Below are 57,671 nucleotides of genomic sequence, written 5' to 3'. Positions count from 1 at the left end.
CAGACAGAATTTTGTCGATGATACCTTAACGGAATTAAATGCCGGTGGATCGGATATTCAACGGGCAAACGGAACAGCCAACCAATGGGCATTGATTTCTTATTTCGGCCGATTGAACTATGATTACCAAGGAAAATACCTCTTAGAAGCCAATATGCGTTACGATGGTAGTTCCAAGTTTTACGGTAAAAACCGTTGGGCAGCATTCCCTTCTTTCTCAGCCGGCTGGCGTGTATCTGAGGAATCGTTTGTCAAGGAATTTGCTTCGGGTTGGCTGGATAATTTGAAGATCCGTGGATCCTGGGGCCAACTTGGAAATCAGAATACCGGTAACTATCCGTATCAACCCGTATTGGGACTTACCGGAAATTACTCTTTTGACAATAGTACGCTAAATTCCGGTGTTGCTCAACAGGGATTAAACAACCCGATTATCAAATGGGAAACAACAACGATGACCGATGTGGGGTTGGACTTAAGTCTGTTTAAAAATTTAGATATCACCTTTGACTGGTACAAAAAGAGAACGACTGATATCCTTAGGCAGTCACAGATTACTGCAATCGTTGGTTTAGGAGCACCTTACGTCAATGATGGAATTGTCGAGAATAAAGGTCTTGAATTGGGAATTACTTATCGTAATCAGATTACTACGGGAGCATTGGAAGGGTTACGCTATCAGCTAGGTGCAAACCTCGATCGTTTCAAAAACAAGCTGGTGAAATTTGGCGAACCGGAAATCGGGGGCTATACAATCAAGAAAAACGGCTACGCGATGGACAGTTTTTATACCTACGAAGTCATGGGTATATTCCAATCGGAACAAGAAGTCGCTAGTTCGCCTAAGCAGTTTAATGACAATACATTGCCAGGAGATCTCAAGTACCGGGATGTCAATGGGGATGGAAAAATAGATGCGAACGACAGAACAATTATTACGGGTGTAGATCCAAAGTTGAACTATAGTTTTAATCTAAGTGCAAGTTTTAAGGGCTTTGACTTTTCGGCCCTATTACAAGGGGTATATGGTGTCAAATCTTATGTTTCGGGCTGGGGTGTAACTCCTTTTGTACAGGGTAGCCCACCGACAAAAGATTGGTTAGACCGTTGGACACCTGAAAATCCTTCGACTACGATGCCCCGTATTTATTGGGGTTGGAGCGCTCCGGAGAAATTCAGTCGAGCTTCCAGCTATTTTATACAGGATGCTTCCTACTTCAGGTTGAAAAACCTTGTATTAGGATACACTTTACCTGATGGGCTATTGAAAAAATATAAAATTGACCGCCTACGGGTTTATTTTTCGGGTGATAACCTTGTGACTGCAACCAAATTTAAGGGCCTGGATCCTGAGCGCTATGGAAATGGTGACCTCGTGCAATATCCGCAAAACAAGATTTATTCATTTGGTGTACAAGTTAATTTTTAAGTGCTATGAAAAAGAAATTTATAACAGCGTTGCTATTATCCGGACTATTTTTGGGTTCCTGTAACAGTGCCTTGGACCTCAATCCTTTGGATCAGATTGCTTCGGACAACTATTTTAGCAAAAAATCGGATTTTGATAATGCCTTGGCCGGTGTTTACGCTTCGTTGCAGAGTGAGACGTTCTCTTATGGGATGCCTTTTCGGGACTGTCTGACCGACAATGGCTATAATCAGTTCAATTCAGGTAGCGTCAACGAAATCGTTGGCGGCAATTTAAATCCAACAACAGGTGGCTACGAAACCGGTATCTATAATGATGCATACGTAGCGATAGGCAGAGCAAATCGTTTGATCGAGAAATTACAAAGCTATGCAGGGGCAGACATAAACGATGCAGAGAAAAAGAAAATGGAAGCTGAAGCCCGCTTTATCCGTGCTTTCGTTTATTTCCAATTGTACAGTATCTATGGTGAGGTGCCGCTTGTGCTGACTCCCCTCAATCTGGAGAATCAGCGTCAGCCAAAGGAAAGTGCAGAGAATATACTAAAACAGATTCGAGCTGATCTGGATTTTGGGATCGCCAACTTAGCGCCTAAACCTTATTTCAATAATGGGGGGCATGCGGCCGCCAGTTCAGCAAAAGCCTTGAAAGCACGGGTTTTATTGTTTGCGGCTTATGGTGACAAAGGAGTGCCCGATTTAGCAATTTTGAAAGAGGTAAAAGACTTATGTACCGATATCATGAAAGAGTATACCCTGAGTACGGCTTTTGAAAATGTCTTTCGCGATGCGACACAAAAGAATAATACCGAGATTATCTTTTCGGTCAATTTTCTGGCACCGAATAATACTACCCCTTGGGACATGTACCTAGGCGATTGGATTGCTGCTTCGCCTTTACAAAACCTGGTGGATACCTATGAATGCAAAGATGGTTTGCCTTTTGGTGAATCACCGTTGACCGACCGAACCAACCCGTTCAAAGATAGGGATCCGCGCCTGAGCAAAACAATTTTTGTGGACCATCCTGATTTTGGCGGCGGTAAGATCCATACACCGTCCAATCCGCGGCCTACAGGTTATGGGGTGTTGAAATTTTTGGATCCGGCCAACCTACCTTTTGGTTTTTCAACATTGAGCCAACAGGATGCGGTTATACTGCGGTTTGGCGAGGTGTTATTGATGTATGCCGAAGCACAAAATGAAATAGCCGGGCCAGATCAATCGGTTTATGATGCCATGAATACTTTGCGGAGTCGGGTTCAGATGCCTGGGTTCCCTGCCGGTTATACCAAGGAAAAAATGCGCGACCGTATCCGCCACGAAAGAAGAGTCGAACTTGCTTTTGAAGGACTACGGCATTACGACCTGATTCGTTGGCATATTGCGGGTGAAGTACTCAATGCTGTCAAAGACAGTAAAGTGCCCTATCATTTCGAAGATAAATTCTATCGCTGGCCATTACCACAAACAGAAATTGAGAAAAGCGCAGGGATACTGATTCAGAATCCAAACTATAAATAACAAGACTTTTTGCCTTCTTCTGATCGGCAATTTCCTAAACCAATCACAGCAGCGCGCACGAAATCTTTTCGATGCGCGCTATTTTTGGCGGTGATAACGATTACTGTAAAGGGATCAACACATTCTGTTCCAAGCGTACAGGGACATGCTTCACCGAGGTAAAACCGTCTTCCTTAGAAACGATGTTGGAAAGATCGAGTCCTCTTTTGGAGAACGTACTGATCAAAGCTGTTCTAAAGGTAGCTTTTGATGATCCCCAGCCTTGTCCTAAGATGGTGTCATTGTTAAGCTGTATGAGTTCATCCGTTGAATAATAACTGAATTTTTCCAGTAAGTGTTGGTAAAGATTTGTTGTAGTAGCCATACAATTTAAAAATTTAAAGGATTAAACCATAAACTGTATCCAGATCTTTGTGGGAAAATAATCGTTCTGCAACGTTTATTTTGGTCGAAACCCGTATTAATTTACCACCGCGGTGCCTGCACTCGGTTGGTATTGCATCATGCAATTCTGAATACTCTATAAATATAGTAGAGTATTTTTTATTATAAAAAATATTTTTGTTTTTAAGGGTAAATGAGCGTTAAAATCAGTACAAGGGAGGTCAAAGTGGGGGCAGGTTGTTGTTTTTGATTTGGTTATGAAGCGGATAGCTGGACGGTCAATTTATCATGCTACTGTAATCTCATTTAAAATACTTTAATAAATAAAGATAAGACGATACTTTTGCGCCATGAATAGAATTGCGGAAATTAATGAATACATTGCTGCCGAACGCGAGGTATTATTGCAACACCCTTTGTATCGTAAGATCAAAACGATCAAGAATCTACGTTCTTTTACAGAAGGGCATGTTTACGCTGTATGGGATTTTATGTCTTTACTAAAAGCTTTACAGATTAAATTGACCTGTACGACTTTACCCTGGTTTGCGAGCGAGCATCCATCAACACGCTATCTGATCAACGAAATTGTATTGGCAGAGGAGTCGGACGAATACATTGATGGCCGCCGTTTGAGCCATTTTGAAATGTATCTGGACGCCATGGATGCCATGGGTGCCGATCTTCATCTGGTCAATAAATTTATCGGTCATGCCAAAAAATCGAGCGACATATTCGATGTCATCGCGACGACAACATTGGATAAGCGGATCAAAGACTTTTTGAATTTTACATTTGAAGTGATTGCTGAAGGTGAGGTGCATAAAATTGCTGCCGCCTTTACGTTCGGGCGTGAAGATCTTATTCCGGGAATGTTTACCTCTATCTTGGAAGAAATTAAAACAAATTTCCCTACAGCCAATTTGGATAGCTTTATTTATTATTTCCAGCGTCATATTGATCTGGACGGCGACGAGCATGGACCTTTGGCCATGCAGATGATCACAGATCTTGCGAAGGACGATGACGTTAAATGGGCAGAAATGAAGGAGATCAGTAAAATCGCGCTACAAAAAAGAATACAATTGTGGAATGCAATAGAAGATTCTTTATACGGATAATCTGGTTTTATACCATCCCCGAAAGGCCTCTCAAATGTTGATTTGAGAGGCCTTTTTTATAGGCTGTAAAAAGAGTAGCGCAAACCCTATTTGGCAGATATTGGTCTTTTTGCTTGAATTGATGAAAAAATGTCTTTTTTCCATAACATATTGGCGTTTGTGAAGAAATCCAAGTTGTAATAAGTGTCTAAGTTTGCAACGCAAAAAAATAATAGAGCACACGTGAACTTTTTTCCTCCCCATTGGGCAAAAGGAATACTAACTATGGGATTGTTAGTATTCACTATTTCGGACACCTTCGCCCTCGATTCTTTGCGTATGTCCCTGAAAGACATGATCGACAAAGCACTCCAGAACAGTAAATACGTCGAGCAGTCCTATTTGCAGCTCAAAGAAAGTGAGGTGGCAGTCCAGCAGCAACGCATGGAACTGCTGCCCAAAATCTCCGCCAGAGCTTCTGCCAGTTATGCGAGTAATATGCCTGTTTATGATCAAGGCCTTTTAAATAAACCCTCCCAGCATGATATCATTCACTACTTGTACGATAGCGGTTTGGATTTTTATCTGAATCTCTACAATGGGCATCGCGATCTGATGAAAATTGAGTCCAAAAAATTGGAAAATGAGCTGGCCCGGATCGATTGGAAGAATGCGGCGGCGCAGACGAAATTGGAGGTTTGCAATCTTTTTTTGGATTTGGAACTGTCGTATAGTAATAAATCTCTAATCGAGCAGGATATTGCTGATCAACGGGTACAACTCCAGGAGATTGAACATCTGTATACGGCGGGTGTTGTCTTGCACAGTGACGTTTTGCGTATTTCGTTAGAACTTTCGAAACGGGAACTGTTGCTCGTTCAGATCGGTCATGATATTCAGGCTGCAAATCAGAAACTACAGCTTATTGGAGGCATTACAGCGGAGATTATCCCCTTGAGCGAGCCTTTTAAAGTGGAAAGCCCCAGTTATGAAACGCTTGTTGCCGAAGCGCGAAGCCATGCTTTTTCCCTCCAAAAATCCGAACAGGAAGTTGTTTTGAAGAAATTATCAGTCAAACAGGCCCGATCAAATTATCTTCCTGAATTGGGGTTGACCAGCACATTTACTTTTGCCAATCCCCAGGTTTTCCTTTATCCCTATAACCCCAGCTGGTATAATCTGAGTATTACAGGGCTTAAATTAAACATACCAATATCAGCTATTTATCTCAATAGGAATGTGGTGCGCGGAGCACAAATAGCCTTAGACCGGCAACAGGTGAAACACCATCATGAGGAGGAAATTCTGGAAAATCAGTTGTTACAGGCGCTCTTGGATTATCAATTGGCGATCAAACAGCAGGACGTCTGCCAAAACAATAAGGCACTGGCACTGGAAAATGCACGGATTATAAAGAACAGGTATTTTAAATCATCGGCGCTGATTACAGATCTTCTAGATGCGGATATGCAATACTTAAAAACACTTTTTGATCTTGAAACCGCACATATTGCGCTACAGAAACATTATTATTTTATCGAATTTTTAAAGGGTACTATCTAATGAAACCTAAATCACGCAGATCAGTTGTGGAAGCACAACTCACTCGAATCACCAACTGGTTGGCTGCAATTGTCTTGTTGGCATTATTGTTATGGGGCGCTAACACCTTATGGATGCGCGCGCGGTATACCTACACCAATGATGCGCAAGTAACACAGTACATCAATCCCATTGTTTCCCGCGTAGGAGGTTATGTGGTTTCTGTGCATTATCACGATCACCAATTGGTTAAACGAGGTGATACCCTATTGCTTATTGATAATAAGGAATATAAATATGAGGCGGATCAGGTAGCTGCATCAGTCAATAAGGAAGCAGCAGAGATCAATGTTCTTCATAGTCAAAAAGAAATCCTCCAGGCAGAGCATGAATCTTTGCGGACATCCATTGCTGCTGGCGAGGCACGTGTAACGAAACAACAATTGGAGTATGATCGATACAATTACCTGTTTCAAGAAAAGTCTGCAACAGCACAGCAGCTGGAGGATGTAAAAGCGACTTTGGATGTCTACAAGAGTGAACTGGCTTCGTTAAAACATAAATTGCAGGCTTCACAGGAAAGGGTGCACGATGTGGACATGAAAAAAGGTGTCGTTGATGCCGAGCGCGTTCGTTTGACTGCAGCTGTTGGCCGCAAGCGGCTTGATGTTGGGTATACCGTTATTCGCGCACCCTACGATGGGCAGATTGGCAAACGCACCATTGAAAAAGGTCAAATGATAAGTGCTGGTGAAGTTTTGGGCTTTATCGTCAATAGAGAAACCCCAACCTGGGTGACGGCTAATTTTAAGGAGACACAGCTGCGCTATTTGCATCTTGGCAATAGGGTGGAGGTAGTGGCGGATGCCTATCCGGATCAGAAATTTTATGGCAAAATTATTTCCATCTCCCCGGCTACAGGATCAGCTTTCTCCCTTTTACCGCCAGATAATGCAACGGGCAACTTTGTGAAGATTGTACAACGCGTACCTGTTCGCATTGAGCTGGATAAGCAAAGGGGAGCTCAACAGCTTCTTTCGGGAATGAATGTAAATGTCTCGGTATCAAAAAAACAGCCATAGTGAAAGGTATTTTTAAGGAGTGGGTGCCGGAGTGGTTGATCAAGCTTATCCTGTTTAGTAGTCTAATGCCTAGCATGGTCTTATTTTTCCTGCCGGGAGCCAATACAAATGTCACTGCTGGATTTTATGGGGCGCAACCCAGTGACATCCAGTTTCTGATCATTTTGTTTTATGCAGGTTTTGTTGGATTCTACGTGTTGGAACGACGCTTTTTTTTATACTTTCCCATTAAGCAATATTATATTATCTTTCATCTGCTACAGCTATTGAATTGCTTTTTGATGTACAGTATCAGGGATATTAGCTGGGTATACGGGCTGCGTTTTTTTCAAGGGATGTTGTTTGCTTCTGCCGTAAACTTATCGATCTCCATGATATTTTCCAGGTTGAAAAGTGATCGGGCCAAGGAAGTGAGTTACGCTGTCTTTTTCGGCTTACTATTATGTAGCTCGCCTTTTAATACGTTTGTTACGGCTGAATTTATCGATTCATTCAATTTTGATCAGCTCTATCTATACGCTGCATTATCATTTGTACCGGGTTTATTGCTCATTATGCTAACGATGCGCTCCATACGGCATATACGTCCTTACCCCTTATTTTCATTAGACTGGGCTAGCTGTATTTTCTATAGCCTTGTGATCGTCAGTTTTGGCTATCTAATGGTGTATGGACAGGAAGTGTATTGGTTTAACGATCAGCAGCTACTTATTGTATTTGCGCTGGGGATGACGCTGCTTACTCTTTTTATTGTTCGGCAAATGGTTCTCAAACGTGTTTATGTGCATTTGGCGATTTTTAAAAACAGAAATTTTCTCTTGGGACTGTTGATTTTGTATATGATGTATATCGAGCGCTTCTCCCTGACCATCTCAAATCAATATCTCGAACAGGTAATTCAACTTGATCCCATTCATTTGTCCTATATCCAATGGTTTAATATTGCTGGTATTGTCGCCGGTGTACTGGGCTCATTGTATTGGATGCTTGGGCAACGTCCCGTAAAATGGATTTGGATTCTGGGCTTCTGTTGCTTGCTGCTGTTTCACCAATGGATGTTTTTCTCCTTTGAGGGGCAGGGTAATGATGCGCATTTTTGGATACCATTAGTTTTACATGGACTCGGAGTTGGGCTTATTATGGTACCGACCATCTTATTTTGCATTACGAGTGTTAGCCCTCAATTGGGCGCTTCAGCAGCAGCGATCTGTCTCGCTATCCGGTACTTGGGTTACACGAGTAGTATCGGTTTACAGAATTTTTTCAAGTTGTTTGAACATGCCCAGCACCAGCAGGTGTTTAGGGATCGAACGGAAGTGGGCAATCCCTTATTTCGGGAGTACCTGCAGCAGGAATCTGTCAGCATTTTGCAGCATGGACTGCAGTATAAGGAACATACGGCGGCTTTAAAGCTCGTTGCTGAGCGGATCAAGATCCAATCTTTTGTGCGTTATGCCATGGATTATTATGAAATCATGTCCATGATCAGTATCAGCATACTTTTGCTGATACTGATCTCGCCTTCCTTGAAAAGCATGTATAAGAAACTAGGAAAAAACAGAATTTCTCCAGCTTAGATCTCCTGAATATCCCATATTCCAGCTGTACGTTGGAGTTCGACCAAGGCGATCGCATAGTTGTAACGGGCTTCATAATAGCTAAGCTGGGTTTCATTGTAGGTCCGTTGGGCATTTAAAACTTCCAGTAGGGATGTATCGCCTCTTTTATAGCTGTAAACCTTTCCTGCTAAAATTGCCTTTGCTTCCGATAGCATAGCGCTGTCAAATAGCTGTACCTGTTTTTGAGCGGCCTGGTAGGAGAGGAACGCTTGCGTAACTTCGATTTGAATGCGTAGGAGGACTTCCTGATAGGCAATCTCATCTTGATCGATCTTAAATTTTGCAGCTTTCAGATCACCTGTGTTAAAATTCGAGAACTTGAGCGGAATGGAGATGCCTGCATTTACAGCTGTAAACTGGGGCGTTGGGGCGGTTTCATTTCGCGCTTCACCATTATAGGTGACGCCGACTGAAAGCCCGAGATCTATTATCCGATTGGCTTGGGCCAATTGGAGCAGGCGTTTTGAAAGCTGTTTATTTTGCAGGGCAACTTTTAGATCGCTGCGGTCATTTTGGGCTACTCTAACCAGTTCATCTAAGTGGTAGGTACGGTCCAAATGGTTGAAAGCATCCAGGGATAATACCGTTGTCGTGACGGAGCTATCTGCCATAAACAAGGAGAGGTTTGCAAGGGCGGATTTCCAGGTAGCTTCTGTTGCCAGCAACGTATTGTGCATATTGGCGGCTTCCAGTTTAGATTGACGGAAATTAATTTCAGGGATGCTCCCCAATTGATACCGAATACTATCCGATATGGCCAATTGCCTAAGTTGCTGATAGGAATTTTGGTTTATTTTCAGCAGGAATGCCTGCTGCTTTGCTGTTAAAAATGCAAGTGTAGCGTCGGCACGTAAATTTCGGAAATAGTCTGCGAGCAGTAAACGGGTTACTTCGGCTTCATCTTTGGCCAGGTTTATCCGTGCTTTTCGTTTAGCCCCCAGCTCCAGTGTCAATGCAATTCCCGCATTATAGCCCCGGCCAAGTTGCTTTGTACGTTCACTATTATCAAAAATACCCATATTAAATTCAGGATCTGGAAATACCCTGGCGCTAATGATATTGGCTTCAGCAATGCTGAGGTTGAATTTTTCGGCGGCGTAGCCCAGATTATTTTTAGCGACTGTATGGATGAATTTTGAATAGTCGAGTTGCTGCCCTGTCACTTCTGACACGCTGCTATTCCTATCCTGAGCGATTGCTGTATGGTATAGCGCGAGTATAAAAAGAAAAAAGGTAAAGCTTTTCTTTGTTAAAATATGTTGCTTGTTCATGATCATCGACGTGTTTGAATGTTCTGTTTTAATGATTCTTTTATTAAAGTACGAGGGCGCTCCTTGACACATGAAATAAGTAGCCCGATCGAACCCTCAGCGGATGTGATTGCTGTATAGGGTTGGCTGAAACCTTTTTAATGTTCAGGTTGAATCCATTCGAAACAGCTTGCTTTCTGTTGTTTCGAATGGTTGAATTTGTATTTATTCTACTGGTTTTTTTTGTGTGGTGCTGTTACGTTCTAAAAGATAATAGAGCGGGGGAAGCACAAATAGGGTAAGAATGGTCGAAAATAGCAGACCGTAGACAATTACTGTTGCCAAAGGGCGCTGTACATCCGATCCGATCCCTGTTGCCAGCGAAGCCGGAAGCAAACCAAGTATGGCCACTGTGGCGGTCATCAAAACGGGACGAAAACGACTAAAAGCGCCTTGTGTTACAGCTTTATGTAGGGATAATCCATTTTTGCGTAATACATTCATCTGTGAAAGCATCAAGACACCGTTTTGTATGGCGACACCGAATAAGGCAATAAAACCGACTGCCGACGACACGTTGAGCGTCATGCCACGAACATGGAGCGCGAGCATTCCGCCAAAAAGTGCCAAAGGTACGATGCCCATTAAAAGACCTGCCTGTCTAAATGAACCAAATGTGCCGTACAACAAGATAAATATAATGGCCAATGTCAATGGGACGATAATGGCAAGCCGGCTGTAAGCGCGCTGCTGATTTTCAAATTGTCCGCCCCATTTTAACCTGATTTTATGTGGGTCATAGGATATATTCTTGGCAATGGCCTGCTGTGCTTCGGTGAGGAATGTCCCTAGATCCCGACCACGGACATTTAAACGAACCGTCAATTGGCGATTGTTGCGCTCGCGCGAAATCATACTTTCTCCCGTATTAAGTTTAATGGTTGCCACCTGAGCTAGTGGGATACGGTTTCCATTTTCGGGATACAGCATTAAGTTGCCAATTTTTTCGGGCGAATTCCTGTTTTCCTCCGGATATTGACAGGTAATATCATACACTTTGATTCCTTGATAGACCTGGGCAACGGCTTTTCCGCCGATAGCAATCTGAATTAGGTCGGTCACGTCAGCAATGTTCAATCCGTATTGTGCTATTTTATCGCGATCGGCGATAATCTGCAACTGGGGGAGTGGTGGCTCCTGATCAATGGCCAGATCGACGGCTCCCTTCACGTGTTGGAGCGTCGTGATAAGTTCCTCGGCGACCCTGCGGTTTTCTCTTAAATCATCACCGAATATTTTGACAACGAGCTCACTATGGGCGCCAGCGATTTTGTCCATGACACCGTCGATCATGGGTTGGGAAAAAGCAACATTGAATCCGGGCATTTTCGCATATGTTGCAGCGAGTTCATTGATCAGGTCTTCCTTGGTTTTGCCCCACTTCCATGTTGTGTAGGGTTTTAATCCCACACTAACTTCGAAATGAGAGGGAGTCCAGGCATCGGTACCATCGTCATTACGTCCCGCCTGAACCATGACATAGGAGATCTCTTCGTATTGAAGTGTGCGAGCACGTAGGGTATCACTCATTTCTTTGGACTTTTCAACCGTGATGCCGGGGGGCAGCGAAACCTGAAGCCAGATTGAACCTTCATCCAATGTGGGAAGAAAGTCCTTGCCAACGGAGGCGGTGAGCAAACCTGTGGCCAGTAATACGATGACCAATGGAATAAAAACTCGTTTGGGAGCTCGCATCACCTTTTCTATCGCGGATTGATAAGCAGCAGTCAATTTTGCCAACCATTTGTTGTGAAAGATTTTTTGGGGTTTGCGATAGATCAAATAGGCCAACCCGGGTATAAGTACAAGAGCGACAGCCAAGGCACCGAAGAGGGCATAGCCTACGGTATAGGCCATCGGCGTAAAAAGTTTCTTCTCGACACGTTCAAATGCAAATAAAGGAAGGTAGGCTGTAATAATAATCAGCGTCGCAAAGAATATAGGTTTGGCAACTTCAGCAATTTTCTGTGCGACGGTTTTTTCCTGCAGGAGACCTTCCGGTTCATCCTCCCTTTTTTTAAGAATGGTTTCGAGTATAACGATAGCGCCATCCACGATAATCCCAAAATCAATTGCCCCTAAGGAAAGCAAATTGGCGGGAATATGGGTGAAATGCATCAGAATAAAGGCAATCAGCAGGGACAATGGAATTGTGATGGCCACCAGGAGTGCGCCACGCCAGCTGCCTAGAAAAATAATGAGGACAAAAATAACCAGCATCATGCCTTCCAGGAGGGTTTTGGAAACAGTATGTAGTGTGTTGTCAACTAAGCTTGTTCTATCAAGCACAACATGTATTTTTACACCCTCAGGAAGAATGTTGTCGTTTAGTTCGCGGACCGTTGCATTTACACCCGCCAAAACAGCAGAAGGATTCTCATTTTTTAATAGCAGGACAATCCCTTCGATGTTATCCGAGTAATTGGCCCCACGTTTATCCGAGTATCCTAGGGCACCTTTGCGGGCTAGATTTCCAAGTTTGATCTGACCGAGGTCACGCATATATATGCGATTTCCGTCGGTGGATTTTACGACGATGTTGCCCAAATCATCCAATGTCTTGACCAGACCGATGCCACGGATGACGTACGACTGATCCCCACGGTTCATCACACTGCCGCCGGCATTGGCATTATTGCTTTCGATCTTGGCGACAACTTCGGCAAGCGAAATTTCGTATTGATCAAGCTTTTTAGGATCCAGTTCCACCTGGAACTGTGTGGTAATTCCACCAAAATTGGTTACATCAGCAACGCCCGAAACTTGTTTAATTTTGGGAATAATGACAAAATTTTGGAGATCCGTCAACTGTCGTAAATCGTGGGTTTTACTTTCAAGAATATAACGGAAGATCTCACCTGTAGGTGAAGTCAGGGGGTCCAATCCAGGACTGGCACCATAAGGAAGGGCTAAATCAGCAAGACGCTCCTGTATGCGGGCTCTTGCCCAATAATCTTCAACACCATCTTTGAAGACAATCGTGACCATGGATAAGCCAAAAGTCGTTTTACTGCGCATCACTTCCATTCCAGGCAAACCATTGATGGCTTGCTCGATGGGGATGGTGATCTGTTGTTCCATTTCTTCGGCAGCCAAGCCCGGTACCTGGGTTACGATCTGTGACGATACATCAGCTATATCGGGATAGGCTTCAACCGAAAGTTGTCGCCAGGCATAGTAACCGAAAAAGCCGATCAATAGAAAGGATGCGGCGATCACCCATCTCTTTGCAATGATATGGCCAATCAATTGTTTAATATTCATGTGTTTCTATTTTAAAAGTTGAAAGCCTGAGCCCATTACAAGCTGGGTGTTAAATAAAAGGCACCTTCACCAACAATCTGTTCCTGCGGAAGCAGGCCGGTTAAAATCTGGATTGCATCACCTTCTGTTACCCCAGTAGTGACATAGCGCTTGACGAAGGTATTGGAGGACGTTTTGACCCAAACAAAACTCTTATCGTTAAATTGAAATACAGATTTTGCCGGAATAAAAAGTGTCGAAGTCATACGCTGTTCGAATTCGGCATTGACATACATCCCTGGTTTTAATGTACGGTCGGTATTTTCGCATGCAATGAGGACTTCAATATTTCGGCTTGATTCGTCGACAAATTGATTGATATGAATAATTTTCCCATGTATTTTTTTATCGGGGATAGCATCTGTACGAACGTCAACATGCGCAAGTTGATTGATGGCCGGCAGGTCTTTTTCTTTGATGTAGGCCGATACCCAGACCTTTGACAATTCAGCAATGCGGAGCAATGCTGGAGCGTCTTCTTTCGTGTATTGACCAAGGACAATTGAACTACTTAAAATTTCCCCTTGAATAGGTGAACGGACGAGGAGAGGCTGGCCGAGAACAATATTGGTCAGGTTGCTGTCGAATATTTTTAATGCAGCCCTGGCATTTCCAAGGGCAGCGTCGCTCATTGCAAAATTTGTTTCCGCTTCTTCGAGTTCTTTTTTGGTGCCAACACCATGCGTGATTAAATCTTTTTGGCGCTTTAACATATGTTCAGCAAGCATATAGGCTTGTTTGGCATCGAGATAGGCCCTTTGCGCCTCAAAATAGTCGGATGAACTAATTGAAAATAAAGGCGTGTTGATGGCTACTTTTTGACCAAGATTCGTATGCGACTTGATTATCCGTCCAGCAAAAGGTACGGGAATCTCCACATAGCTGCTGGGAATAATCTTCACTGTAGCAGCTGCATTTAGTTTCAGCGCATGTTGGGCATTGGTCGCCGTAACAAATTTGAGCTTCGATAACAGGGACGTATTTTCACTGACGGTCACGGTATCTCCAGCTGTGCTGATGGTCGGCGATTGGCTGGGACCTTCGGAAGACTGGCTGTTGCACGCATGCAGCAACAGCAGAACAGGGATCCAATTCATGTACTTCAAGGATTGGGTCGAATAGTTGATTGTACGGTTAATCATACCGCAAAACTATCCACCTGCTCCCGATATGCCGGTTAGAGAGGCTTTAGAAAAAAATTAGAATTTTATTAGAATAGGGAGCGATGTGGGATATCAATGCTAAAAACACTTCCAATACCTTTTGTCGACCGGATACCGATCTCGCCTTGGTGAAGAAGGACAATTTTTCGTGTGAGTGAAAGACCAATACCATTTCCTTCGCTATAGTCTTTGTTGTTGCCGCGATAAAAAGGCGTAAATATTTGGGGAAGATCGACCGGGTCAATGCCTATTCCGTCATCTTTAAATTCGAGGTGAATCCTACTTTCATCCGATTTGATGGCGATTAGACATTTTTGATTGGACGAAAATTTACAGGCGTTTTCAATGAGGTTGACAAAGGCGACCTGCAATAGATATTCATTTGCATTGATGGATAGGAGTTTTTCATCTTCAATCGCTGGATCGACGAAAACGTCAAGTTTATAATGTGGATTTAACTGAAGAACCTGTTGGCATGCATCAATTAGTATTTCGTCAATGCGTAAGGTCTTAAACGCTATTTCGGAACTGTCGTAACTTGCTTTGGCAAAATCAAGCAAACTATTAAATAGTTTCTTAAGCTTCTGGGCATCATTTAGTGTATTGTCGATGACTGTTTTATACTCCACTATACTACGGTCCTTATTGGCAGAAATCTCGAGCTCTGCAATCATTGCGGCCAATGGGGTTCTGAGTTCATGTGAGATATTGGAAACAAAATGCTTTTGGGCATCAAAGGAGTTCTCGAGGCGGTCGAGCATCGCATTGAATGTACTGGCCAACTCGGCAAGCTCGTCTTTATTTCCGCTACTCGTAAGCCGGGCATCTAAGCTTGTCGCAGAAATGGTTTTTACGCGTTGTGTCATTTCCAGAATAGGTTGAAAGACTTTTTTGGAAAAGAATATTCCTGCTGCATAGATCAGAAATATAGCCAAGATGAAAACCAGAAGAATAGTCGACAACAGACTGTTTAGTTTATTGTAGCCATATTGGTCATAGGCAGCTGCAGTAATGAGGTAAGTTTTGTTTTTATACGGAAAGGTCATGCCAATGACTTGCCATTTATCCTGATAGAATTTTATTTCCTTATTTTTTAGAATATTCTGCAGCATGGCTGGTGTCTCTTTGACAAAATCAATATCTACGGCATCATGATATAAGAGGTCAAAACGGGTGTCGTAAATTGCAACCTCGACTTCGTTGAGAATTTTGCGGTTGTTGTGGTAGATATCTTCTAAGGTCTTTTTGTCAACTTTTGCATTCAAAAAAAGGTTTGCTTTGGTGTAAGCTTCTTTTTTCAAAAGGGCGTAAAATTCTTTTTCCCGATTCTCCACCGCTGAGAAATAGATTGTGCTGGCGAATATCAGCAATATTGTCGCTGTAATCAGCGTGTATAATATAGAGATTCGGGTTCTGATTCGCATTAGTCTTGTTTTAACATAAAGCCCATTCCAGATTTGGTATGGATATATTTTGTCGCAAAATCTTTGTCGATTTTTTTACGTAGATAGTTGATGTAGACATCAATGAAATTCGTCCCGGTATCAAAATGAGTTTCCCACACTTTTTCTGCAATTTCTGTTCTCGAAAGCACGCGTTCGGGATGTTGTAATAAATAATGGAGTAATTTGAACTCCTTGGGTGTCAAATGGATTTCGGTATTATTCCTTTTGACATTTTTGGTATGGAGGTTCATTTCCAGATCACCATAACGCAAGATTGTTCCCGTGAGGGTATCTTGTTTTTGATATCTTTTGAGCAGGACTCTGATGCGGGCGAGCAGTTCACGCATTTCAAAAGGCTTGACCAGATAGTCATCCGCTCCGGCGTCAAAACCTTCAATTTTATCATCTGTAGTTCCTAATGCCGTTAACATGATAATGGGAACATCGGGTTTGATATGACGAATTTCTTTGCAGAGATCCAATCCATCCATCTTAGGGAGCACGATATCGGTTATGATAAGATCAAAGTCGTGTTGTAGGGCCATTTTCTTCCCAGATATACCGTCGTAGGCAATAGCTGTCTGAAATTCATTTTCATCAAGTCCGCGTTTGATCAATCCTGCGACACGTACGTCATCTTCGACTAGGAGAATCTTCATATAAGGAAAAACGTTAAAAGCCTCGATGCATCGAAGTTTAATTATGACACCAAATCATGGGCTATCCATGCATCGCTTATACAAAAGTATCAAACTAAGTTAAATTTAAACGGATATGCAAATAAAACTTTCCAGGGAATACTTTTGGAATTTTAAAAATGAATGGAAAAAATATGCTGATTATTTTCAAAATGATAATCGACAGTCCAGCCCTGATACCTGGCGATTTCAGTTATGATTGCCAGCCCTAAACCACTGCCTTGGCTGTTTTTTGAAAGCTTGGAAAATCTCTTGAAGAGAAGTTTTTTATCTAAGGCTGTTGACCCGGGGTTATGTACCCTTAAAGCTGCTTGAGTCAGGTGTATCGCAATGGTGTCGTTGGCATTACTGTAACGTATGGCGTTTAGGAGTAGATTGTTGATCAGGATTTCGGTCAGGCTACTATTTCCTGTAAGCAGGACCGAAGGCTCTATATCTTGTAGCAGCAGTAGATTTTTTAGCTCAAAGTGCTCTTGCATGACTTCAATACACTGCGAAACCAGCGTGTCCATAGAAATACTTTCTGAGTGATCGAATTGACTATTATCTATCTTGGCAAGCAGCAGCAGATTGCGGTTAATTCGGCTACTGCGTGAAAGCGCTTTATGCATATCTTCAAAAAGTTGGTACTGCTCATTGCTTAGATCCGGAGATTGCAATAAGATATCTAACTTATTTTTTAGGATAGCCAACGGTGTTTGCAATTCATGTGAAGCATTTTCGGTGAATTCCTTTTGTGATCGGTATACGGCCAGGTTTTGTTCGAGAAGCTTAGACAAGGATTGATTGAGTTCGTGGAATTCTATCGTATCCGTTTGCTGAAAGCTAATCTGTTGTTGACTATTGAGATTAAAGGCCTTTAACTTGTTTACGGTATCGCGAAATGGTTTCCAGAGTCGAAGTGATATTTTTCGGGAAAGAATAAGTAATCCAATGACTAAGATAACAAAGAAAAATAGCGTCGTCGCTGCGATAGCGGCGATAGTCTCTACAGATTCTTCAATATTTGTTTGTACAGTAAAGCGATAGGATACACCGTTGATCTGAATAACAGAAGACAGGCATCTAAATCGGTCAATTGTCTTTGGTTCGACAAAACGCTGTGGTTTTTCAATGGTATAAACACTATCTTGTAATAAATCACCGGGCCTCACTTTCTGTATGTTGGTTTCAGGTTGTATGCTATTCCATAAAGCAATGCTGGCTTGGAGCCTATCTTCAGACAGCTGTAATCTGTTGAGTTCGTAAGCTGTTTTTTTTACAATAATTTCGTTATGTTCGTCCAGCTCACTTTTCCATATACCGTCGATCACAAAGTAATAAACGGGAATACTGACACCAAGTACAATCAATACATAGAGTAGAAAGGGGGTCGTTATTTTGCGGAGTAGGGGTTTCATCTCATTGATTTAATTTTCCCACTTGTAACCCGTACCGTATACTGTCTTAATATAGGGTTGGCTTCCGGCGTCCTGCAATTTCTTCTTTAGATTTTTGACATGGGCATACACAAAGTCATGGTTGTCGAGCATATCAGCAATGTCGCCAGACAGGTGTTCGGCCAAGGTGCTTTTGGAAATCACTTTATTTTTGTTGCCGATAAAAAACATGAGTAGATCGAATTCTTTTTTCGTCAGTACGATGGGCAGCTCATTGACGATCACCGTTTTTGCGAGGAGATCAATCTGTATTTCATTTTGCACAACAATATTTGCGCTGTTGAATTGTTTGCGACGTATCAGCGAATAGATTCGTGCTGTAAGTTCAGATAAGTGAAAAGGCTTGGTTAGATAATCGTCGGCTCCCAATTGTAGTCCGTGTATTTTGTCGTCCAAGGCATTTTTTGCAGAAATGATGATCACGCCATCTTGCTTTCGCTGCGCCTTTAATTCTTCCAGCAATTTTAAACCATTTCCATCTGGTAGACCGATGTCCAGTAAGATACAATCGTACTGGTATAGCTGAATTTTGTCCAGAGCATCCTGCAAAGTTGGCGCAAATTCGCATAAATAGTGTTGTTCGCTAAGATATGTTGCGATGCTTTTGGCCAGTTCCAATTCGTCTTCTATGATCAAAATCTTCATATCGTAAAGATAGAATTTCAATTTAGTAGAAATTTAGAATTTATTTCGCAATGATCTATCAATTTTGATCATTTTTATTTCTTGCCATACGACAAGTGTAAGCTCTTTTAAAACGTGTAATTTTATTCTAAATCAGATGTTTAATATAAAAATCAAAACGAAATGGATACACCGAAATCATTAAAATTGGAAATCATCATTCCTGCTTATCGAATGCACAGTCAAATTTTTTTGAATGCGTTGGACGGCATTTCGGAAGAGGATGCATTAAAACGAATTGATAGCCAGACCAACCATATCGTATGGATGGCGGGTAATTTTGTGAATGTGCGCTATGCAATGGCACATGTGCTTGGCCTTCAGGAAAACGATCCATACCATGATCTGTTTTTTATGGGAAAGACACTCGATGAAAGTTATCACTATCCCAGTGTGCAGGAATTAAAAGAAAATTTTAAAGCGATATCACCAAAGGTCTATGCTGCCTTGCTTCAAGTGGATGATGCGAAGCTGGCTGAAATCTTTACGATCAATATGAATATTCCTTTTATTGAGGAGAATAAATTGAATTTTATTGGCATGTGTGTCGGGAGGGAAGATTATCTTGCCGGACAGATTGCCTTGATGCGAAGATTACTGCACTATCCGGGTATGAAATATGACGTTGACGAAGAGATCAAGTATTAAAAATTAAACTCAAGATCGATCTCGATTGATACGCTCGATCTTGAGTTTGCTATGCATTAACACCATCGTATAGCTTGCATGAGCTGAAAGGTTAATGCGGTAAGTATACCCGAAGATAAGAACTATTCACTACCTTTTATCGTTAAGATAACACCCGAATATGTATCGTGGTCTTTGCCGATATAAAGCAGGTCAACTTTTTTTGTCGCAGCATCCTGAAGCTGCTTTTTCAATAGATTAAAATCCATTTTTTCAGTTTTTTCCTGCCACTCGTCGGTCGATTGAGGCTTGAATGAAGCGATATTCTTCATGTCAAAGAGTGCCGAGGAGGTATCGAGCTGCTTTGACCGATGTATAAAAACCGTATCCCCTATGATTTTATCGATCTTGATCCAACCTGCTGGAAGTCCGTCTATGCTGTTGCCTTCCTGATCGGTAAAAAATGTTGCACCATACAGTTGGCCGGCTTTTAATTGCTTCAACTGATCAATCATTTGGCCAACCTCTTTTTCCCGCTGTTGATTTCCCAATTTATTCTTGACGCCATAAATGACTGCCCAGATTAGAATTGCCGCAGCGACAATTAGGAATCCCTTCCATAACTGGAAATAGGGGATGCTATACTGACTTTTGAACGATTTGATCTCCGCTTTTAATTCATCTGAATAATTGCGTGCGTGAATCAATTTACCATGCTCGTCATACAGTCTGGAAAGTTTGACAAATCCGCCACCGAAAGGTAAGCCAATAAACCGCCGGGCTGGGGTAATAATCTGTAAGGTGAAGGTTCTTGGCGCGTTTTCTTTTTTTAATGTTGTTGTAACACTTTTTTCTGCTAATACAAAGTCGTAGATACTGTAAATAAAAAACATAGTCTGTTGTGATTTTAATAAAAAACTGGCGGAAGGATCCTGGGCCAATTGGACTTCATGAGAAATGAAGCTTGAAAGCAAAAATAAAAGAAATAAATAAAAATGTACAAAAAAGAGCCAAGCATTGCCGTAAAATAGCGATTTTTGAAGATCAGCGAGCTGGACTTCACATTGACGAATGTACCTTTTGCGAGCTGCTAATAATATAAACCGAAATGTGCCTTAAAAAATATGAGGAACTTAAAATTGAGCTTTATTTTGATCTGTGTAACAAGTATGGTTATGGGACAAAAAATTGATAAGTCAAAATTGGATAACAGCATTGCAGGCTATTACAACGAACAGACTGCGCCAGGCGTCGCTTGCGTCATTAGTCAACATGGTACTGTTGTTTATCGCCATGCCATTGGGCAGGCTGATTTGACCGAAAAACGTGCGATTACAGCCAGTTCGCATTTTCGTTTGGCCTCTGTGAGCAAGCAAATAACTGCGCAGGCGATCTATGCTTTAGTGCTTCAAAAGCGTTTAAAACTGGAGGATCAATTGTCCCTTTTTTTTGAAGATCTCCCCATTGCGTTGAAAGATATTACGGTGGACCAACTTCTGCAACATACATCCGGAATCTGGGACTATGAAGAGCTTATACCGAAAGAAAGGAAAGATCAGGTATCGGATAAGGATGTGCTGATGTATATCCGGCAGACCGATCGTTTATATTTCCCTTCGGGGAGTCAATTCCGTTATAGCAATACGGGATATTGTCTCTTATCGCTGATTGTTGAGCAAGTTGCGAAAAAATCCTTTGCTTCATTTGTTAAAAGTCAATTGTTTGAACCTATCGGCATTACCAAGGGAATGGTTTATACAGCCGGTGATACGGTGGAGGAGCGAGCATATGGTTATCATCCGGACAAAGGTTCCTATCTGTTTGCCGATCAGAGTGTGACCAGTGCGACACAGGGTGATGGTGGTATTTACTTATCTGCCGATGAGTATCATACATGGGCGAATTTTTTGATAAAAGACAGGTTACAACAGCCGGAACTAAAACAATTGTTAGCCCAAAATGCGATGCCGATAAAGGATGGAATAGCCTATCATTTGGGATGGTTTATACAGCATCTTGGCGGTAATACAATCTTGTTTCATTCGGGTGAATCTACCGGATTTCACAATATGGTCTATATGGACGTTCAGAAAGATCTGGTGATTTCATTTTTTAGTAACCGCGATGATTTTAGGATCGGTGAAGCCTTCGACGCCATACTGAAAACAATGGGCATCAGTAAACCGGTATTGAATGAACAGCATCGCTCAACTTTTGCATGGCTGAATGCTGTTTATGCCAATTAGCAGTAGCGTCCATGTCCCATCCGTTAATCGCAGGCACTATAACGGACGTTAGAACCAACAAATCGCCCCAGTATGTTGGGACGATTTGTTGCTTATGGCCGACTTACTTTAAAAAGTCAGGCGATTGATAAGTGGGGTTGGGGTAGGTATAGAACCCCTCTCCAGTAGCGACGCCTAATTTGTTTTTGTCTATAAAATGTTCTTTTAGATAGGCCACTGTTTTAATCTTTACAGGGTCATTTGTTGCCTCAGCACTCATTTTGTTGATACTATACGCTGTCGTGATTCCTACAATATCGAGTATCCCAAAGGGGCCAGTTGGAGCTCCGGTGGCAACCATCCAGGTTTTGTCGATTGTCTCTGCATCAGCTACTTCGTTGACCAAAAGATCCGTTGCTGCGGAAAGTAAGGGAACAAGCAAGGAGTTTACAATATAACCAGGCTGTTCTTTATGCAGCGGGAGTGCAACCATGCCAATCGATTTTGCAAAATTTACAACCTGCTCAAATACCGCTTTGTCTGTACCCGGATGGCCCATAATTTCGGCCGTATTGTGCTTCCAGATTTCGTTGGCAAAGTGCAATGCCAAGAACTTCTCGGGGCGGCCGGTTTCTTGTGCAAATTGACTTGGTAGCAAGGTTGAGGAGTTTGTGGCAAAAATGGTTTTCTCCGGTGCGACTTTGGCCAGCTCTTGGTAGAAGCCAATTTTAATAGCGGGATTTTCGGGAACGGCTTCGATCAGAAGATCTGCTTTTGCTACAGCCGATGCAAGATCTGAACTATAGCTGAGTCTATCGAAAGTCGCAGCCAGTTGTTCTTTACTCGCCTGTAGATCTTTCTCGAATGCCTGCGCTAAAATATCAAATTTTGCGGCAGCTTTTTTTAATACATCGTCGCTGATGTCATACACGGTGACATGATAGCCATGAAAGGCTGTTTGGAAAGCGATTTGATAACCTAAAACGCCACTTCCAGCTATCGTTATATTTTTAAAGTCCATGATGTTATTGTTTTTTCAATTCGTAAAAACCTGCACCACGGAGCCATGGCGCAGGTTGTAATCCTTATCCTTTAATTCCTTTTAACCAATCTTTGAATTTGGTGATCTGTTCAGTCAAGAACGATTCATGTTCTTCCTGTTCCTCTGAACCGATCGGTAAGATATGTTCGAAGTAAGTACCTTTAAGTACTTTGCGCAGCAAACCTTCACCCACAAACGGTTTGTCATCGTTTAATGTTTTGGCCGCTTTTAAAAGATGGCGGATATCATATTGTAACGGATTGATATCCGGAACCTGTTTGTTTAAATTTAACAGTTCGTACACGGCAATCCGTGCGGTACGTACCGAGCTTTCCATCGTAAAGACCACATCATTGTTGGTTTCAACAAACTGACCGATTAAGCCCAGGTTTTTACATCCCTCAGGTACCACTCTCGGACGGTCACCCTTTGCTCTTGGCATAAACATAGAGGTAATGTAGGGCATAAATGTCGTACGTACAATCGTATTGTTGATGACATCGTCCAGTTGATCGATAATGCCCAAATGGTAACATAGTTCAGCCAGAATCTCATCTCCGGTACATTGTGGCATTGGCTTTTTGATGTAATTTCCTTCTTTATCCATAAATAAAGCATATACCCACAAGACAAGAACATCATCCGGTTGGCCGGGGAAATGGGGTTGTCTATTACAGGTGAAACTCATCAGCCAATCGGAGTCGGTAATGGTAATAATACCGCCCGTAACGGTTTTTCCAGAATAAGGGTCATTAACCGAATATTCTTTGAGTTTTTCGACCAACGCCGAAGGTCTACAGGTAAGGGTTGCAGATTCCCAGGCCGATTTTTCGATGTTACTGCAGAACTTTTCGGGTTTACCGAATATGGCTGATTTCGCGGCGAGATTTTTCCAGAGTTTCCAGCCTGCACTCTGACCGCTGCTGCTGTTGTCGATACCGATGATCGGCGCATTTTTGTTATCCCCGTAGAAAGTGTCTTCTGTCATTGATCCGGTGGTCACAATGACGAAATCTTCTTTTCCGACCGGTATTTTCACTTCTTTGCCATCTTGTTCTGTAATCAGGGCTTCCACAACTTTTCCATCGGTATTGCTTTGGATATCCAGGTCTTTGACTAACACATTGAATCGAATGTTTACACCTTTGCTTTGGAGTACTTTGCGCAAAGGGGTCACAAAGGTATCGTACTGGTTGTATTTTGGGAATACAAGTGATGAAAGATCGTTCAATCCGTCTATCGCATGCAAAAAACGGTGCATGTACAATTTCAGCTCAAGTAAACTATGCCAGTTTTCGAAAGCAAACATGGTCCGCCAGAAAGTCCAGAAATTGCTGGATAAAAATGACTCGCTGAAGTAATCTTCGATGGTTAGATCATCTAAATCTTCTTTATTTTTGAGCAGCAATCGAATGATGGCCAGCTGATCTAGCTTACCTAGGCCAAACTTACTGAAATCTTTTATCTCACCCAGTTTATGAATAAGCCTTGCTTTGGAATAGTTGGAGTCGTTGTCATTAATCAAACGGTACTCATCCAGGACACTGTAGGGTGCAGGCATCTCCAATGCAGGAATGTCCTGAAACATGTCCCAAAGATTTTCGTAGGTCATATCCATTTCCCGGCCCCCACGGATGACATAGCCGTCGGTTGCATTCCCGGCGCCATCTAACGAGCCGCCTTCCACATGGAGCTGTTCAAGGAAGGTGATGTTTTCAGCAGGAACATGGCCATCGCGGATAAAATAGTAGGCCGCAGACATCCCTGCTATACCACTTCCGACGATGTAGATTTTACTGTCTTTATATGATTTTGGTGGAATACCTTTATTACGTTGATAGTTTCCGATCTGATCAGAAAAGGGCATCGATTTTTTCGGCGTATTACGTTGTTGTTCTTTGCTTGAATCAGGTTCATGATTTACATTTCCATATTCAGCAGATGCATTTAATACTTTGTCGAATTTTGAGGTGATTTCTTTCATGATTCTTATGTTTTTTAATTCTTGAGTAAAGTTACTAAGACCACCGTAATCATTTGTGCCCTCAAATTCGCTATTGTTCTACCGAATTTCCTCTATCTACATATTTTGTCGCTTTCGGTATTCAGATGGCGATAAGGTGGCGTATTTTTTGAAAAAACGACCAAATGCAGAGATGGAATTAAATCCGATTTCATAAGAAATTTCTGAGATTGTCTTTTCGGGATTCCCGAGCAGCACATAGGCTTCTTTAAGTACATGCTCATCAATAATTTCATGTGGCGTTTTACCTGATGCTCTTTTAACAACCTGAATAAGGTATTTGTTTGAAATAAATAACTGGTCGGCGTAATATTGTACCTCTTTGTATTGATTGCTATGTCGCTGCACCAGGTCTGTAAACTTATAGAATAGGTTGTTGGTCTCTTGCCCACTTTCCGTTGTATTGTGGTCTTTAGAGGCCAATTCGTCGGCGATTTCTAATAGTAGATTAAAGATAATCGTGCGGATAATATCTGCTGTAAAATGCGTTGTCCTTAAGGTAACTTCTTTAAGGTAGTCTATTAATTTTAATAGCTTGTCAATTTGTTTGTCTTGGTAGCTGACAATGGTAAAGGTCGAATTTTTGAAAAGCCCCAGTTGCTCAATAAAGAATGGATTGACAATATGTTTAAGCAGGAACGCTTTGTCAAAAAAGAGTAGCTTCATTCTAAAGTCGGGACTGACCTGCGAAAAGCGGATAATTGTTGTTGGGGCGGATACGAGGATATGATTTGTCGAGATATGGTATTCCTGATTGTCTACCTGAATATCAATATCGCCCGCCGTACAGATACAGATGGCATAATAATCAATACGAAAAGCATTGCTTGGGTATTCAAAAATTGGATTTCCGGAAGAAATATAATATGGGCGGTGGCAATTTACGCCAAAGAATGATAAGGTATCTTGAAGACTTTCGTGTGTATTGTAAGTTGTTTTTACCTTAAACTTCATTGACTTTTTGTTCGGTTTGGGCATATACAGTTCCTATTGTTTTTAATATTCGAATGGGTTTTGTTTATTCGGATGCTGTACGTTTGAGCAGCAGTTTTTCTGTGGCAATATCGTCTTCTATCCCAACGAAGAAACTTTTGAATCCGAATTTGCTCAGTAGTCGTCTTGATGCGGTGTTATCGGGATCAATAATACCAATCACATCTTTATCTGGATTTAATGTTGTGGCAAGGGCTAGCATCGACTCGCAAATCTGTGTTCCCAGCCCCTTTCCCCAATGTTCTTTGCGGAGCAAATAACCAATTTCGAATACTGTTGGATCTTTTTTATAGTTAACCAGTTTGCAGTCCCCCAAAAGTCTTTGTGTATCGGCTTCAATGACTTTAAAGTAGCCTAAATCTGGATCCTGGTTGATCGCGAGAATCGAATCGAATTTTCTGCGGGCCTGTTCTTCAGTTAATCCTTTGCCGGTAATATATTTCATGACATCATCCGCTTTCACTAGGTCGTGGAAAGCATCAAAATCTTCCAATAGGTATTTTTCAAATCTTAACGTATTGTGCATGGCTAATGTGTTTATTTACAAGATAAGGTTGTTTTCTCTTAAATCAAATTATCGGAACTTAAATCATCATCTTTCTGTCTTATTTAACTTTTTCATGATTTTAGTTCTCCAATTTAACTTACATTGCCTTTCTGTAAAGCGGACGGGAAGTTTTTATAAGAATGCTTTTCTGCTGCGATACCGCGTAAACATTTTTTTAGAGCGAGATAATAGTTATGGAAATAAGAGCGGCAAGCGAAGCTGATTATGCAGCAATTCTGCACATTTGGGAAAATTCGGTTCGGGCGACACATGATTTTTTGAAGGAGGAGGATCTTCAGTTATATAAGAGGCTGATCCCAACCGAGTATTTACCACAATTAAAGGTATATGTCATAGATGACAACGGACAGCCTACAGCTTTTTTCGCTGTCTCCGACGATAATCTGGAAATGTTATTTGTAGATTCAGCATACAGAGGGAAAGGTCTCGGGACTGTGGCACTCCAGCATGTGCTGGATAAGCTCCAGGTGTATAAAGTTGATGTCAATGAGCAAAACCAGCAGGCGGTTGATTTTTATCTGAAAAAAGGATATCAGCTCATCGGACGCTCACCTGTAGATGGTATGGGGAAATCCTATCCGATTTTGCATTTACATCACGAGAGCGCTATTAATGGATCGAAATAATTTTAATAAAATGAAATAACTCATGATACAAGGTTTATACGAAACGCATATTCAGGTGCGGGATTTAGCTAAGTCTGTCGCATTTTATACGGAGGTACTGGGATTACATGTGGCACATCGTGATCCGACACGTCCCATTGTTTTTCTATGGATTGGAACCGGAAAAGACTATATGTTGGGCCTGTGGCAGGAAGAAACAAACTTTCAACCCAGACATTTTGCTTTTAGCGCAAATAAAGCGGATATATTAAATTATGCCGTGGATTATCTGAAAAAACGGGATCTGACACCCTACAATTTTTTAAAAGATGGTATCGAAGCACCGATGGTCTTTGCATGGATGCCTGCATTGGCCATATACTTTAATGATCCGGATGGCAACCAATTGGAGTTTATCGCAGTTTTGGAAGGGGAGGGTAGGCCCGAATTGGGCGTGCTTTCTTATGCCGATTGGATCGATCGTACAACATAATAAGTCGCGAAAGGGCGACTTATTATGCTGATTTCCACTCTTCGGCAAGGATAGCAAAGACCACATCATCTTCCCATTGACCGTTATGGAAATAGCTTTTTACAAAATGAGCTTCCTGACGAAATCCCAGACTTGTTAAGAGCTGCCTGGATGCCTTGTTTTCTGGAGCTACCGAGGCCGTGATCCGATGTTTATGATACTGACGGAACAGGGCCTCTATAACTGTTTTCAGTCCTTCTTTGGCATATCCCTGTTGCTGGAATTCTTTTTTTATCGTACAGCCCAATTCCACCTGCAGGTGTTCAGTACCAAAAAAATGAACGCCAATATCGCCGATTACAGCCTTTGCTATTTTGTCGGTCATAACGAGCTGAAACCAGGACTCTGGAAGATTGAACGTGTTTGGGTTTTTTGCTATAAATTCATCGACTTCTGCTAAAGAGTCTGGAATCCAGCCCTGGTATTTATTGGTTTCTTTATCTGAACGATACCCGAATATTGCCCGACTGTCTTCCGGCATGATGGGCCGAATCGCTAATCTTTCTGAATCAATGCGCATGGTTTAACGTTTTGAAAATCTGGCTATCGCTTCTTCACGCGTACCTACAAAATTGATTTTTTTTGATTTATTGCTTTCGTAGATAAAATCGTTTAAACTTTTGCTGTTGTATTTGGAGAAATCGCCAACGATGGCAATGTCAAAGCCATACTGCGTATATTTTTGAAGAATTTCACCGGCAAGTTTTGTTTTAAGTTCGAAGAAGTCATCCGTGATGTTCTCTTGATAAATAATTGCTTTGTACGCTTCTTGCGCGCCACAGTCGACCATAATCTGTAGACCATCATCGAGATTATGGATAAAGACGCCTGAACCTTTAACTTCAGCAATGTTTTCGTCACCTAGCTGAATAATAGTGATTTCCATTTTTTTATTGTGTCGTTTGAAAAATAAATTTGTGGGACCAGATTCCATGATCCATTGCACTTCGTTGGGATATGCTGTTGAAAATGATCCGAGATAGCGGATAAATAGGTTTTAACCTGCAAATTCTTTCAGCATATTGATTGTTGGACAGAAGAACAGGGAGCCGGTATGTGCTGTACTAAAGTCTAGTATTCTATCGTAATTTCCTTCGGGTTCACCAATAAACATTCTGTTCAGCATCAATTGTACGGTACTGAATGTGCTGGCGTAAGCGATAAAGTAGGTTCCCATTTCATTTGTTGCGATTTGCCCAAAAGGCATATTGTCGCGAACAATCTTTAAATCGTCACCGACATTGGCCAAGGCCGAATGAGAATTGGCCGGTTTTTCATCGTCGCCCATCTCAATATCGTTTGCTTTGCTTCTGCCGATGACCTTTTCCTGATCGGCGACGGGTAAAGAACGCCAGGCATTCATGTCATGAATATATTTTTGTACAAATAAATAGCTTCCACCCTTATAGGCTGCATCCTCATCACCTACGATACCAAAGAAAGCACGATCCTCACCAAGGGGATTTTCCGTTCCGTCGACGAAGCCCAAGATACTTCGCCCATCCCAATATCTGAACCCATGAACTTCCTCCTTGCAATCCGCAACGGGACTTAATATGGCTGCTATTTCGGTCGCCATGTCAATGCAATAGCTTTTTTCATAAGCGCGAATATGGAAATGTACATCGCCGGGGGTAGCCACAGCAACATGTTTTTGACCAATGATAGGTTCGAAAGGAACCAATTCCTTTGGCATAGGTTCGTTGAGTTCCAGCTTTTTCCACGCATGGTGGCTAATGCCCAATACCACGCTGGCCTTCACGAGATTTGAACGTACCTGCGCCGAATTGTTGAGATTGACAACCAATGCACATAAGCGTTGGAAGACATCCTTGACGATCCCATTTTCGTGGAAATTCCATACCATAAACACCGTATTGTTGCTCGGTGTATCGATGACATTTTGGGCCTGATGATCCATAAGATAAGTTGTTGTGTGTTGTACAGCCTTGCTAAGCTACAAATAAAATCGGTTTTAGCGATAGACTTTTTGATTACTCGAATGCGGTTTGTTAATATAGTTTGACGATTTCATCAATAACTAAATCCGGTTCATCGTAAAAGACATGATGCTCCGCATTTTCGGCTAAAATATAACGTCTATTGCTTTTTTGATCAGCAAATTTTTTAAGGGCAGCAATAAATAAACTGCGATCGGGTTCTTCAAAAGGTGATTTTCCTGAGCCAATGACAGTCATAGGGACATTGATTTTTTCAGCAACCTCATGTAAAACAGCCGTTGACGCTTCGTAGTTTAAAACGAGGTGATAGAACCCTAAGCTTTCTTTTTTGATGTGATCAAGCTCACTGGCATATTCTCTCTTCAATGATTTGGATCGCTCCATAGTCATGAAATAAGGGGAGACAATATCGATCATTACGGTGCCGACAACCTGTCCGGGATTGGTCGTTATAAATTTCATCGTATAGTTACCACCGAAGGAGTGGGCAACAAAAAAGTACCGATCACGATAGCCCAATTGCTGCAAGGCAGTTTTAAGATCCTTTACTTCATTTGTCAAGCTAATGTTAACGGTGTCTATTTTACTTTTTCCAAAGCCCGCCCGGTCATAAGTAATTAACGGTGCACCCAATTTGCTGGACAGGGGTTCCAATAGCTTTCTCCAAACGGAAGCATCATTTCCCGCTCCAGATTCAAAGACAATGGGGATACCATTTCCCTCCATTAAAGTAAAATGAAGGTTGTGGTTACCTACATTGATCATGGTATCCCTGAGCTGTGCTTTTACGGCCAGCCCGGGGAGTGTCAGTAGGAGGAAAACGGATAAAAGGAGATTATACTTTAGCCCGTACATCGTTCATTTTAAGTGTCATGCTTTTCGCTTCTGTTTCGATCCATTGGCAGTATTCGGCGATAGCCTGTAAGCGAAGTTCGTCCGAGATATACCCTTCCGTAACCATTTGTCGCGACTGGGCGACTTTGTTCCAGATGGCCAGATTGGTATCAAAGTTAGCTTCTCCTTTTTTGTAGGTCTGATCGGCATTGATAACCTGAACCGAATGGAAACCTGCTTTCTGAAGCAGTGCATCTACCTCATCAGCAACACGATTGTTCATCCCTGCATCTGCTCTCCATTGCAGGAAAGTACGGTAAAATGTGCGCATGCTTTCTGGCGGAGCGGGGTTCCATTCAATGGCGGTATGATTGTAGTCTAAAATAGAGATTTGTCCGCCGGGTTTTAACCAAGATTTAAATAAGCCTAATGCTCTGGGAATATCACTTAACCATTGCATGGTGCGCGCCGTTATAATCAGGTCGAACGGATGTGGAGGCTGATAATCAAAAATATTGCTGCAGACCAGGCTCAGATTTTTGGTGTTGCCATATAGTTCATTGCCACTATCTATAAAAGACTGTGTATTATCGAGCCCGATTATGGTTCCGTCACCGATATAAGTCGCGACCTCATTCGTGAGTGTTCCGGTACCACAGCCCACATCCAAGATTTCCATGCCAGGAGACAGTAAGGGAATAATCGTTCTATAATCGGAGGATAGTGTCCTTCTTTCAAATATCTTATTGGCCTGTTGATCTTTTCTGTCGATAAATTTCTCTTTCATTGAATTGGGTTTAGTTGACTGTAAATATAGCTTTTGCCTTCCGGTTAAAAAAACTTCTATTCGTTTAATCGTTTTTGTCGCGCTAATCTGACCAACAGTTGAGAATATTCCTTGCTTTGTTTATGATTACGATCAATCGAATACCATATTCTCCATTAAGAAGGATATAATGATCATTTTCTATTTTATAGCAACAGCGATACTTTGCGATTAATACCCTAATTAGGAAATTATTTTATGTCGGTTCGCTGTTTTTTTAATAATAGTTTTTTATATTGCTATACAACAGCACTCGTGCTGTGTAATTACACTAAGATATCCTGATATTATGCGAAAAGTATTTAAAGTTCTCCTGCTAATGTATTGTGCTGTTTTTCTTTCAGCCTGTTCTTCCAACTATCTCATGACGTTCAATGGGGAGAACGTAAAAAAAGACGAAGACAAGGGAACGTTTTCATTTAAAAATGATACGGTACAGATTGATTATTCCTTCGCCGACAGAGATGGTCGAATTTACCTTCGGATAGAAAATAAAATCGATAAACCGATCTTATGGGATCTTAAGAGTTCGGCCATGGTTATTAATGGTAAAACGCAAAGCTATTCTGCTGAACAAGCTTCTTTTAATGGAAAGATGAATGCTTCGGTTTCCGATATAAACGCCAGTAAATCCACTATATTTAACGAAACTTGGGTGAACGGTTATATCACGGGGTCGGTAAGTTTGCCTAAAGATGTCGTACTTATCCCACCGCATGCCTATGTGGATGGGCATTATTTTGATTTTAAAAACGATGTTAAATCCATTGTACGATCATCCCAAAAAGAAAAAGTGTATATGTATGATATGAGTGGCGAAAGTTTTGCGGTAAAACTTGCCCGATTTGAAGGTGCTGATTCACCTTACAGTTTACGTAGCTATTTGACTTATTCGATTTTAGAAGATGGTAAAGCTATTGTTAAAACTACGGAGCAAAAATTTTATGCAGTCCAGCTTTGGCAGACCGGTGCAGTAGCACTTAATAATATTCTAGAACTGTATAATAAGCGCGGAGACGTGCTGGCTGTTAAGGAAAAAAAAGGACAGGAGGCTATGATCGTTGGGGGTGCTTTGGCATTAACTGCAGCGGCCGCAGCAATCGACCCGAAAGCAACTGAATAGTACCCAAAGCCATCTACTACTGCTGTAGCTTATGCTCGTCTAAGCTGTGCCGGATTAAATCATGCCGGTTACAGCTTAGACAAACAATAAGTCCGAATTATTGTTTAAGATATTAGATCCTTTTGTCCTCAAAGGCAAAAAAGCTGTATCACTTATTAAAAAAATCTATACATATGAAGTATCTTGCACAATTTATGTTGATCGTCTTTCTTTTTGTTGCTAAAGAAGGTCGATCCTGTACACGCGTTGTTTATAAAGGACCTAATCAGACCGTTATCACAGCTAGAAGTATGGACTGGAGAGACGATATCGCGGCCAATTTATGGGTATTTCCGCGCGGCGTAGCAAGAAGCGGGGAGGTAGGGCCGCAGTCATTGCAGTGGACTTCACAATATGGTAGTGTTGTTTCCAGTGCGTGGGACATTGCTACGGTCGATGGTTTAAATGAAAAGGGATTAGTGGCCAATGTACTCTGGCTTGTCGAATCTACTTATCCTAAATTTGATCCAGCTGGACCAAAAAAAGGTCTTGCAATCTCGGCTTGGGCCCAATATGTTTTGGATAATTTTGCGACCGTCAATGAAGCCGTATCTGCCTTAAAGGATGAACCATTTGTGATTGTAAGTGATTATATCCCGGGCACTACCAAATTTACGACGGTGCATTTATCGCTTTCAGATGCCACAGGCGATAACGCTATATTTGAATACATCAACGGGAAATTGGTTATTCATCACGATGCGGCTTATACCGTCATGACAAATTCTCCTGTCTTCGAAGATCAACTTGCGCTAAACAGGTATTGGCAGGGAATTCCGGGAACTATTATGCTTCCGGGAACAAACCGCGCTGCTGATCGTTTTGTGAGGGCTTCTTATTACATTAATGCGATTCCGCAGACAGATGATTTGCGGCTTTCTGTTGCGAGCGTTTTCAGTGTGATCAGAAACTGTTCGGTTCCATTTGGAATAAGTTCCGAAACGGAGCCCAATATTTCCTCTACGCGGTGGCGATCTGTAGCTGATCAGAAGAATAAAGTCTATTATTTTGAGAATGTATTGGTTCCGGGAACGTTGTGGGTGGATCTGGCTAAATTTGATTTAAAGAAAGGTGCTCCAACGATGAAGTTGGATATGAAGCAAGGGATGGCAATAAATGGCATTTCAAATACGCTGTTTAAGGCTGCCCAACCCTTTAAATTTATGGGTATTTAAATTAGAACGGGCTTGTCCAAAAAGATTGGACAAGCCCGTTTTTATGCGATTTTATAGCGATCTTAGTTGACTGAGGTTCCGTCTATAATCTCTTCATCCGCTTTGCTGACCAATTTAGTATCTTGTTTTACGTCACCAAATATTTCAATCTGACCATCGATGCTGCGCCCTTTCTGTACGGGGATGCGTTGGGTTTTGCCAGCAACGACAGCAATCACAAAGCTTCCTTCGCCCGAAGTAAATACCGCTGATTTTGGCACAACGAAAGTACTGTCTTGCGATGTTAAAGGTAATTCGACCTCTGCGACCATGCCGGGCAATAGCTTGTTGTCGGTATTGTTAATATCAATTTCTACCCGTTCGGATCTTAATCTACTGTCCAAGGCACCCGATTTGCGTGCGATCTTACCGGAGAAGGTTTGTCCAGGCAATGATTTGACGGTAAATTGCAAGGGCTGGTTTTCAGCTAGAAAACCCGAATATTGTTCCGGAACAGCAACGGCTAACCGGAGTTTACGTTGTTGTTGAATGGTCATGATGGGCATTTCCGAACCACGGCCAGCTGGACCAACATAGGCACCTTGATTGACATTTCTTGTTGCGATGACACCGTCGAAGGGTGCTCTGATTTCCAAATAATTCAAGAGGTTTTGTACTTCTGCATAGGCTGATTTAGCGGCTTGGTACTGGGCAAAATCAGCATTCTTTTTTGACTCAGCAACCTCAAGATCGAGTCTAGCCACAGTTCCTTCCACCTTGCTGGTTTCGAAGAGTCTATCGTAAGTGCTCTTTGTAGCCATATAAACTGCTTCTTGCGATTTGAGCCGCGATTTTGCAGCAGATAGCTGTGAACTCAATTCGGGAGCTTCCAAGACAGCCAACAACTGGCCTGCATGCACTTTACTGCCGATGTCCACATTGAGGCTTTTGACATAGCTGCTGACCTTGGCGTAAATTTCGACCTGCTGGAATCCCGTGATTTCCCCAGGGATCTGCATTTTATTGGTTAATTTCTGTTTAGAAGGTACAAATGTCTCCATTGCCGGAGCTGCAGCTTCGGGACTTTCTTTTTTGACATTTTCCTCGGCTGCCGAATGGCATCCTGTTAAGGATGCGATCAGGCCGGCGATAGATAATATTTTGAACAAATTATTTTTCATATTTTATAGATTATACTGCTTTTACGATAAAGGTTTTAATGCGGCAATATAGTGTTTACTTTCTTTGTCTTCAGGATCTAATGAGATCGATTGTGTACTGCTTTTTTCTTGCGCCCAAGCAAATATGAGCGGTAAGATGACGAGTACGGCAAATGTTGAAAATAGTAATCCGCCAATGACGGCTCTACCGAGTGGTGAAACTTGTTCACCACCTTCGCCATGGCCAATAGCCATAGGGAGCATGCCTACAATCATGGCCAAACTGGTCATGATAATGGGTCTAAGCCGTAAGGATGCTGCCTCACGAGCTGCAGCCAGCGCATCTCCATGATGCCGACGGATATGTTCGGCATTGGTGATGAGTAGAACAGCGTTCGCAATGGATACACCCACCGACATGATAATCCCCATGTAGGATTGTAAGTTGAGGGTAGATCCGGTTAACAACAATAGAAGTAATGACCCCAGCACCACCGCAGGAACTGTGGTGAGTACAACCATAGAAACTTTGAACGATTGGAAATTGGCTGATAGCATCAGGAATATAACGATAATGGCTACAGCCAAACCAGATTCAAGGCTGCTCATGGTTTCTTCCAATACTTTTCCGAGGCCTATTTGCTCCATGGATAATCCACGCGGGAGTTCACCAAGGGCTTTGATACTACGTTTTACATCTTTGGAGGCTGTTTTCAAATCGGTATGATCAATATTTGCTGTAACTGATACATAGGGCATCGCGCCCAAATTGTCATTTTCTCCATAAGTGAAGGACGGTGTGATGGTTGCAACGTCGCTCAGTATTGGTCGCGCCGAATTTTTCAATAAAGGGATTTCACCGATTTCTTTCTCATCTTTCATTTTATCGATGGGAACCTGAACTTGGACATTATATGAGAGTCCTGCTTTTTCATCGATCCAGGTGTTTTTTTCGGTATAACGCGAAGATGAGGTGGATGCGATAAGCGATCGTGTCACTTCGCTGAGATCGATACCCAATTGTGCAGCTCTAATGCGATCTATTTTAATATCGTACGAAGGATATTTAATGGATTGTGCTAATTGTACATCTCTAAAGTAAGGGATGGCTTTTAGTTTCTCGATCAATTTTCCGGCGTACTTCTCGTTGTTCTTTTTGTTTTTTCCTGCTATCCGAACTTCAATAGGGGTAGGCGACCCCTGGCTTAATACTTTATCCGTAAGTTCGATCGGTTCAAAGGATACCTGTACATCGGGAACTGCTGCTTTCAGGCGTTTTCGGTATTCATCACGGAAACTGTCCATATCATGATGGTAGTCTTTCAGTGCTATTTGGAAAACAGCTTCATGTGGACCGGCCATGAAAAGATAGATCGGCGATACTGAAAACTGCCCGGGGTGCTGACCGATATAGACAGAAGATATGCTGATATGTTCTTTGCCAACCAGTTTTTCCAGTTCGGCCAGCGCCAGTTTTGCTTTTTCTTCGGTGCGTTCGATACGTGTACCTTCAGCGGCACGAAGGCGCATTTGAAACTGGCTGGAGTTGACTTTCGGAAATACATCCTGGCCTATCGTGGAAAGTAAAATGACAACAAGACTTAGCGCTCCAAGCAGATAGATCACCGTAATGGTTTTCTTTCTTTTGAACAAGCGATCGATCATTTTCATGAATCTGTTTCTGAACCGTTCAAAAATACTGATCTTTCCATCGTTGTTAAAGTCGTCACGTTCCACCAATAGTTTCTTCTGATTCAAGGTATCCTGTTCGGATTCTACGGTCAGTCCAGATGCTGCAAACTGGGCTTCATCTGCATTTAAACCCTCGGATTTGGTCGCATGTGGAGCCTTATGGGCATGATCTTTCATAAACCAGTTTGCCATGATGGGAACGAATGTCTGCGAAAGAAGAAAGGATACGATCATCGAAAATCCAATGGACAGGGCCAAGGGAAGAAATAGCGAGCCCGGAATTCCCGTCATGGTAAATGCAGGTGCAAATACGGCTAATATACAGAGCAGGATCAATAATTTTGGTAAGGCGATCTCCTTACAGGCATCCCAGATAGCCAAGGCTTTGGGTTTACCCATATCCAGATGCTGGTGTATATTCTCGATCGTTACCGTACTTTCGTCGACCAAGATACCAATAGCCAGGGCTAGTCCGCTGAGGGACATGAGGTTGATGGTCTGCCCGAAGAGTTTCAGAAAGAGCACTCCGGATATCACGGATATCGGTATGGTCAGGATAACGATCAGCGCGGCTCTTCGATCACCTAAAAATAGGAGCACCATAAGTCCGGTCAGGATAGCTCCGATGGCACCTTCGGTAATCAAACTCTTTACCGAATTGATGACATAAACGGATTGATCAAATTCATACGATAACTTGACGTCGTCGGGCAAATTCTCCTGAATTTTTGGTAAAGCTGCTTTTAAGTTCTGGACGACTTCCCATGTGGAGGCATCGCCAGCTTTGGCAATACTGACGTATACGGAGCGCTTGCCGTTGACCAAGGCGTAGCCTGCAGTAACATCAGCTCCGTCCTTTACCGTAGCGATATCTCCAAGGTAAAGATTTTGTACACCACCTTTAAATAGCGGGATTTTTTCAAAATCTTTGACCTCTTTAATGGTATTATTGGTCGGCGTAATGTAGTTTTTATCCTGAATGCGTACGTTTCCTGCCGGGGCAGTTTGATTGTTCAGTCGTAGCGCTTCTACGACTTGGTCGGGTGTCATATTGTGGCTACGCATTAAATCGGGATCAACGTTGACCTCAATTGTGCGTGGACTTCCCCCAAAAGGAGGTGGGGACAATAAGCCGGGGATTGATGTAAATGATGCCCTGACATAGACGTTGGCCAGATCTTGCAGTTCATTATTGGATCGTTTGCTACTGCTCAATACCAGTTGACCTACAGGAAGCGACGAGGCATCAAAGCGAATGATGAACGGCGGTTGTGAGCCTGGAGGAAAGGAGGCCTGGATCCGATTGGCCAGGGCACTTAGCTCGGCCGCAGCCTGTGCCATGTTGGTGTCTTCGTAATACGATACTTTCATTAAGGTCAGACCTTGAATATTCTTGGTCTCAATAGACTTGACCCCATTGGCAAAAAGAAGGATATTAACGTAGTTTTTAGCAAAATAAGATTCCATTTGATCCGGCGAATAGCCACCAAATGGATGGGCAATATAAATAACCGGAAGGTTCATTTTTGGCAGGATATCCACCTTGATCGATCGAACGGCACCTATGCCAAAGACAATAAGTCCCAATACGAGTACGAGGATGGATATCGGCTTGCGTAAGGCAAAACGTATTAAATTCATGTAATGTTATTTATAGTTCTTTGTTGAAAATATCAAAATCTCCCGCAGCTGCGGCTTTTAATAAAAGCGACTGCCAAAGGTTGATGTGGACGATCTCACGATCGGTTTCGGCTCTATTGAGTGTATAAAGGGTCTGTGTAACGTCGACAAGCGTAGCTAGGCCGTTTTTATACATCGTCATTTTTTGATTGTAAGCTTGCTGGGCTGCCGATACTTGTCGGGGAGCTTCTAAATCACTTTTTCGGGCCAATTGAATTTTAACATCAGCAGCATCCAGCTGTGCTGCCAATTGAGCTTCGGCGGTTTGGTATTCTTCTCTTAGGGCATCATTCGTAAAGCGCTGTGCACTGATTTTTTTATTAATGCGTGCAATAGAAGTCAGATTCCAGTTTATGCCCAATCCCAAGAGATAATTTTGCCTACTGGGACGAACTCCTTGCCAATAATTTGTGCTATAAGCTTGTAGATCCGTAATGTAGTCGCTCTTAAAACCTGATCCTCTTGTCTGAAAAACACCAAAGGCGCTTACAGTGGGAAAATATTCTTTGGTTGATAATTTTAATTGTTGTTCACCCAATTCAATTTTACTTTTATAAAATTGCAGAATAGGATTACTTTCAATCAAGTTGTCTGAAAGGGGAGTTAGCTGTACTGGTGTTTTCTGGACGAGCAAGGTATCTATTTGCAGGTTTTTTGCTGGTATTCCCATCAGTACTGTTAATTTGTTGTTTTGCTCTTTAACATTTTCGCTGGCTTGGTTGAGGCTGATCTTTGCGCGTGAGACTTCGGCAGAAGCTAGCGTTGAATCTACGCCGGGCAATATGCCGTTTTTTACTTTCGTGGCAGCGATATTTAAAAATACCAGTGCACGGTCGAGGTTCATCTGTTGATTTTTTTCCAAGCGCTGACTCGCCAATAAATTGAGGTAAGCTGCAGCAATCTTGACTTTATGCTGGAACTGTTCCTGGCCGAGATCGGCCTGTAGTCGTTTGGTATCAGATTTGGCCAATTCGATCCGTTCTTTTTTTCGTCCAAAGGTGTAAATGTCCCAATTGACGTTGGCTAAGTAAAGCGCACCAAATGCGGCATTCCAATTTTGTTCGGGAAGAGCGGCTCCTGAAGAAGCTACCCCTAGTCCGCCGAATCCATACAGTGGACCATTTTGTCCATTGACTGTTCCAAAGTCCTGTTGCGCTACGATGTTCAGATTGGGCCAAAAGTCGCGTTTGACTTGTTCATTGGTCTGCAGGGAAGACTGGAGATAATATTCCTTTGCCTTGATATTTCCATAATTTGCAAGACCCTGTTCTACGGCGTCGCGCAGTGTAAGCGTCTGAGCGAAGGAGGAGGATGTCGCAAGTGACACAGCCAATGACAGCACTAAATTCAATTTCAGCATAGGTTATCTATCATTTTATGGACACGAAGATAGCGATGAGCTAGGCTGTAAGGCCCCTTTTAAATGATCTATCGTGTTTAAAAGTGACCAATTTAATTCGTCATTTATTTTTCTGCTGTTATAAACTTAAAACTCTTACTTTGTAACAGAATTTTAACAAAAAAAAGGATTATGAGAAAGGTTTTGGAGAACAAGATGATACAGGAAGTCGTCCTATTGATCTTTTCGTTTATCCTCTTTACGTTGAACGACTGGATTTTGATCCTGAGCTGGAAGGGATTTTTGATGGGGGTGCTCTATTTCCTGATCCTTTATGCGCATGCGCAACTAAATCGCTTTTTTCTATTGCCATTACTGCTTAAAAAGAATAAACCCCTGTTGTATATTCTGGCTTCGGTGGCAACGCTGCTGATTTTTGCATTGATATTAAAAGAGCTGACGGATAACGTCATTTACAAGAATTGTTTTCTCTACAAGAATCTGGTTCAGAAAACGTTCCATTATCAGTTTGGTGTATTGTTGGGATCCTTGATCTGCATATTGGGCAGTATTCAATTTATAGAATTTTACCGCTTCCAACGGGTGAAGACGCGACGTGAACTGCTTTCGAATCAGACGCAGTTATCGCATTTGAAAAAACAGCTCAATCCACATTTCCTATTCAATACGTTGAATACCATCTATGGCATTAATTTGAAGTATCCGGAACGCACATCCGAATTGATCATCAAAGTTTCCCAGCTGCTGCGTTATCAGATGGAGAGCAGTGATCGGGAATTTGTTGCGATGGATGATGAGATCGATTTTATCTCAAGTTATATCGAACTGGAGCGCGAACGATTAGGATACCGAACAAAAATTGAATTTGACTATCAAAAAGAGGAAGATATCAATTATCAGATAGCGCCAATGTTATTGATTACTTTTGTGGAAAATGCTTTTAAACACGGAACCTGCAGTATTGAAGATTGTTTTGTACATATTTCAATCAAGATTGAAAAAGGGAACTTATATTTGCATGTCCGAAATTCTGTTCCGGTCAAGAAAAGGAATGTGTTTTCAGCAAAAATAGGTTTGGAAAATACAGTGGCTCGATTGAAGCTTTTGTATCCTAATCGGTATAAACTAACGACAAATTCCAAGAAAGAAGAGTATGAGGTGTCATTGGTTATCAATCTTTAAACAATGAATAAAAAAAGCTGTATCGTGGTTGATGATGAACCTGCCGCGCATTATGTCCTGGTCAATTATATTGAAAGAAGTACTGATCTACAGTTGGTTGCTCAATGTTATAATGCTTTTGAGGCATTGGAGTTTCTTCGGGAGAACAAAGTAGATTTAATCTTCCTGGATATTGAAATGCCCGAAATTAATGGGATGGAGTTTTTGAAGATGCTGGATAATCCACCCAAAACGATTTTGACAACAGCCTATTCCGAATACGCATTGGAGAGTTATGACTATGGCGTTGTCGATTATTTATTAAAACCTATTTCATTCCCCCGTTTTTTTAAGGCTGTTCAACGTTTTTTGTCGTATAATACGGTCCTGTCACCCCAGGAAGAAGAACCCAAATCGATTAGTATACGCATGGATGGTCGTATTATTGAGGTTAAATTATCGCAGATTGATTTTATTCAGAGCTTTGGCAATTACGTAAAAATTGTTACCCCGGGACAAACTTTTTTAACAGCAAGCACCACCCAACAAATTCTCACACAGGTGCCAGCATCAAAGTTTGTCCGTATCCACAAATCCTACATTGCTTCGATCAATAAGGTGATCAAATATGAGCATGGCATGGTGCAGATCAATAATACGTCTTTACCTGTCGGTATAACTTTTCGTCGGGAATTGCAGGAGCGGTTAGCCAATAAATAGCGCCAAGCTATGAAGTAATTCGACCAGGTATCGCCGTTCTTGTCAATTCACAGCATATCATTTGAAGAAGAAAGTTTATTCATTTAGCTGGATGTGCTGATACCGACGTTGGGCTTGTGCAATACCGGAAAGTTGACTGAATTGGCAATAAAACAATATTCACTTGCTTTTTTGTGCAATTCAATGGCCTGTGTAATCATCGTAGAATCTTTTACCCGGACTGAAGGATTTAGCGTAACTTCTTTAAAATAGCCCTTTCCACTTTCTTCTTCAAGCATGATCGCTGTTGCGTGGTCTACATATTCTTCTACAATAATTTTATTGACGGAGCAGAAATGAAGGTACCATAACATATGGCAAGAGGATAGGGATGCAAGCAATAATTCTTCGGGATTGTGCTTGCTGGGGTCTCCCAGAAACGCTGGATCCGAAGAACCTTCAATCTCAGTTTTGCCGTCAATACGAATGCGGTGGCTTCTTTCGTAGTTTTTATAATGATCGGTTCCGCTGCCGCGATTTCCTGTCCACGCAATTGTGGCTGTGTAGTTATGCTGTTTCATTTGAAAATAATCGTTTGACGCTATTGGTGCTAATCTGTAAGCAAGTTAAAGAATATCCCTTTATCCTCAACATAAGCGCAATGTCTTTTGGGTAGAATTGACTTTCACATTATGTTTTTTGATCTATTTTTTTTATTTATAATATACTGATTGGTATTTTATTTGTAAGTTTGTTGTGATTTTAATTAAATATATTGTTTGTGAATGATACCATGTTTTCTATTGTATTTAAATATACCTTTTGGTATTTTACTTTGTATTATGATTGGCGTATATCGTGAAATTCTTATAGTAGCCTTTTGGATGGTGTCAACTATGCGGGGCGTACTTGTAAGACCTGTTTTGGTCGTGAATAATTCTGTTAACTAAAAATAGTTCGTATATGGAACAATATGATTTGGTTGTCATTGGGTCTGGCCCAGGCGGCTATGTAGCGGCGATTCGCAGTGCTCAATTGGGGTATAAAACTGCACTTGTAGAGAAATATGATACATTGGGTGGTACCTGTACCAATGTCGGCTGTATTCCCACAAAGGCAATTTTGGATAGTACACATCACTATCATGATGCGCAGCATCATTTTGCTGCACATGGGATTCAGGTAGCAGGGCTGTCGATAGACTTTGGCCGGCTGTATGAGCGTAAAGACAAAGTGGTTTTGCAAAATACGCAGGGGCTGAATTTCCTGATGAAAAAGAATAAGGTAACGGTGATCCACGGAACGGCTTCTTTTGTCAATAATTCTACTGTTGAGATCGCTACATCAGCTGGGGAACGACTATCCCTTGGAGCAAATAAATTCATCATTGCCACCGGCTCAAAACCGGCGACAATTCCGGGAGTAACCATAGATAAAAAACGTATTATCAGCTCAACGGAGGCGTTGTCTTTGCCTGAGAAGCCGGGTAAAATAGTTATCATCGGTGGTGGTGTTATTGGGGTAGAGATGGCATCCATATTCAACAGGATGGGTTGTGAGGTCACTATCATAGAATATGCCGATCGCCTCCTTGCCAATATGGATCATGAATTGGGGGATGCATTGAAAAAAATACTACTCCATGATGGCATTAAAATTCTGCTTAAACAGTCTGTCTACAAAACAGAAAATGAAGGCAGTTCGGCAAGCGTATTCTTTCGGGATAGCGATGGTCAGGAGCAGCAGTTACGGGCGGATTATGTTTTGGTTGCTGTCGGACGGAAAGCCTTTACAGCGGGGCTTGGGTTGGAGAATACAGCTGTTCAATTGGATGCCAGAGGTATGATCGTTACCAACGAGCAGCTACAGACGGCGGTTCCCCATATTTACGCTATTGGCGATGTGATCGGTGGAGCAATGCTGGCGCATAAAGCTGAAGAAGAAGCAATTTTTGTTGTTGAACATATAGACGGCCAAAAACCAAAGGTGCATTATGATCGCATTCCAAGTGTGGTTTATACCTGGCCTGAAGTCGCTTCAGTTGGTGCGACAGAAGAGGACCTCAACGCAAGGGGTGTAGCGTATACGGTTGGGAAATTCCCATTTTCCGCAAACGCCCGTGCCCGCGCGGGGATGGATACGCAAGGGTTTGTAAAGGTGTTAGCCGATCCTAAATATGGCGAATTATTGGGGGTTCATATCATTGGAGCACGTGCGGCCGATCTGATTGCTCAAGGTGTTTTGGGCATGGAATATGAAATCACCGCCGATAGTATGTCAAGGGTGTCGTATGCACATCCTACTTATTCAGAAGTCTTGAAGGAAGCGCATACCATTGCTTCGGGGCGTCCATCTGTAAATATATAAGTATCCTATGCGCCTTTTCAGAGAAGGACAACACGTATTTCTTTCGAAAGAGCTCAATGTATTTCTTTCAGAAGAACTAAACGGGTTTCCGTCCAAGAAAAGGCGCTGCTGGTCTATTTTTTTGGATACAAAAATCAATTTATCTATGTTTGTTGTGTATCATCCTTTAATTTATGGACAAGCAGGTATTGTTAGACAGTATTCAGAAAGAGATCGACCTAACGGAAGATGAAATCGTACGCCTATTGGCTGTTGTGAAATCCAAAAAAGTGAAGAAGAAACAATATTTGCTGTTGGAGGGCGATCTGAGCAGGTATGCTATTTTTGTCGCTTCGGGTTGTCTAAGAAGTTATTGCGTGGATGAAGACGGCTTTCAATATATTCAACAGTTTGCTCCCGAGGGTTGGTGGATCGGCGATATGTATAGTTTGGTGACGGGAAAACCCGGAAGTTTATACATCGATGCGGTATTTGAATCTGAAGTATGGATGATTTCCAAAGTCGATCTGCATCGACTCTATCAGGAGATTCCGAAACTGAATGTCTATTTTCGGATACTTGCCGAAAATGCATTGGTTTATTATCAAAGTCGATCGATGGAGAATCTCCGTCTAGCTGCCAAAGAACGTTACGAAAAGTTCTGTACACGTTATCCTACATTGATCGACTGTCTTCCGCAGAAACAAGTTGCTGCATATATTGGCGTTACGCCCGAGTTTTTAAGTAAAATGCTCCACCAGTAAGGTAAATCGGGCCATCGGCAAGAAATAGCCCGGTGAACTACCATTTCTCTTTTAACAGCGTTTCCAACTGCCCAATTTCTTCCTGATACATGGTTTTCTTTCTAGTTCCGAAGTAAAGGATATTTTCGACAGGCGATGTCCCTTCCCAGATTAGTTTTATTTTCCCGGATGCAATTGCTTCAGCACATAGGAAGTCCGGAACAATCGAAAAGCCTGTATTGTTGCTCAAACAGCGTATGATGGAGCTAATATTGGGAACAATATAATTGGGGCTAAAGTCTGGATGTTCGCCAAAGTGTGTTGACCAGTAGTTTTTTAAATGATCCATATCGGCAGCCGTGCTATACCATAATTGTTTTTTAAGGAGTTGAGCTGCTTCTTTAATTTTATTGGCACTCAGCAGTGCTTCCAGTGTGGATGTATCCGTCTGACACCCTGCAATCAAGACAATACGTTCTTTTGAAAAAGCTTCATACTGTAGATTCTGTTGGTTTCCTTTTTGAGGCGTAATAATAAGATCCAATAAACCATTATCAAGATCCTGTTGCATCTGCGGATATTCTCCAAATTTGATAATTAAATTGAAGGGGAGCTGGGCAATATGTTCTTCGAGGGTGTACTGAAAGGTCTCAAAACACATTCCGATACTGATCGTTATACGTTCGTCCAATGCCCGTTTGTGAAAATGCTGTTCACCGGTTTCTAGTTTTTTAAGCGGATCAATAACATAGTTATACAAGATTTTCCCCTTTTCGGTCGGCACCATTCTTCGCGCAGAGCGATCAAAAAGCTTGTGCCCCGTAAATGCTTCCAGGGAATTCAGATGTAAGCTTACCCCCGGCTGAGAAATAAATAATTCCTGTGCAGCTGCAGATAATGTTCCGGTTTCATAGATTGCCTTAAATGTACGAAGCCATTCTAAGTTCCATTTCATAGTTATTATTTTTATGATACAAATATACAATTTAAATTATTTGTATGATTCAAAAATATGATAGAAATTTGTATTATCAATAATAAAAATTATAGAGATGAAAATATTTATTATCAATGGCGGACAGAAATTCGCACACTCGGGAGGTTCTTTTAATACTACGATAACAAATTGGACCGTTGAAACATTGGCTGAAAATGGATTTGAAACAAGGGTTACCAATATCAATGATGATTTTGATCCAATGGTTGAAGTTGAAAATTTTAAATGGGCAGACATTATCGTTTACCATTTTCCTGTATGGTGGTTCCAGGTTCCGAATCGTCTGAAACTTTATATCGATGAAGTCTTTACGGCCGGCCACAACAACGGTATCTATAAGAGTGATGGTCGATCGCGTAAGAATCCGGCAATTAATTACGGCACCGGGGGTTTGATGCAAGGTAAAAAATACATGGTGACTTCGAGCTGGAATGCCCCTGAGACAGCATTTACAATGGAAAATGAGTTTTTTGATCAGCATTCAGTTGATGCCGGTGTTTTATTCGGTTTTCATAAGATGAATCAGTTTGCAGGGTTGGAACACCTGGGAAGTTTCCATTTTCATGATATGGAAAAGGGGGCATCTCAAGAACGTGTCGACAATTACGAAAAGGAATATAAACAATATTTGGAAGAGGTCTTCCATTTGGAAACTACGTTGAACTAAAAATTTATTGATCGATAAATCGCTTTATCCATGGCGTTATTGCGATGAAAAGAGTAAATTACCAAAATAAAATCAATAACATGAAGGTATATTTAACCGCAATTTTAAAAGTAGTTCCTGCACATCGGGAAGAAGTATTGGCATTATTGTTAGAAATGGTCGAGGCAAGTAGGAAAGAAGAAGCGTGTATACAGTATGATCTGCACCAGGTAAACAGTGATGAAAATCAATTTATATTTTATGAAATCTGGGAAGATCAAGCGGGCTTGGATGCGCATAATCAACAACCTTATATTGTGGCATTTGGAAAAGTGGCTGGTGAAAAATTACAGGAAACGCCTCAAATTATAGCAATGAATAAGATTGCTTAATTTACCATGTGGTCTGTCCGGACCTTATTGAGAAGATAGCAAACAACATGTGTAGTGGATGATTTGTGTGGGCCTAGGATATGAACTATAATTGAAGTATTGGTGGTGCCAAAATCATTTGTGTTGCCTAGATAGAGCGTGCTCTATTCTGATTTGGTGACGCGAATGATTTTGTTGGTACCTTGCTGAACAGCGACGTCGACTTTATTTCGTTGCGTGTAGCTCTGTTGCAGGAGATTCAATTTTTTGGTCAGCTGACCATCTTGATTATCTAGCCAGAAGGTAGCAGCCATGATACCAATTTGCACTCTGTAACTGGAATCAGTTTCCGGAACAAGCTGCTCGATAATCTGATGTTGATACCAGGTCAGTTTTTTGTTTTCTTTTTGGGAAACACAGCCGTACAGGAGAAATGCCAGAAGGGCGACATAGCCCATTTTTAGAAGTTTACTGCGTCTTAGGTCCATCAATAGTTCTTTGTGTTAATATCAAATCTACGATTTTTTATCCAACTAATGAATTACCTGTATGAATTTTTATGGCCTCATTTAAACAGTTACGCTCATTTATTGACCAGACTTCTCCTGTATGCACATTCAAGTAAATCTAAAAATGTATGAAGTTTATTGTTCATTTCGTTGTAATCATAAGCCTGAATTACGTCGGGTAATTGCACAAATTGGTGCAATTGGCTTTGGAGAAGGAGATCTTCTTCTGAAGCTATCAATAGCCGGACGACTTCAGTCGTGAGTTCCATATGGCATTGAAATCCGTAAACGAGATTTGTATAACGCACAATTTGCCTAGGGCAGCCGGCGCTACTTGCTAAGATTTCACTTTCAGGAGTAAGTCCAGGCATATCGTTGTGCCAATGTCCAACCGATAACGGGCTGCCAAAATGTGCTATTTTGGAGTCGTTTATTCCTGCCGCTGTAAGCGTCATGGGGAAAACCCCAATTTCTTTTTGCGGACTATGTTCGTACTTTGCCAATAGCGCTTCGCCAATCAGTTGTGCGCCCAGGCATATACCAACAACTGCCTTGCCTGCATCAATACATCGGCGAATAAAGGCGATTTCGGCCTTAGCGTCAAAATAAGGGTATTCGGACGGGGATGAATCTGGGCTTTGAGGTCCGCCCATAATGATCAATACATCGACGGAATCAATTTCGTCTGGCAGAAGGTCCTGTTGGTAGACCTGGGAAAAGGTGACCTCATGCTGTTGTTTTTCTGCCCAGGCTAAATAGGCTCCGGGTGCTTCAAAAACTTCGTGTTGTATAAAATGTATCCGCATTGGTTTTTATGTTATCGGTTTTCGTTCCAGTAATAACTATCTGGAGTAGGACGCTGTCCAAAAATTGCCGTTCCTACCCTGACAATCGTCGCGCCTTCCGCTATCGCTATTTCTAAATCCCCGCTCATGCCCATCGACAGTTCTTTCATCGATACATCAGGAATAGCTAGGGCTATAATTTGTTGTTGAATATGTTTAAGCAATTTGAAACAGGCTCGCACCTGTTCGGCCTCGGCACTCAATAGACCTATCGTCATCAATCCTTTAATCTCTAGTGTGTTTAATGTTGCTATTTGCTGAACCAGATCGATCACTTTCTCTGGAGCAGCGCCGTACTTGCTCTCTTCAAAGGAAGTATTCACCTGAATGAGCACCTCCATGGTTTTATCTTCTTTTAAAAGTCGTTGATGCAATTTTTCGGCAAGATCTATACGATCGATTGAATGGATGCAGGATACGTTGTATTTAAGCAGATCCTTGATTTTATTGGTTTGCAGGTGGCCAATAAAATGATTAACATGCGGAATAGTATTTAAATACTCAAATTTGTCTTTTAATTCCTGTACTTTATTTTCGGCAATTAAGGTTTGACCAGTTTGCAGTGCGATTTCGATACGTTCGGCAGGTACGGTTTTAGTCGCTAGCAATAATTTTACTTCGCGGGGATCGCGCTGGTTTGCTTTGCACGATTTGTCGATACGCTGTTGTATGATGCGTATATTTTCTGTAATAAACTCATCCATGTTGCGGTTGTATTGTTTTTTTCATCATAATATCGATTTGCTTATCGTCACCCAGTTGAAATATATGCTTGTCGAATGCCACAAACCCATTTTTCCGATAGAAATTGATCGCGCGGGAATTTTTTTCCCAAACACCAAGCCAGATAAATGAAACTGCTTTTTTTTGAGCTAAGGCTAGTGCTTTCTCGAACAATAGCTGCCCCACTTTTCTACCGTGAAATTCCTGTAGAACATAGATGCGTTCAATTTCCAATGCCTGTGGGCTTTGGTTTTCGGTCTGCGCTTGTCCGGTATTTATTTTTAAGTAACCGATAACATTATTTTCTAAAACGGCGAAGTAAAATTCAGACTCATCATGGCAGAGCTCGGCCAATAATTTTTCTCTTGCAAAACCTTCCGTTAGATAAGTCTTCATGTTCTCTTCGGTGTTTGTGTCTGAAAAGGTCTGGATAAATGTTTCTTTTCCAATCTGCTGCAGCAGGTCAATATCTGTTAGTTTTACTTTAGTGATTGTTATTTCGGTGTTATTTTTGTTCATTTTTTTCATTACTTATTGATCCATTTTTCATTGCTGCGGCAATATTTCTTTCGAGCTCATTGTCGCTATTTTTCAGAAAATCGCGGATACGCTGTCTTTCTGTTTCACTTTTATTTTGACTTAATTTTTTTTGGCCCTGTAAATCCGTAACGACAAGTTCGAAGGCGATGATACCTCGCATCATGCCACTTTTGAAGCGATCGGAGAGATTGTTCCATTGTGTTAGATAAGCTTCGTCGTAAATGAGAATCATTTGCTCTAAAGCCTTGTTTATTGCTTTTTCCTCCGTAAGGATAGATGCAAGACCATAGGCATGAACCGCAATGTAGTCCCAGGTTGGTACACTTTCCTCCTTGTCGTAGTGCTGTGGCGAGATATAAGCATGTGGTTCGGAGAAAATGACTAATGACGGTGTATTTTCGATATAATTGGCTTGTTCGTTTGCGCGAGCGAAGTGTGATGTTAAAAGCAGCTGATCTTTATCTGTACGGATGTGGAAGGGGAGCTGGGTTGCTATTGGAATCCCCTCTTTAACCGATACGATGGTGGCAAAACTATATTGTTGCATAAATTCAACCTTTTCTGCGTAATCTTCGAACTGGAAATGTTTGGGTACATACATGCAAATAGCTATTTCTTGATTTAATTCAAAATTACGGCCAATGGGTGCAAATGAGCTAGTCCAAATTGAATAATGTAGCTGGTCCAGTGTTCATTTATTGCGCTTGCTTAAGTATATTTACGTTAAAAGATAAGCAAAAAAAGACGCCAAAAATGGAGAAATATGAGCTAAGACGTTTAGAAATAGGAGAATGGCAGCAATACAAAAAGATAAGACTGGAGGCCTTATCTTCTGCGCCTGAGGTGTTCGGTAGCAATTATCAAAAGGAAGCGGCTTATAGTGATGCCGAGTGGATGGCCTTACTGGGCAATCCCAAGTGTGCGATATTCGGTTTGTATAACCAAGATTTATTGATTGGGCTGACCGGTGTCGTGTTGGATCGGGCGGATGAATCAAATGCGATTTTGATCGCGTCTTTCATTCAGGAAGGCCATAGAGGCCGGGGTTTATCCCGCTTGTTTTATGAAGCGCGTATAACATGGGCACGTGAACAAGGCTGCCTTCGGATTACGGTATCTCATCGGGTTGGTAACGAAGCCTCGCGAGCTGCAAATCAATCGTTTAACTTTGCGTATACACATTCAAGGGATGTCGTTTGGCCTGATGGGGTCAAAGCAGAAGCGCTGATCTATGTTTTGAATCTTTAGTTAACCTGCTTCCCGCTGTTGATCAATTACTGCGTTCAGTCCGGTCTGAACGCAGCAATTGGTCTATAAAATACAACGCATGGAAACAAGCTTTAAAGTTCGTTTTCGTGCGAATTGTTGGGTGCTTTTGGATTATATTGCTGGACATGATCAACCTTGGCAAATAGGTGTGGACCATTCATTTCAATTCCTGCCGCTAAAAAATCATCGAGGATCAACTGAAAAATTTCAGATTTTGCCAGTTCAATTTCCGCGGATCTAGCGATGTAGACATTCAGTTCATATAAAACATAAAAGTCGTCTAATTTTTTTTGCAAGACGAATGGGGCAGGATTAAGGTTGACTCTTTTTATTCGCGGCGGTATGTTCAGTAGTAATTCGTGTATACGTTGCCAAGGTTCTTCATAACCGACTGTCAATTCCACCTGAAAACAGATTCCTTCCTCAGAGAATGTCGAATAATTGACGGTATTTCCCGAAAGTACCGAGGAATTGGGAATGGTAATTTCTTCATTTTTTATCGTTCGGAGCCTGGTTACCAGGGGGGATTTTTCGATAACAACGCCCGTTTTGTCGGCGATAGTGATACGGTCTCCGATACGGAAAGGACGCATATAGGTGATCACAAGCCCCGCTATGATATTGGAAATCGCAGAAGATGACCCTAAAGAGAACAGGACACCAATAAATACGGATATTCCTTTAAAGATATCTGAATTTGCGCCGGGTAAGTAAGGGAATATGAGCACCAGCGTGAAGGCTTGGAGCAGAAAACGAACAATAGTAAAGGTTGGCATGGCAAAATCGCGATGAAAACCATTGACCTCTAATTTGCCTTTGTCAATTTCGCTAAAAATATACTTTATGAATCGAACGGCATACCGCATGACAACGAGTATGACAAATACAGTAATCAGATTGGGAATATAATCCCAAATTGCCAAAACTGCAGTCTTCAGGGGCTTTGTAAAAAGTCCAATGAGATTGGATGCCCAGCTCTGTGTAAATGGAAAAACACTGAAGACAATCGGCAGCATGATAAAGGCAATGAGTACGATCAAGCCCCAACGTAAGATATTTATGGCATTAATAAACATCCGTGTTTTTTGTACGGAGGTGACAAGGACGTAATTTTTGATCTTAATGTCTTTGATCCGCTGTGTTCTTTCTGTCAATATACGTCGCGTACCATATTTTTTCAATTTGTTTATCAATAGAATCAATATCGAAAAAACGACTAGAATGAGAAATACAAGCCCAATACGCGTAAGAAGTTTTGTAATGCTGTTATCAGCACGTTCCGTTTTGATTGAATCCTGAATTCTTTTTAGGTAGTTTGCCGCAATCTCTTCTTTGCTTTTTCCTTCAAGAAGGGCATCGAGTTCTGTGACGGAAGTTATGACGAGATCTTTATAAACGATGTCGGCACTTATTTCGCTGTTTTCGATTTTAAAGGAATCTACTTTCACAAAATCGTCTTCATATAGATTATGGATTCTGCTGACCACATTGTAGGCGCGGTCTTTGGCTAATGATGATCCAAGTTTATTATAGATATAGAATAGCGTATCCTGAAATGGCGCGACCGCATATCTTTTTGTGTTTTTTTTGATGAAGTCTACTTTAACTTTCAGCTGCTGCTTCCGAAGGTTATTTTCTTCGTCAAACTCATTCAGCTGCTGTTTTAAATTTTCTTTTTTGGGGCTATTTTGACTTTTAAGATCGGCAATTTCATGCTGAAGCTTTACCCGTTCAAGAGAATCATTAATTTGCTGTTGTCTAATTCCGTTCAGTAGGGAACTTAGATCCAATTCTTTTTTATTGACCGAATCTGTTTCTTGTGCATAAAGCGATGCGCTCGTTGAAAATAGACAAGATATAGTCATTAAGAAATAAACGTAAATACTTCTCATCGTGTTATTGGTAAAATTGAATGCCGATGTTTACTAGGTTATTTTGCGCATAACGATCGGACAGGTTCTCAAAGATAATAATTATCTCGATTAGACGGCAGATCGTCAAATATGATATAAATTGAAGGTAAAATGATACGATGCGACAGCTGAATTTAACTTATTCCGACTTTCTTTGTTAAAACGATTGAGCATATGCTCAATACGAAAAACTGTATAGCTAATTTTATCTAAAAAATATGATTAAACCTTTTCAAAAATCTATTTATGCAATGAACAAACTTGGGAAGATAGGTCTCTGTGTTATTGTAGCCTGTGTTTCCACTGTTTTAGATGGACAAGCCCAAGAACGCAAAGCTCCGGCTTATCCATTGATTACACACAACCCCAATTTTAGTATATGGTCAATGACAGATCAGCTTCATGCATCGACAACAAAGCACTGGACAGACGCTGATCATTCGCTGTTGGGCTTAATTGATGTTGATGGTCATATTTATCGTTTTCTTGGCAAAGAGGAACCGAGTTATGCGGTTATTCTACCGACTGCCGAAGATAAATCTTATACGGTACAGTATACAGAATCAAAACCTCAAGGTGGCTGGGAATCTTCCGCTTATAATACGGATACGTGGAAATCGGGACTTGCACCCATAGGCGATGACGAGAAGCAGGTAAAAACCCTTTGGAAATCGGACGATATCTGGGTGAGACGCGAGTTTTCCGTAGCGGATCCGAAGGGTATTAATGAGTTGTTTTTAAAACTCAATCATGATGATAACATAGACGTATTTTTGAATGGGAAGAAGGTTTACGAAAAAGTAGGTTGGACCAACAACTTTCAGTATATACCGATTGACAAGGCGAATTTGAAGGCTGGGCAAAATAATATTGCCATCCATTTGAAGAATAGTGCTGGCGGTCGTTATCTCGATTTTGGTTTGGTTGACAGGCTTAAAGAGCGTGGGGCACGGATTGAAGAAGCCGTGCAAAACGATGTAGAAATAACAGCGACGCGTACGGTTTATAACTTTCAGGCAGGTAAGGTTGATCTAAAATTAACTTTTACGTCGCCTTTGCTTATGGATGATCTGAATTTATTGGCTCGACCGGTAAGCTATATCACGTATAACGTCAAAGCAAACGATGGCAAGCAGCATGCGGTTAAAGTTTTTCTAAGTGCATCCACAAATATTGCGGTGTATAAACCTTCACAGGAGGTGATCGCCGAAAAATATGAGACGGCAAAATTGTCTGTACTAAAGACGGGAACGGTCGAACAGCCTATTCTGCAGAAAGGGGCCGATGATATGCGGATAGACTGGGGGTATTTTTATGTTGCTGCGCCGAAGCGGGATAAAACGCAACAGTTTATTAGTCCGAGAGGCGGAGCCGTAGACGCCTTTAGAAAGGGAACAACGACATCGGTAAAAACTGTTAAGGGGACATCACTTGCGCTGAACACGGTCATTCCATTTGGCAATGTGGGGGCGAAAGTGGAGGAACGTTTTGTAGAGGTTGGGTACGATGAAATTTATGCGATTCAGTATTTCAAAAATAATTTGAGACCATGGTGGAACAACTCCGGTAAAGAAACGATGGAAAATCAGCTGACTTTGGCTGCAGATGAGTATCGTAAGGTACTCGATAAGTGCGTGGCATTCGACAAAACAGTGTATGCAGATGCGCTAAAATCGGGTGGAAAAGAGTATGCACACCTTAGCGTTCTCGCTTATCGTCAAAGTATTGCAGCACATACCTTGGTGAAAAGTCCACAAAACGAACTACTATGGCTTTCCAAAGAAAATAATAGTGGCGGATTCATCAATACGGTCGATGTCACTTATCCTTCAGCGCCATTGTATCTGATCTATAATCCGGAGTTGTTGAAAGGGATGTTAAGTGGAATATTTTATTTTAGTGAGAGCGGTAAATATCCCTATCCTTGGGCAGCGCACGATTTGGGTACGTATCCATTGGCCAATGGTCAAACCTATGGTGAACCTATGCCTGTGGAGGAATCGGGCAATATGATTATTTTAACTGCTGCAATCGCAAAAGTGCAAGGGAATGCTGACTATGCCAGGAAGCATTGGAAAACATTGACAACATGGGTAGATTATCTCGTTAAAGATGGTTTTGACCCTAAAACGCAGCTATGTACAGATGATTTTGCCGGTCACCTTGCACGAAATGCCAATTTATCTGTTAAGGCTATCGTTGGTATTGCTTGTTATGCACAGCTAGCGGAGGCTATTGGTGAAACCGCAATAGCAAAAAAATACCGTGCAATTGCCGAGGAAATGGTTCCGAAATGGATGGAAATGGCATATGCTGGTGATCATTATGCACTGACATTTGATGATAAAAATACCTGGAGTCAAAAATATAATTTGATCTGGGACAAAGTGTTGGGATTGAATCTGTTTCCACAAAAAGTGTATGATACAGAAATTAAGTATTATCTGACCAAGCAAAATAGATTCGGCATACCATTGGATAGCCGTAAAGCGTACACAAAAAATGACTGGATTCTTTGGACGGCATCATTTGCTCCATCAAGAGAAGCATTTGAAGCTTTGATAAAACCAGTCTATAATCATGCGATTCAAACGGAATCCCGTGTCCCATTAAATGATTTTTATGATTCGACTACGGGGATCCGCGAAAACTTCAAGGCGCGTAGTGTTGTTGGAGGTTTTTACATGAAACTTTTAGCGGATATCATGAAACAGAAATAAATGAGGAAAATGAGTAGGAGACGGGAGTCCACAATGAAATATTTAGTTTGTGTTTAGTTAATAAGACGGCGGGCAATTAAAGAATTGCTCGCCGTTTGTTTATAGGGTTATGCGTTTCAATATCCCGTATTTTACGGTATCGAAATTTGGCTCAACATGGTTCTTTTTTCTGATTTCTGTTGAAATACGTGTTGTCTTGCAAGTTCTGTATTGTTTTCCTGAAATTTTCACTGCAGTAGAACCTAGAAAGGACGTTAAATATTCCTTTGTTTGCCATTAATATGTCACTGGTATATGAAGGATGACTGTGGTACCAGCAGTTGGGTTTTTGGTGATCTGTACACTTGCTTTCTTGCCCAACAGCTGCATGCGTTCACGACTGATGGTCCCAGAGAGTGAACGATGGGTAATTACAGGAATGTCTGGATTTACTTTACCACTATCTTTAATCGTCACCTGTAGGATATCTTCAGATAACGTAAACTGGATGTCGATACTGCCATCGCCCGTTTCGAGGTTTATGCCATGCAGAATTGCATTTTCAACATAGGGTTGTATGAGCATTGGTGGTAGCATGACCGCACTTAAATCTTGATCTTCAGGTTGTGTGATATGGTAATGAAAGGCATCTTCAAAACGCATTTGCTGCAAGATCAAATAGTTTTCTAAGGTTTCCAGTTCCTCATTTAATGGAACAAGGTTTTCACGGCTTAATTCGAGATTGCTGCGTAGTAGTCGACTGAAACGATTTAAATATTTGATGGCATTTTCCTTCTTATCCAGGCGCATGAAACTCTGTACAGCGGAAAGGGTATTGAAAATAAAGTGCGGTTCCATCTGTGTGCGCAACAACTGCTGCTGCAACAAGACCTTTTCTTTCTCTTGTATGGAACGGCGCTGGCGAAAACTGTAATATAGGAAGAAAAGTATGATGATCAATAAAATAACCGCGAGCGAGGATATGATCAGCCCTAAACGATTTTGTTGTAGCTGGAGTTTATTGATCTTGATATTTTCGTTCAGTATTCGAATAGATTGATCCTTCGCCTGGAGTTGATATAGGGCATTCATTTCTGCGATCGCTTGTGTATTCTCCGATTGGTAAATACCCCTTTGTAATTGCACAAGATGATTCAATACGTCTATTGCGGCTTTATTTTTTCCTTGCAAGCGATAGACGGCTGCTAGACTGTTTTGAAATGTAATTTCGTTGTTGGGAAAGATTAATTTTGGAAACTGCGCTTTAAGTTTGCTGGCTTTTAGGATGAATTTTTCTCCCAAGGCCGGCTTATTTAATGAAACATAGATTGCGGCAACATTACTGTAGTCTACGAATAAATTGTTCATCAATATAGAGGACGCTGTTTGTTGGTGCAAACGTTCATCTATCGCTATTTTTAGCAACTCATAATGTAAAATGGAGTCCGGTTTTTTAGCCGTTTCATAGTATTGGATCTTCGAATCATATAGAAAACTAATGTTGTATTTGTCTGGATTTTTAGCATGTAATTCTTCGAGTTGATGAAGGAAGGGGGCAATATCTTTTGCAGGTCGTTGTAAAGTATTCATCGTCTGGATCATTTGTACCAATACGCGTTGTCGGTTAATGTGTCCTTCAGGCAGTGAATCAATTAGGGGGAGTACCGAACGATTCATTTTTTCTGCAAGGTTATACTGGAAGGAGCTCAAGTTGTTTTGGGCAGCGGACAGTAATATCGCTGATTTCGCTTCGGTTGACAATCCTGATGCGGTATCCGACAAAACAATTGTGGCGGCTTTGTTGTAATAATAGCCCGCTTCGCGTTGTTTTGCTTCTATGCTGCGGATATTCCCTATGCCATTGTAAATAAGCGCTTTGTATTTAGCGTTTCCGGTGGTGGGTTCAATGAGTTCGAGCGCCTGTTGAACAAAAAAAAGAGCCGAATCTTGGCCACTCATAGCATAGAGTCGTGCCAGGCAATATTTTACACGGGCAGCGAGTATTGTGTCTTTTTTTACGGTGGCATGCTGGTCTAACTTTAACCAGGCCTGTTTAATGGAATCTCCATTTGCTGCATTTAACTTTTGGTCTTCGAGCGTTTTAATCTCTGCGGCAATAGCATCATGATCGGGCGACAGTGCGTCATTCTTTCGAGCGCAAGCGATCGAAAACAAAGACAGTAGCAGCCAAGGGAAAATGCGGTTCAATAGGCTCATTTTTCAGGGAACAGCTGATTTAAGATCGAGTTTTTTCTGCGTGATGAAATCGGAATTTCCTCTTTGTTTTTTAAGACAATATACTCGGAACGATTGACACCAGAAATATGTGACCTATTAACAAGATAAGATTGATGGGTGCGTAAGAAATAGGGCGGTGGCAATAATTCTTCATAATATTTGAGGGGTTTAGAAATTAACTCCTTTGTACCATCATTTAAAAAGAAAAAAGTATAGGGACCGTCTCCTTTGCAGTACACGATGTTGTGAACGGGGACGATACGTACATGGTGTATGGAAGACAAGGCGATGCTTTCGGGAAGTTCGCTGGCGTGTAAAGCTTCCTGCGCCATTGATAAACGCTGCATCCATTGGGGATTGTTTTCGCTTTTACGCCGGTAACGTTCTAATGCCTCGTTTAATTCTGTTTGATCGACCGGTTTCAAAAGATAATCCAAAGCACCATATTTGATGGCTTTGATTGCAAAATGATTGTAGGCCGTAATGAAAATAATATTCTGTGGAATAGCGATTAGCTTTTTTAGGATGTCAAATGCTGTACCATCACGGAGTTGAATATCCATGAGTATAACGTCTGGTTGTTTCTCTTCAATCAATTTTACAGCATTTGTCACCGTATCACTCCAGCCAACAAGTTCAACATCAGTTTCCTGTTGGATTAAATAGCTGATTTCTTTGCGTACCGCGGGTTCATCCTCGATAATGGCTACTCTGATCATTTATCAATACTTTATAGCCTATAAAAATAATAATTGTAAGTAAGGAAACTGAATCCATTTACAATTCGTTGCAATTATTTACAATCTG

The 57,671-nt window shown here is 41.6% G+C and carries 51 protein-coding genes and 1 riboswitch (1 of these 52 only partly in view); of the genes, 20 read left to right on the top strand and 31 right to left on the bottom strand.

Annotated features, from left to right (window positions below):
* Together B3P16_RS07855 and B3P16_RS07850 are read left to right on the top strand one after the other, a co-directional pair.
* Window positions 1–1,429, top strand: the 3' end of a protein-coding gene (locus tag B3P16_RS07855) for a SusC/RagA family TonB-linked outer membrane protein (protein WP_286842266.1). 1,742 nt of this gene lie to the left of the window's left edge; the window shows 1,429 of its 3,171 coding nt (coding positions 1,743–3,171); the start codon falls outside the window, past its left edge; its stop codon occupies window positions 1,427–1,429.
* Between the two features lie 5 nt (window positions 1,430–1,434).
* Window positions 1,435–2,952 carry a RagB/SusD family nutrient uptake outer membrane protein gene (locus tag B3P16_RS07850; protein WP_286842264.1) on the top strand — a complete coding sequence of 506 codons (1,518 nt, stop codon included), beginning with the start codon at window positions 1,435–1,437 and terminating at the stop codon, window positions 2,950–2,952.
* 100 nt (window positions 2,953–3,052) lie between these two features.
* Here B3P16_RS07850 and B3P16_RS07845 read toward each other — a convergent pair whose 3' ends face one another.
* Complete coding sequence (locus B3P16_RS07845) at window positions 3,053–3,316, bottom strand: hypothetical protein (RefSeq protein ID WP_046675016.1); 264 nt, start codon at window positions 3,314–3,316, stop codon at window positions 3,053–3,055.
* Window positions 3,317–3,382: 66 nt separating this feature from the next.
* A riboswitch (SAM-I-IV-variant riboswitch) is annotated at window positions 3,383–3,476 on the bottom strand.
* A 210-nt stretch (window positions 3,477–3,686) separates the two neighbouring features.
* On the opposite strand from B3P16_RS07845, the gene B3P16_RS07840 reads away from it, so the two are divergent.
* The 4 genes from B3P16_RS07840 to B3P16_RS07825 all read left to right on the top strand — a co-directional run bounded on the left by B3P16_RS07840 (window position 3,687) and on the right by B3P16_RS07825 (window position 8,637).
* Window positions 3,687–4,457 carry a DUF3050 domain-containing protein gene (locus B3P16_RS07840; protein ID WP_046675017.1) on the top strand — a complete coding sequence of 257 codons (771 nt, stop codon included), beginning with the start codon at window positions 3,687–3,689 and terminating at the stop codon, window positions 4,455–4,457.
* 264 nt (window positions 4,458–4,721) lie between these two features.
* Window positions 4,722–5,999 carry a TolC family protein gene (locus B3P16_RS07835; RefSeq protein ID WP_286842261.1) on the top strand — a complete coding sequence of 426 codons (1,278 nt, stop codon included), beginning with the start codon at window positions 4,722–4,724 and terminating at the stop codon, window positions 5,997–5,999.
* On the top strand, window positions 5,999–7,060 hold the full coding sequence (locus B3P16_RS07830) for an HlyD family secretion protein (protein ID WP_286842259.1): 1,062 nt from the start codon (window positions 5,999–6,001) through the stop codon (window positions 7,058–7,060). Before B3P16_RS07835 ends, B3P16_RS07830 begins: the two co-directional genes overlap by 1 nt.
* Window positions 7,060–8,637, top strand: coding sequence for a hypothetical protein (locus B3P16_RS07825; protein WP_286842258.1), 1,578 nt, complete (start codon window positions 7,060–7,062; stop codon window positions 8,635–8,637). Before B3P16_RS07830 ends, B3P16_RS07825 begins: the two co-directional genes overlap by 1 nt.
* Here the strand turns inward: B3P16_RS07825 and B3P16_RS07820 are convergent.
* The 7 genes from B3P16_RS07820 to B3P16_RS07790 all read right to left on the bottom strand — a co-directional run bounded on the left by B3P16_RS07820 (window position 8,634) and on the right by B3P16_RS07790 (window position 18,682).
* Window positions 8,634–9,950, bottom strand: a complete 1,317-nt coding sequence (locus B3P16_RS07820; protein WP_286842257.1) for a TolC family protein — start codon at window positions 9,948–9,950, stop codon at window positions 8,634–8,636. The two genes, B3P16_RS07825 and B3P16_RS07820, sit on opposite strands and share 4 nt — an antisense overlap.
* 204 nt (window positions 9,951–10,154) lie before the next feature.
* Window positions 10,155–13,253: an efflux RND transporter permease subunit gene (locus B3P16_RS07815; RefSeq protein WP_286842255.1), complete on the bottom strand. Its 3,099-nt coding sequence runs from the start codon at window positions 13,251–13,253 to the stop codon at window positions 10,155–10,157.
* A 35-nt stretch (window positions 13,254–13,288) separates the two neighbouring features.
* Entirely contained in the window at window positions 13,289–14,434 is a 1,146-nt protein-coding gene (locus B3P16_RS07810; protein WP_286842254.1) for an efflux RND transporter periplasmic adaptor subunit, read from the bottom strand.
* 68 nt (window positions 14,435–14,502) lie between these two features.
* Window positions 14,503–15,879, bottom strand: a complete 1,377-nt coding sequence (locus tag B3P16_RS07805) for a HAMP domain-containing sensor histidine kinase (protein WP_286842252.1) — start codon at window positions 15,877–15,879, stop codon at window positions 14,503–14,505.
* A complete protein-coding gene (locus tag B3P16_RS07800) occupies window positions 15,879–16,559 on the bottom strand; it encodes a response regulator transcription factor (protein ID WP_286842251.1) in 681 nt (226 codons plus the stop codon). Before B3P16_RS07800 ends, B3P16_RS07805 begins: the two co-directional genes overlap by 1 nt.
* A gap of 152 nt (window positions 16,560–16,711) precedes the next feature.
* Window positions 16,712–17,998: a sensor histidine kinase gene (locus B3P16_RS07795; protein ID WP_286842250.1), complete on the bottom strand. Its 1,287-nt coding sequence runs from the start codon at window positions 17,996–17,998 to the stop codon at window positions 16,712–16,714.
* A gap of 9 nt (window positions 17,999–18,007) precedes the next feature.
* Window positions 18,008–18,682 (bottom strand): response regulator transcription factor, encoded by a 675-nt coding sequence (locus tag B3P16_RS07790; RefSeq protein WP_046675026.1) that lies wholly within the window; start codon window positions 18,680–18,682, stop codon window positions 18,008–18,010.
* Between the two features lie 162 nt (window positions 18,683–18,844).
* On the opposite strand from B3P16_RS07790, the gene B3P16_RS07785 reads away from it, so the two are divergent.
* Window positions 18,845–19,369 carry a DinB family protein gene (locus B3P16_RS07785; protein WP_286842248.1) on the top strand — a complete coding sequence of 175 codons (525 nt, stop codon included), beginning with the start codon at window positions 18,845–18,847 and terminating at the stop codon, window positions 19,367–19,369.
* 122 nt (window positions 19,370–19,491) lie between these two features.
* On the opposite strand, the gene B3P16_RS07780 is transcribed toward B3P16_RS07785, so the two are convergent.
* Complete coding sequence (locus B3P16_RS07780) at window positions 19,492–20,241, bottom strand: hypothetical protein (protein ID WP_286753317.1); 750 nt, start codon at window positions 20,239–20,241, stop codon at window positions 19,492–19,494.
* Window positions 20,242–20,472: 231 nt separating this feature from the next.
* Between B3P16_RS07780 and B3P16_RS07775 the strand changes: the two genes are divergently transcribed.
* The gene (locus B3P16_RS07775; protein WP_286842245.1) at window positions 20,473–21,594 is read left to right on the top strand and encodes a serine hydrolase domain-containing protein; all 1,122 of its coding nucleotides are present in this window, start codon (window positions 20,473–20,475) and stop codon (window positions 21,592–21,594) included.
* Window positions 21,595–21,697: 103 nt separating this feature from the next.
* Here B3P16_RS07775 and B3P16_RS07770 read toward each other — a convergent pair whose 3' ends face one another.
* The 4 genes from B3P16_RS07770 to B3P16_RS07755 all read right to left on the bottom strand — a co-directional run bounded on the left by B3P16_RS07770 (window position 21,698) and on the right by B3P16_RS07755 (window position 26,157).
* Window positions 21,698–22,594: a 3-hydroxyacyl-CoA dehydrogenase gene (locus B3P16_RS07770; protein WP_286842243.1), complete on the bottom strand. Its 897-nt coding sequence runs from the start codon at window positions 22,592–22,594 to the stop codon at window positions 21,698–21,700.
* 64 nt (window positions 22,595–22,658) lie between these two features.
* Window positions 22,659–24,599: an oleate hydratase gene (locus B3P16_RS07765; RefSeq protein WP_286753321.1), complete on the bottom strand. Its 1,941-nt coding sequence runs from the start codon at window positions 24,597–24,599 to the stop codon at window positions 22,659–22,661.
* A gap of 96 nt (window positions 24,600–24,695) precedes the next feature.
* The gene (locus B3P16_RS07760; protein WP_286842241.1) at window positions 24,696–25,592 is read right to left on the bottom strand and encodes a helix-turn-helix domain-containing protein; all 897 of its coding nucleotides are present in this window, start codon (window positions 25,590–25,592) and stop codon (window positions 24,696–24,698) included.
* Between the two features lie 64 nt (window positions 25,593–25,656).
* A complete protein-coding gene (locus B3P16_RS07755) occupies window positions 25,657–26,157 on the bottom strand; it encodes a GNAT family N-acetyltransferase (protein WP_286753323.1) in 501 nt (166 codons plus the stop codon).
* Window positions 26,158–26,372: 215 nt separating this feature from the next.
* Between B3P16_RS07755 and B3P16_RS07750 the strand changes: the two genes are divergently transcribed.
* A complete protein-coding gene (locus B3P16_RS07750) occupies window positions 26,373–26,825 on the top strand; it encodes a GNAT family N-acetyltransferase (protein WP_286753324.1) in 453 nt (150 codons plus the stop codon).
* A gap of 22 nt (window positions 26,826–26,847) precedes the next feature.
* Complete coding sequence (locus B3P16_RS07745; RefSeq protein WP_286842239.1) at window positions 26,848–27,297, top strand: VOC family protein; 450 nt, start codon at window positions 26,848–26,850, stop codon at window positions 27,295–27,297.
* Window positions 27,298–27,319: 22 nt separating this feature from the next.
* Here B3P16_RS07745 and B3P16_RS07740 read toward each other — a convergent pair whose 3' ends face one another.
* From B3P16_RS07740 to B3P16_RS07720, 5 genes are all read right to left on the bottom strand, one after another.
* The gene (locus B3P16_RS07740) at window positions 27,320–27,856 is read right to left on the bottom strand and encodes a GNAT family N-acetyltransferase (protein ID WP_286842236.1); all 537 of its coding nucleotides are present in this window, start codon (window positions 27,854–27,856) and stop codon (window positions 27,320–27,322) included.
* Window positions 27,857–27,859: 3 nt separating this feature from the next.
* The gene (locus B3P16_RS07735; RefSeq protein WP_046675035.1) at window positions 27,860–28,222 is read right to left on the bottom strand and encodes a DUF4180 domain-containing protein; all 363 of its coding nucleotides are present in this window, start codon (window positions 28,220–28,222) and stop codon (window positions 27,860–27,862) included.
* A 111-nt stretch (window positions 28,223–28,333) separates the two neighbouring features.
* Entirely contained in the window at window positions 28,334–29,257 is a 924-nt protein-coding gene (locus tag B3P16_RS07730; protein ID WP_286842234.1) for a Dyp-type peroxidase, read from the bottom strand.
* Between the two features lie 91 nt (window positions 29,258–29,348).
* Window positions 29,349–30,152, bottom strand: a complete 804-nt coding sequence (locus B3P16_RS07725) for an alpha/beta fold hydrolase (protein ID WP_286842231.1) — start codon at window positions 30,150–30,152, stop codon at window positions 29,349–29,351.
* Window positions 30,133–30,918, bottom strand: coding sequence for a methyltransferase domain-containing protein (locus B3P16_RS07720; RefSeq protein ID WP_286842228.1), 786 nt, complete (start codon window positions 30,916–30,918; stop codon window positions 30,133–30,135). Before B3P16_RS07720 ends, B3P16_RS07725 begins: the two co-directional genes overlap by 20 nt.
* A gap of 328 nt (window positions 30,919–31,246) precedes the next feature.
* Between B3P16_RS07720 and B3P16_RS07715 the strand changes: the two genes are divergently transcribed.
* Both B3P16_RS07715 and B3P16_RS07710 read left to right on the top strand, forming a co-directional pair.
* Entirely contained in the window at window positions 31,247–32,080 is an 834-nt protein-coding gene (locus B3P16_RS07715; protein WP_286842226.1) for a hypothetical protein, read from the top strand.
* A 173-nt stretch (window positions 32,081–32,253) separates the two neighbouring features.
* Complete coding sequence (locus B3P16_RS07710; protein ID WP_286842224.1) at window positions 32,254–33,294, top strand: linear amide C-N hydrolase; 1,041 nt, start codon at window positions 32,254–32,256, stop codon at window positions 33,292–33,294.
* Between the two features lie 62 nt (window positions 33,295–33,356).
* Here the strand turns inward: B3P16_RS07710 and B3P16_RS07705 are convergent, their stop codons facing one another.
* The 3 genes from B3P16_RS07705 to B3P16_RS07695 are packed head-to-tail and all read right to left on the bottom strand — an operon-like array spanning window position 33,357 to window position 39,165.
* Window positions 33,357–34,454: an efflux RND transporter periplasmic adaptor subunit gene (locus B3P16_RS07705; protein WP_286842222.1), complete on the bottom strand. Its 1,098-nt coding sequence runs from the start codon at window positions 34,452–34,454 to the stop codon at window positions 33,357–33,359.
* 21 nt (window positions 34,455–34,475) lie between these two features.
* Window positions 34,476–37,766: an efflux RND transporter permease subunit gene (locus B3P16_RS07700; RefSeq protein WP_286842220.1), complete on the bottom strand. Its 3,291-nt coding sequence runs from the start codon at window positions 37,764–37,766 to the stop codon at window positions 34,476–34,478.
* Between the two features lie 10 nt (window positions 37,767–37,776).
* Window positions 37,777–39,165: a TolC family protein gene (locus B3P16_RS07695; RefSeq protein WP_286753333.1), complete on the bottom strand. Its 1,389-nt coding sequence runs from the start codon at window positions 39,163–39,165 to the stop codon at window positions 37,777–37,779.
* 171 nt (window positions 39,166–39,336) lie between these two features.
* Between B3P16_RS07695 and B3P16_RS07690 the strand changes: the two genes are divergently transcribed.
* Window positions 39,337–40,347, top strand: a complete 1,011-nt coding sequence (locus B3P16_RS07690; RefSeq protein ID WP_046675044.1) for a sensor histidine kinase — start codon at window positions 39,337–39,339, stop codon at window positions 40,345–40,347.
* A gap of 3 nt (window positions 40,348–40,350) precedes the next feature.
* Window positions 40,351–41,046 carry a LytR/AlgR family response regulator transcription factor gene (locus tag B3P16_RS07685; protein WP_046675045.1) on the top strand — a complete coding sequence of 232 codons (696 nt, stop codon included), beginning with the start codon at window positions 40,351–40,353 and terminating at the stop codon, window positions 41,044–41,046.
* Between the two features lie 83 nt (window positions 41,047–41,129).
* Here the strand turns inward: B3P16_RS07685 and B3P16_RS07680 are convergent, their stop codons facing one another.
* Complete coding sequence (locus B3P16_RS07680; protein WP_286842217.1) at window positions 41,130–41,606, bottom strand: OsmC family protein; 477 nt, start codon at window positions 41,604–41,606, stop codon at window positions 41,130–41,132.
* Window positions 41,607–41,988: 382 nt separating this feature from the next.
* On the opposite strand from B3P16_RS07680, the gene lpdA reads away from it, so the two are divergent.
* Both lpdA and B3P16_RS07670 read left to right on the top strand, forming a co-directional pair.
* Window positions 41,989–43,392, top strand: a complete 1,404-nt coding sequence (gene lpdA / locus B3P16_RS07675) for a dihydrolipoyl dehydrogenase (RefSeq protein ID WP_286842215.1) — start codon at window positions 41,989–41,991, stop codon at window positions 43,390–43,392.
* A gap of 173 nt (window positions 43,393–43,565) precedes the next feature.
* Entirely contained in the window at window positions 43,566–44,135 is a 570-nt protein-coding gene (locus tag B3P16_RS07670) for a Crp/Fnr family transcriptional regulator (protein WP_286753336.1), read from the top strand.
* A gap of 37 nt (window positions 44,136–44,172) precedes the next feature.
* Here the strand turns inward: B3P16_RS07670 and B3P16_RS07665 are convergent, their stop codons facing one another.
* The gene (locus B3P16_RS07665) at window positions 44,173–45,069 is read right to left on the bottom strand and encodes a LysR family transcriptional regulator (protein ID WP_046675049.1); all 897 of its coding nucleotides are present in this window, start codon (window positions 45,067–45,069) and stop codon (window positions 44,173–44,175) included.
* 97 nt (window positions 45,070–45,166) lie between these two features.
* On the opposite strand from B3P16_RS07665, the gene B3P16_RS07660 reads away from it, so the two are divergent.
* Window positions 45,167–45,778 (top strand): NAD(P)H-dependent oxidoreductase, encoded by a 612-nt coding sequence (locus B3P16_RS07660; protein ID WP_070566979.1) that lies wholly within the window; start codon window positions 45,167–45,169, stop codon window positions 45,776–45,778.
* Window positions 45,779–45,858: 80 nt separating this feature from the next.
* Complete coding sequence (locus tag B3P16_RS07655; protein WP_046675493.1) at window positions 45,859–46,149, top strand: putative quinol monooxygenase; 291 nt, start codon at window positions 45,859–45,861, stop codon at window positions 46,147–46,149.
* A 143-nt stretch (window positions 46,150–46,292) separates the two neighbouring features.
* On the opposite strand, the gene B3P16_RS07650 is transcribed toward B3P16_RS07655, so the two are convergent.
* From B3P16_RS07650 to B3P16_RS07630, 5 genes are all read right to left on the bottom strand, one after another.
* Window positions 46,293–46,616 (bottom strand): hypothetical protein, encoded by a 324-nt coding sequence (locus tag B3P16_RS07650; RefSeq protein WP_286842212.1) that lies wholly within the window; start codon window positions 46,614–46,616, stop codon window positions 46,293–46,295.
* 95 nt (window positions 46,617–46,711) lie between these two features.
* The gene (locus B3P16_RS07645; RefSeq protein ID WP_286842210.1) at window positions 46,712–47,443 is read right to left on the bottom strand and encodes a glutamine amidotransferase-related protein; all 732 of its coding nucleotides are present in this window, start codon (window positions 47,441–47,443) and stop codon (window positions 46,712–46,714) included.
* Between the two features lie 11 nt (window positions 47,444–47,454).
* On the bottom strand, window positions 47,455–48,186 hold the full coding sequence (locus B3P16_RS07640) for a YggS family pyridoxal phosphate-dependent enzyme (protein ID WP_286842208.1): 732 nt from the start codon (window positions 48,184–48,186) through the stop codon (window positions 47,455–47,457).
* Window positions 48,179–48,724 carry a GNAT family N-acetyltransferase gene (locus tag B3P16_RS07635; protein WP_286842206.1) on the bottom strand — a complete coding sequence of 182 codons (546 nt, stop codon included), beginning with the start codon at window positions 48,722–48,724 and terminating at the stop codon, window positions 48,179–48,181. The genes B3P16_RS07640 and B3P16_RS07635 overlap by 8 nt, the downstream gene beginning before the upstream one ends.
* Window positions 48,711–49,346 (bottom strand): FMN-binding negative transcriptional regulator, encoded by a 636-nt coding sequence (locus B3P16_RS07630; protein WP_286842205.1) that lies wholly within the window; start codon window positions 49,344–49,346, stop codon window positions 48,711–48,713. The genes B3P16_RS07635 and B3P16_RS07630 overlap by 14 nt, the downstream gene beginning before the upstream one ends.
* 152 nt (window positions 49,347–49,498) lie before the next feature.
* Here B3P16_RS07630 and B3P16_RS07625 point away from each other — a divergent pair, with 152 nt between their 5' ends.
* Window positions 49,499–49,993 (top strand): GNAT family N-acetyltransferase, encoded by a 495-nt coding sequence (locus tag B3P16_RS07625; protein WP_286842203.1) that lies wholly within the window; start codon window positions 49,499–49,501, stop codon window positions 49,991–49,993.
* Window positions 49,994–50,085: 92 nt separating this feature from the next.
* Here B3P16_RS07625 and B3P16_RS07620 read toward each other — a convergent pair whose 3' ends face one another.
* A complete protein-coding gene (locus B3P16_RS07620; RefSeq protein WP_286842202.1) occupies window positions 50,086–51,906 on the bottom strand; it encodes a mechanosensitive ion channel family protein in 1,821 nt (606 codons plus the stop codon).
* Window positions 51,907–52,178: 272 nt separating this feature from the next.
* Here B3P16_RS07620 and B3P16_RS07615 point away from each other — a divergent pair, with 272 nt between their 5' ends.
* Entirely contained in the window at window positions 52,179–54,647 is a 2,469-nt protein-coding gene (locus B3P16_RS07615; RefSeq protein ID WP_376778177.1) for a glutaminase family protein, read from the top strand.
* A gap of 276 nt (window positions 54,648–54,923) precedes the next feature.
* On the opposite strand, the gene B3P16_RS07610 is transcribed toward B3P16_RS07615, so the two are convergent.
* Together B3P16_RS07610 and B3P16_RS07605 are read right to left on the bottom strand one after the other, a co-directional pair.
* A complete protein-coding gene (locus tag B3P16_RS07610; protein WP_286842199.1) occupies window positions 54,924–56,843 on the bottom strand; it encodes a sensor histidine kinase in 1,920 nt (639 codons plus the stop codon).
* A complete protein-coding gene (locus tag B3P16_RS07605) occupies window positions 56,840–57,583 on the bottom strand; it encodes a LytR/AlgR family response regulator transcription factor (protein WP_201638849.1) in 744 nt (247 codons plus the stop codon). Before B3P16_RS07605 ends, B3P16_RS07610 begins: the two co-directional genes overlap by 4 nt.
* Window positions 57,584–57,671: the final 88 nt, after the last annotated feature.

Source organism: Sphingobacterium sp. UBA7631 (assembly GCF_002483935.1).
GTDB classification, from domain to species: domain Bacteria; phylum Bacteroidota; class Bacteroidia; order Sphingobacteriales; family Sphingobacteriaceae; genus Sphingobacterium; species Sphingobacterium multivorum.
Note: the sequence above shows the minus strand (reverse complement) of the source record. Positions and strands in the feature narration are given on the sequence as shown.

Coding starts and splice junctions, on each gene's coding strand:
- B3P16_RS07850 (WP_286842264.1), top strand. CDS start 1,435: ATGAAAAAGAAATTTATAACAGCGTTGCTATTATCCGGACTATTTTTG.
- B3P16_RS07845 (WP_046675016.1), bottom strand. CDS start 3,316: ATGGCTACTACAACAAATCTTTACCAACACTTACTGGAAAAATTCAGT.
- B3P16_RS07840 (WP_046675017.1), top strand. CDS start 3,687: ATGAATAGAATTGCGGAAATTAATGAATACATTGCTGCCGAACGCGAG.
- B3P16_RS07835 (WP_286842261.1), top strand. CDS start 4,722: ATGGGATTGTTAGTATTCACTATTTCGGACACCTTCGCCCTCGATTCT.
- B3P16_RS07830 (WP_286842259.1), top strand. CDS start 5,999: ATGAAACCTAAATCACGCAGATCAGTTGTGGAAGCACAACTCACTCGA.
- B3P16_RS07820 (WP_286842257.1), bottom strand. CDS start 9,950: ATGAACAAGCAACATATTTTAACAAAGAAAAGCTTTACCTTTTTTCTT.
- B3P16_RS07815 (WP_286842255.1), bottom strand. CDS start 13,253: ATGAATATTAAACAATTGATTGGCCATATCATTGCAAAGAGATGGGTG.
- B3P16_RS07810 (WP_286842254.1), bottom strand. CDS start 14,434: ATGATTAACCGTACAATCAACTATTCGACCCAATCCTTGAAGTACATG.
- B3P16_RS07805 (WP_286842252.1), bottom strand. CDS start 15,879: ATGCGAATCAGAACCCGAATCTCTATATTATACACGCTGATTACAGCG.
- B3P16_RS07800 (WP_286842251.1), bottom strand. CDS start 16,559: ATGAAGATTCTCCTAGTCGAAGATGACGTACGTGTCGCAGGATTGATC.
- B3P16_RS07795 (WP_286842250.1), bottom strand. CDS start 17,998: ATGAAACCCCTACTCCGCAAAATAACGACCCCCTTTCTACTCTATGTA.
- B3P16_RS07790 (WP_046675026.1), bottom strand. CDS start 18,682: ATGAAGATTTTGATCATAGAAGACGAATTGGAACTGGCCAAAAGCATC.
- B3P16_RS07785 (WP_286842248.1), top strand. CDS start 18,845: ATGGATACACCGAAATCATTAAAATTGGAAATCATCATTCCTGCTTAT.
- B3P16_RS07780 (WP_286753317.1), bottom strand. CDS start 20,241: ATGTTTTTTATTTACAGTATCTACGACTTTGTATTAGCAGAAAAAAGT.
- B3P16_RS07775 (WP_286842245.1), top strand. CDS start 20,473: ATGAGGAACTTAAAATTGAGCTTTATTTTGATCTGTGTAACAAGTATG.
- B3P16_RS07770 (WP_286842243.1), bottom strand. CDS start 22,594: ATGGACTTTAAAAATATAACGATAGCTGGAAGTGGCGTTTTAGGTTAT.
- B3P16_RS07765 (WP_286753321.1), bottom strand. CDS start 24,599: ATGAAAGAAATCACCTCAAAATTCGACAAAGTATTAAATGCATCTGCT.
- B3P16_RS07760 (WP_286842241.1), bottom strand. CDS start 25,592: ATGAAGTTTAAGGTAAAAACAACTTACAATACACACGAAAGTCTTCAA.
- B3P16_RS07755 (WP_286753323.1), bottom strand. CDS start 26,157: ATGCACAATACGTTAAGATTTGAAAAATACCTATTGGAAGATTTTGAT.
- B3P16_RS07750 (WP_286753324.1), top strand. CDS start 26,373: ATGGAAATAAGAGCGGCAAGCGAAGCTGATTATGCAGCAATTCTGCAC.
- B3P16_RS07745 (WP_286842239.1), top strand. CDS start 26,848: ATGATACAAGGTTTATACGAAACGCATATTCAGGTGCGGGATTTAGCT.
- B3P16_RS07740 (WP_286842236.1), bottom strand. CDS start 27,856: ATGCGCATTGATTCAGAAAGATTAGCGATTCGGCCCATCATGCCGGAA.
- B3P16_RS07735 (WP_046675035.1), bottom strand. CDS start 28,222: ATGGAAATCACTATTATTCAGCTAGGTGACGAAAACATTGCTGAAGTT.
- B3P16_RS07730 (WP_286842234.1), bottom strand. CDS start 29,257: ATGGATCATCAGGCCCAAAATGTCATCGATACACCGAGCAACAATACG.
- B3P16_RS07725 (WP_286842231.1), bottom strand. CDS start 30,152: ATGTACGGGCTAAAGTATAATCTCCTTTTATCCGTTTTCCTCCTACTG.
- B3P16_RS07720 (WP_286842228.1), bottom strand. CDS start 30,918: ATGAAAGAGAAATTTATCGACAGAAAAGATCAACAGGCCAATAAGATA.
- B3P16_RS07715 (WP_286842226.1), top strand. CDS start 31,247: ATGCGAAAAGTATTTAAAGTTCTCCTGCTAATGTATTGTGCTGTTTTT.
- B3P16_RS07710 (WP_286842224.1), top strand. CDS start 32,254: ATGAAGTATCTTGCACAATTTATGTTGATCGTCTTTCTTTTTGTTGCT.
- B3P16_RS07705 (WP_286842222.1), bottom strand. CDS start 34,454: ATGAAAAATAATTTGTTCAAAATATTATCTATCGCCGGCCTGATCGCA.
- B3P16_RS07700 (WP_286842220.1), bottom strand. CDS start 37,766: ATGAATTTAATACGTTTTGCCTTACGCAAGCCGATATCCATCCTCGTA.
- B3P16_RS07695 (WP_286753333.1), bottom strand. CDS start 39,165: ATGCTGAAATTGAATTTAGTGCTGTCATTGGCTGTGTCACTTGCGACA.
- B3P16_RS07690 (WP_046675044.1), top strand. CDS start 39,337: ATGAGAAAGGTTTTGGAGAACAAGATGATACAGGAAGTCGTCCTATTG.
- B3P16_RS07685 (WP_046675045.1), top strand. CDS start 40,351: ATGAATAAAAAAAGCTGTATCGTGGTTGATGATGAACCTGCCGCGCAT.
- B3P16_RS07680 (WP_286842217.1), bottom strand. CDS start 41,606: ATGAAACAGCATAACTACACAGCCACAATTGCGTGGACAGGAAATCGC.
- lpdA (WP_286842215.1), top strand. CDS start 41,989: ATGGAACAATATGATTTGGTTGTCATTGGGTCTGGCCCAGGCGGCTAT.
- B3P16_RS07670 (WP_286753336.1), top strand. CDS start 43,566: ATGGACAAGCAGGTATTGTTAGACAGTATTCAGAAAGAGATCGACCTA.
- B3P16_RS07665 (WP_046675049.1), bottom strand. CDS start 45,069: ATGAAATGGAACTTAGAATGGCTTCGTACATTTAAGGCAATCTATGAA.
- B3P16_RS07660 (WP_070566979.1), top strand. CDS start 45,167: ATGAAAATATTTATTATCAATGGCGGACAGAAATTCGCACACTCGGGA.
- B3P16_RS07655 (WP_046675493.1), top strand. CDS start 45,859: ATGAAGGTATATTTAACCGCAATTTTAAAAGTAGTTCCTGCACATCGG.
- B3P16_RS07650 (WP_286842212.1), bottom strand. CDS start 46,616: ATGGACCTAAGACGCAGTAAACTTCTAAAAATGGGCTATGTCGCCCTT.
- B3P16_RS07645 (WP_286842210.1), bottom strand. CDS start 47,443: ATGCGGATACATTTTATACAACACGAAGTTTTTGAAGCACCCGGAGCC.
- B3P16_RS07640 (WP_286842208.1), bottom strand. CDS start 48,186: ATGGATGAGTTTATTACAGAAAATATACGCATCATACAACAGCGTATC.
- B3P16_RS07635 (WP_286842206.1), bottom strand. CDS start 48,724: ATGAACAAAAATAACACCGAAATAACAATCACTAAAGTAAAACTAACA.
- B3P16_RS07630 (WP_286842205.1), bottom strand. CDS start 49,346: ATGTATGTACCCAAACATTTCCAGTTCGAAGATTACGCAGAAAAGGTT.
- B3P16_RS07625 (WP_286842203.1), top strand. CDS start 49,499: ATGGAGAAATATGAGCTAAGACGTTTAGAAATAGGAGAATGGCAGCAA.
- B3P16_RS07620 (WP_286842202.1), bottom strand. CDS start 51,906: ATGAGAAGTATTTACGTTTATTTCTTAATGACTATATCTTGTCTATTT.
- B3P16_RS07615 (WP_376778177.1), top strand. CDS start 52,179: ATGAACAAACTTGGGAAGATAGGTCTCTGTGTTATTGTAGCCTGTGTT.
- B3P16_RS07610 (WP_286842199.1), bottom strand. CDS start 56,843: ATGAGCCTATTGAACCGCATTTTCCCTTGGCTGCTACTGTCTTTGTTT.
- B3P16_RS07605 (WP_201638849.1), bottom strand. CDS start 57,583: ATGATCAGAGTAGCCATTATCGAGGATGAACCCGCGGTACGCAAAGAA.